Here is a 44,179-nt window from a genome sequence, read left to right as displayed (position 1 = left end):
CGCAACGACAACTACATCCGCAAGGAATGGCTGGAGGTTTGAGGACCTTGGCCCTCCCGTGACAAAACCCGCTTGAAGCGGGAACTTTAGTTCTTACAATTCGAAAACCGAACGACCGTACTATTTTCATTTGCTAGGAATGCCCCAATGACTGCTGAATACAAAGTGGATGGCGCCATCGCCGTCATTACCCTGAACAATCCTCCCGTCAATGGCCTCGGATTGGCAACCCGGCAAGGCATCACGGACGCCCTGGCCAAAGCCAATGCCGACGCGGCCGTCAAGGCGATCGTGATCACCGGCGCCGGCAAGGCATTCTCGGGTGGCGCCGACATCAAGGAGTTTGGCAGCCCCAAAGCGATGCAGGAGCCCAACCTGCTGAGCGTGATCCTGGCGATCGAGAACTCGGCCAAACCGGTGCTGGCGGCAATTCACACCGTTTGCATGGGCGGCGGCCTGGAGCTGGCGCTGGGTTGCCACTACCGCATTGCGGCGCCCGGCACCAGCGTGGCGCTGCCCGAAGTCAAACTGGGCTTGTTGCCAGGTGCCGGCGGCACGCAGCGCCTGCCGCGCGCCCTGGGCGTCGAGCCGGCGCTCAACATGATTGTGTCGGGCGAGCCGGTCAAGAGTGAAATGCTGGCCCTGCTGCCGGGGCAAAAATTGTTCGACAAAATGGCTGCCTCCGCCGAGTCCCTGGCCGCCGAAGCGCTGGCCTTTGCCGCAGAAGTGGCGGCCCAGCGGCCGCTGCCCTTGGTGCGCAACCTGCCGTGCAAGCACCCCCAGGGCGATGCCTACTTCCAGTTTGCGCGCAACATGGTCAAGGGCATGTCGAAAAACTTCCCGGCGCCGGGCAAATGCGTGGACGCCGTCCAGGCCGCCACCAAGGGTAAATTTGAAGCCGGCATGAGCACCGAACGCGAGATCTTCATCAACCTGATGTGGACGCCCGAAAGCAAGGCGCTGCGCCATATCTTCCTGGCGGAACGTGCCGCCTCCAAGATACCCGATGTGCCAGCGGATACGCCGCAGCGTGCCATCGACGCGGTGGCGGTGATTGGTGCCGGCACCATGGGCGGCGGCATTGCGATGAACTTCCTGAACGCCGGCATTCCCGTGAAGATCCTGGAAATGAAGCAGGAAGCGCTGGACCGCGGTGTTGCCACCATTCGCAAGAACTACGAAGCGCAGGTCAAAAAAGGCAAGCTCAAGCAGGACAAGTACGAACAGCGCATGAGCCTCTTGAGCACCACGCTGAGCTACGCCGACCTGAAGGACGCCGACATGGTGATCGAGGCCGTGTTTGAAGAAATCGGCGTCAAGGAGGCGGTCTTCAAGGAACTCGACCGGGTTATGAAACCGGGAGCCATTCTGGCCTCCAACACCTCCACCCTGGACCTCAACAAAATCGCTTCCTTTACCCAGCGTCCGCAAGACGTGGTGGGTTTGCACTTTTTCAGCCCGGCCAATGTGATGAAGCTGCTGGAAGTGGTGCGCGGCGCCAAAACCGCCAAGGACGTCATGGCCACGGTCATGAGCCTGGCCAAGAAGATCAAGAAGACCGCCGTCGTGTCGGGCGTCTGCGACGGTTTCATCGGCAACCGCATGATCGAGCAGTACGGCCGCCAGGGTGGCTTCCTGCTGGACGAAGGCTGCACGCCGGCGCAGGTTGACAAGGCGATCGAGAAGTTCGGTTTTGCCATGGGCCCGTTCCGCATGAGCGACCTGGCCGGCAACGACATCGGTTGGGCCATCCGCAAACGCCGTTACCTTGAGAAGCCGGACATGAAATACAGCAAGACGGCCGATTTGCTGTGCGAAAAAGGGCGCTTCGGCCAGAAGACCGGTGCCGGCTGGTACGACTACGTGCCGGGCAAACGCGATGCGATTCCGAACGCCGAAGTCGTCAAGATGATCGAAGAGCACCGCAAGGCGCTGGGCATCACGCCACGCAAGATTTCCGATGAAGAGATCGTGCAGCGTCTGGTCTACTCGCTGGTCAATGAAGCGGCGCATATTCTCGAAGACGGCATTGCCTCCAAGGCCAGCGACATCGACATGGTCTATCTGATGGGTTACGGCTTTCCGATTTACCGCGGCGGCCCGATGAACTATGCGGATCAGGTCGGCTTGTTCAATGTGGTGCAGGCGATGAGCCGCTTTGCCCAGAATCCGCTGGACGATGCCAAGTTCTGGCAGCCCGCGCCGCTGCTGGCGCGCCTGGCGGCCGAAGGGAAGACCTTCAACTGATCCGAAACCTGGCTTGGCTGAGCGCAACGGCGCAGTGGCCGAGCCTATTTATTGAAGAGGAGTCCCATGCTCAAGAAGCTTTCGTTGGGTTTGTTGGCAGTCGTTCTCCTGCTGGCGGCCGTACTGGCCTTCAACACCTGGCGCAAGGGTTCGCGCCAGATCGACGTCGCTCCCGTGGCGAAGCTGCAGGTTGACGAAGCGGGCGTGGCGGCACGGCTGTCGGAAGCGGTACGCCTGCGCACCATTTCGTCGCGTGACGACGCAGCGCTCAATGCCGATCAGTTCGCACAATTGCACAAGCTGCTGCAGGAACGTTTCCCGAAAGCCCACGCCCAGCTCAAGCGCGAAGTGGTGGGTGACCTGAGCCTGCTCTACACCTGGCAGGGCAGCAATCCGAAAGCGCAGCCGATCTTGCTGATGGCGCACCAGGATGTGGTTCCGGTGGCGGCCGGCACGGAAAAGGATTGGGCGGAAGAAGCGTTTTCCGGCAAAGTGAAAGATGGTTTTGTCTGGGGCCGCGGCGCCTGGGATGACAAGGGCAACCTGATGGCCCAGATGGAGGCCGTCGAGCTGTTGGTGGCGAGCGGCTACCAGCCGGAGCGCACGGTCTATCTGGCCTACGGTGCCGATGAGGAGATTGGCGGCATGCGCGGCGCGGCCCGTATTGCGGCCTTGCTCAAGGAGCGTAACGTCAGGCTTGATTTTGTGATCGACGAAGGGCTGTTGATTACCGAGGGCGTGCTGCCCGGCCTGAGCAAACCGGCCGCGCTGATAGGGGTCGCGGAGAAAGGCTATCTGTCGGTGGTGCTGAAGATGGCGGCGGTGCCCGGCCACTCCAGCATGCCGCCGCCCAAGGGGACCAGCGCCATTGCCATGATGAGCGCGGCGCTGAAACGCATCGACGACGAGCAGTTGCCGGGTGGTATTCGGGGCGTTGCCGGTGAGATGTTTGCCACCATAGCGCCCGAGATGAACGGTTTTTCCAGGGTCGCTCTGTCGAATCTGTGGCTGTTTGGCCCGATGGTGCAGAAGCAGCTCGAAGCCGGCGCCAGTACCAACGCCATGTTGCGCACCACCACGGCCTTGACGATCGTGAACGCCGGTAACAAGGAGAATGTGCTGCCGGGACGGGCCGAGGCCACGGTCAACTTCCGCTTGCTGCCGGGGGACACCAAGGAACAAATCATGGAGCGCATGAAAGGCCAGGTCAAAGCCGCCACCGGTAGCGAAAAATTTGAACTTTTCGCCTTGCCCGGCGCAGTCGATGCGTCCAAGGTGACGCCTACCGATTCGGCCCAATATGCCTTGCTCAACCGCACCATTCGCGAGGTGTTTCCGGGCACCCTGGTGACGCCCGGTTTGATGATAGGCGCTACCGATTCGATTCACTTCGGCGACATCAGTGATCATATTTTCAAGTTCTCGCCGGTGCGTGCCAAGCCCGAAGATCTGCCGCGTTTTCATGGCACCAACGAACGCATAGCGGCGGCCAATCTGGCCGAGTTGATCCGTTTTTATCACCGTCTTCTGACGGTAGGCGCGAAAGCACCTCAATCTTGAAATACTTGAAACCTTGCGGGACAGACCGCAGCGGCAAGGCCGCCAGCTCTGTCCTCAACACTTTAAAAGGAAGTTTGCCATGACCTCAGCCGTAATTGTTTCCACCGCCCGCACGCCGCTCGCCAAGAGCTGGAAGGGTTCTTTCAACATGACGCATGGCGCCACGCTGGGCGGGCATGCGGTCCAGCATGCGATTGCCCGGGCCGGCATTGAAGCCGCGGAAGTCGATGACGTGATCATCGGCTGCGCCACCCCTGAAGGCGCCACCGGCGCCAATATCGCGCGCCAGATCGCACTGCGCGCCGGTTGCCCGGTGACCACCTCGGGCATGACAGTGAACCGTTTTTGTTCCTCCGGTCTGCAGACCATTGCACTGGCTTCGCAACGCGTCATGGCGGGCGAAGGCGACATCTACGTGGCCGGCGGCGTCGAAGCCATCTCCTGCGTGCAGCAGGAAATGAACCAGCACATGCTGCAAGACACCTGGCTGGTGAAAAACAAGCCCGAGATCTACTACAACATGCTGCAAACCGCCGAGATCGTGGCCAAGCGCTACAACATCAGCCGCGAAGCGATGGACGAATACGGCGCCGCCAGCCAGCAGCGTGCCAGCGCGGCGCTGGAAGCGGGCTTGTTTACCGCGGAGATCGCTCCGATTACGGTGACCATGGGCGTCGCCGACAAGGTGATGGGCCTGAGCACGAAACAGGTCACGGTCTGCCAGGACGAGGGCATTCGCGCCGGCACCACCGTGGAAGGCATACGCGGTCTGCGCTCGGCGGTGCCGGGCGGCTTGATCACGGCCGGTAACGCCAGCCAGTTCTCGGACGGCGGCGGCGCGGTGGTGGTGATGCACGAATCGGTGGCGCAGAAAAAAGGCTTGCAGCCGCTGGGTCGTTTTCTGGGCTTTGCGGTGGCCGGTTGCGAGCCTGACGAGATGGGCATAGGCCCGGTCTTTGCCATCCCCAAGGTGCTGGCGCGCCTGGGGCTCAAGATCAGCGATATCGACTTGTGGGAACTCAATGAGGCGTTTGCCGTGCAAGTGATTTATTGCCGCGACCGCCTGGGCATTCCGAATGATCGTCTGAATGTCAATGGCGGCGCCATCGCGGTCGGTCATCCCTATGGCGTGAGCGGCCAGCGCTTGACCGGCCACGCCTTGATCGAAGGCAAGCGCCGTGGCGCTAAGCGCGTTTGCGTCACCATGTGCATCGGTGGCGGCATGGGGGCGGCGGGTATTTTTGAGGTGCTGTAGCTGGTGCTCGGCGGCGGCTTGCAATAGCTGTCATTGCGGGCTTGACCCGCAATCCATGGATGCCGGATGTTGAAACCCGGACCTGATCCGGGGCCGGCATGACGGTTTGATTGGCTCTTTTTTTCGAATGGATACGAGCATGTCACTGCGTCCTACCCTTGATTTTCTTTTGTACCAGTGGCTTGACGCGCAAAGCCTGAACCAGCGGACCCGTTTCGCCGACCATTCGCGCGAAACCTTCGATGCTGTGCTGGACACCTGCGAGCGCATTGCGCGTGAAAAATATGCGCCCTTCAACCGCACCGTCGATGTCGAGGAACCTCGCTTTGACGGCGAAAAAGTGATCCTGCCGCAGGCCACGCACGATGCGCACAAGGCTTACGCTGCATCAGGCATGCCGAGCGCCGCACAGGACTACGAGATGGGCGGCATGCAACTGCCTTACACCATAGAGGCGGCGGCCAATTCATTCTTTGCCTGTGCCTCGGTCAGCATCGGCTCCGGCCTGTTGACCACCGGTAACGCCAATTTGCTGATGGTGCACGGCACACCGCTGCAAAAGGAAGTGTTTGCCAAAAACGAGTTCTGCGGCCGCTTCTCGGGCACCATGTGTCTGAGCGAACCTCAGGCCGGCTCCAGCCTGGGCGATATCGCCACCCGCGCTGTCCCTGACGATGGCCCTTCGGTAGCTGCGGATGGCGGCGTGCCGTGGCAAGCCGACCCGCTGGGGCCACGCTACCGGCTGACCGGCAACAAGATGTGGATCTCGGCCGGCGAGCATGAGCTTTCGGAAAACATCATCCACCTGGTGCTGGCCAAGATCCCGGGGCCGGACGGCAAGCTGATGGCCGGCACGCGCGGCATCTCGCTGTTTATCGTGCCGAAGAAACTGGTCGACAGCGCCGGCCAACTCACCGGCGTGCGCAACGACGTGGCGCTGGCCGGTCTGAATCACAAGCTGGGCTGGCGCGGCACCGTCAACACCTTGCTGAACTTTGGTGAAGGCAAGTACCCGGTCGGCGGTCAGGCCGGGGCGCTGGGATACCTGGTGGGCCAACCGGGTGAGGGCTTGCGCTGCATGTTCCACATGATGAACGAGGCCCGCATCGGCGTCGGTATCGCCGCCACCATGCTGGGTTTGGCGGGTTATTACGCAAGCCTGGACTATGCCAAGAACCGGCCGCAGGGACGGCCTCTGGCGGCGGCCGGCAAGGATGCATCGCAGCCGCAGGTTCGCATCATCGAACACGCCGACATCAAACGCATGCTGCTGGCGCAAAAATCCTATGGCGAGGGCGCGCTGGCGCTGGAACTGTACTGTGCCCGGCTGGTCGACGAACAACACACCGGCACGCCCGAGGCCGCCGATGAGGCGCGTTTGCTGCTGGAGGTGCTCACCCCCATCGCCAAGAGCTGGCCCAGCGAATGGTGTCTGGAAGCCAACTCCCTGGCGATCCAGATTCACGGCGGCTACGGTTATACCCGCGACTTCCCGGTAGAGCAGTACTGGCGCGACAACCGCCTGAACATGATTCACGAAGGCACGCACGGCATCCAGGCGCTGGACTTGCTGGGCCGCAAGGTGTTGATGGAAGACGGGCGCGGGCTGGCGCTGCTGGGTGGTCGCATCAACGCCAGCATCCAGCGTGCCGCCAAGATGCCCTCGTTGGCGGCCCACGCCGAGGCGTTGGCGCAGGCCTTGCGTCAGGTCGGCAGTGCCACCCAGGCGGCCTGGGCCACCGGCAAGCCGTCAGATGCGCTGGCCAACGCCGTGCCCTATCTGCAAGCCTTCGGCCACACCGTGCTGGCCTGGATCTGGCTCGATGTGGCGGCAGCGGCGCTGGCCGGCGACGCTGCGCAGTCCATGGCTGCCAGCGTCGGCAGGCTGGCGGCGGCACGTTATTTTTATCACTACGAGCTGCCCAAGATCGGGGCCTGGCTGGGGGTGGTGGAAAACCGCGATCTGACTTGCGCCGGGGTGCCCGAAGACGCTTTCTGATATCACGCGCGGGACACGGAAATGGGCGCTGCTGGCGGCACAATGTGCCACTCAATTCGCTATCCATCAGGAGACCCCATGACCCGTACCATTCAACAACTTTTTGACCTCGGCGGCAAGACCGCCCTGGTCACTGGCGGCTCGCGCGGCCTGGGTTTGCAACTGGCCCATGCACTGGGCGAAGCCGGTGCCCGGATCATGCTCAGTTCACGCAAGGCGGAAGACCTGGAGCAGGCCTGCGCCGAGTTGCAGGCGGCCGGCATCGACGCACGTTGGATTGCCGCCGACTGCGCCAAGGACGCCGAGCTGCATCGCCTGGCCGATGAGACGCTGGCGCGCATGGGCGATGTCGACATCCTGGTCAACAACGCCGGTGCCGCCTGGGGCGCGCCGGCGGAAGACTATCCGATCGAGGCCTGGGACAAGGTGATGAACCTCAACGTGCGCGGCTACTTCATCCTGAGCCAGCGCATTGCCAAGAAGAGCATGATTGCGCGCCGCCAGGGGCGCATCATCAACGTCGCCTCGATCGCCGGTCTGGGTGGCAATCCGATCGGCATGAACACCATCGCCTACAACACGTCCAAAGGCGCGGTGATCAATTTCACCCGCACGCTGGGTGCCGAATGGGGCAAGTACAACATCACGGTCAACGCCATCTGTCCGGGCTTTTTCCCCAGCAAGATGACCATGGGCACGCTCAAGGCCTTGGGCGAGGAAAAGCTGGCGGCGCATGCGCCGCTGCAACGTCTGGGCGACGACGAAGACCTGAAGGGTTTGTGTGTGCTGTACGCGTCCGACGCCGGCAAGCACATCACCGGCCAGTGGCTGGCCGTCGACGGCGGCGTCAGTGTCGTGACGGGTGGCTAGAACCGTGACCGAGGAGAATTTCGGCATGGGATTTGGCGTTGCCATTCCCTTCGTCAACCATCTGGGCTTTGAGCTGGTGTTGTTCGACGGAGGGTTCTCCGAACTGGCTTACGCACCCAAGCCGGAGCACCTCAATTCGTTTGCCGTCACCCATGGCGGGGCTCTGATGACCTTGCTGGACGTCACCATGGCGGTGGCCTCGCGCAGCGTGCAAAAAGACATGGGGGTGGTCACCATCGAGATGAAGACCACTTTCATGCAACCGGCCCGCGGCAAACTCACCGGCAAAGGCCGTTTGATGCACCGTACTGCCAGCATGGCTTTTACCGAAGGCACCGTTTTCGACGAAGATGGCAAAGCCTGCGCTCACGCCACTGGCACCTTCAAGTACGTCAGGCGCTTGCCGACCGGACCCAGAAGCGCCAACCCGCTGAACGTGATTGCTACCGATTGATATTTTTTCAGGATCTACCGATGCCGCAAAACAAGCAAATTCATCTGGACAACCGACCGGTTGGCGAAGCGACCGCCAGCAACTTCAAACTGGTCGTCAGCGAAACGCCGCAACTCAAGGAGGGCGAGGTGCTGGTGCGCCACCACTTTCTGAGCCTGGACCCCTATATGCGGGGCCGCATGAACGATGCCAAGAGCTACGCGCAGCCGCAGGCCCTGGGTCAGACCATGGGCGGCGGCACGGTAGGCGAAGTGGTGGCATCGAAAAATGCCAAATTCGCCGTCGGCGACAAGGTGGTGGGCATGGGGGGCTGGCAGCAGTACAGCGTGGTCGATGCCGCGCAACCGGGAGCCCTGCGCAAAGTCGACACCGCGCACATTCCCTTGAGCGCTTACCTGGGCGCGGTGGGCATGCCGGGCGTCACCGCCTGGTACGGGCTGGTCAAGATCATCGAACCCAAAGCGGGTCAAACCATGGTGGTGAGCGCGGCCACAGGTGCCGTCGGCAGCGCTTTTGCGGCGCTGAGCAAAGCGCGTGGCTGCCGTACCGTGGGTATTGCCGGTGGCCCCGATAAATGCAGGTACGCCGTCGACGAGCTGGGTTTTGACGCTTGCATCGACTACAAGCTGCATATGGATGCGCCGTCGCTGTCCAGGGCGCTGAAGGAAGCCTGCCCGAAGGGTATCGACGGCTATTTTGAAAACGTGGGCGGCATGGTGCTCGACGCCGTGCTGACACGCATGAACGCTTTTGGCCGGATCGCGGTCTGCGGCATGATTGCCGGCTACGACGGGGCACCGCTGCCGCTGAGCTATCCGGCACTGATTCTGGTGAACCGGCTCAAGGTACAGGGCTTTATCGTCAGCGAACACATGGAGGTCTGGCCCGAAGCGCTGAAAGAGCTGGGTACCCTGGTGGCGACCGGCAAGCTGAAGGCGCGGGAGTCGATTGCGGACGGTCTTGAAGCGGCCCCGGAAGCTTTTCTGGGACTGCTCAAAGGCAGGAATTTCGGCAAGCAACTGGTCAGGCTGCATGACTGACCTCATTTTTCACCATTACCCGAGCTCGCCGTTTTCGGAAAAAATCCGGCTGGTACTGGGTTATAAAAAACTGGCCTGGAAGTCGGTCATCATCCCGGCCATCATGCCTAAACCGGATGTGCTGGCACTCACCGGCGGTTACCGCAAAACGCCCATCCTGCAAATCGGCTCTGACGTGTATTGCGACAGTGCGCTGATCTGCGACGTGCTGGAGCACCTGCAACCGGAGCCGACTCTGTACCCGGCGCAGCACAAAGGCCTGGCGCGGGTGCTGGCGCAGTGGGCCGACAGCACCCTGTTCTGGGCCGCCATGGCCTACAACCTGCAGCCCAGGGGCGTGGCGGCCATGTTCCAGGGGGTTGCGCCCGAGGCGGCCAAGGCTTTTGGCGCCGACCGAGCCGCCATGAGCGCAGGCATGACACGTCTGCGGCCGGCTGATGCCACTGCTGCCTACAAGTCCTATCTGCGGCGCCTTGCCAATATGCTGGAGAGCCAGGACTTCCTGCTGGGTGCGGCACCTTGCGTGGCCGACTTTGCTGCTTATCACCCTCTGTGGTTCACCCGTTCACGCGTGCCGCTGCTGGCCGACATTCTGGACGCCACGCCGGCGCTGCTGGCCTGGATGGATCGCATGGCGGCCATTGGTCATGGTGCCATGGAAAAATATTCTGCTACCGAAGCAATCGCTGTCAGTGCCGCATCGGCAGCGGCTGTGAGCGTGGATGAGACTTTTTTCCAGGATGAACATGGCATTGCGTTTGGCAGTCGGGTAAGCGTGGCGGCCGAGAACTTCGGCCAGGAAACGACCGAAGGTGAACTGCTGGCTGCCACCCGTACCCGCTATACCTTGCGTCGGCTGGACCCGCGCGCCGGCACCGTGCGGGTGCATTTTCCGCGCATCGGTTACGTGCTCAAGGCAGTGTTACCGGCATGAATTCTGGTGCGCCGATGGAGTGGAGGCTGGCCGCCTTTGATGCCTTGAGTGTGGCGGAGCTGTATGAGCTGCTGCAACTGCGAAGCGAGGTGTTCGTGCTGGAGCAAGACTGCGTCTTTCAGGACGTGGATGGCGCGGATGCCCAGGCCATGCATCTGATGGGCCGGCGCGACGGCCAACTGCTGGCTTATGCACGCTGTTTCCCGGCCGGTATCAAGTTCGCCGAAGCCAGCATCGGCCGCATCGTGACAAGCCAGCGGGTGCGCGGCAGCGGGCTCGGGCACTTGCTGGTCGAGCAGGCGTTGGCCGCAGTCGCGACCCTGTGGGGCCGGCAAGCGGTTCGCATCGGTGCCCAGACGCGACTAAAGGATTTTTACGCTGGCCACGGCTTTGCCGATGCCGGCATTGCGTATATCGAAGATGGCATAGAGCATCTCGAAATGATCTGGCAACCCTGAACCTGGAGTATTTCAAATGATCACTGATTTCAAAAACAAGACTGCGGTTCTGACCGGTGCCGGCTCCGGCTTTGGTCTGGAATGTGCGCGTATCGGTGCCAGACTGGGCATGAATCTGGTGCTGGCCGACGTCCAGCAAGATGCCCTGGACAAAGCCGCGGCCGAGTTGCAAGCCATGGGTGCGCAGGTGCTGGCCGTCAGGGTGGACGTCTCCAAGGCGGCACAAGTCGAAACGCTGGGCCGGGCCGTGCAACAGCGTTTTGGCGCGCCGCATTTTGTCTTCAACAACGCCGGTGTCGGCGCCGGTGGTCTGATCTGGGAGAACACGGTGCAGGACTGGGAATGGGTGATTGGCGTGAACCTGATGGGTGTGGCGCACGGTATCCGTGTCTTCACGCCCATGATGCTGGAAGCGGCAAAAAAAGACCCCACCTACCAGGGCCACATTGTCAATACCGCCAGCATGGCGGGCTTGCTCAACGCGCCCAACATGGGAATTTACGGCGCCAGCAAACATGCGGTGGTGAGCATGAGCGAGACGCTCTACCAGGACCTTTCCCTGGTCACCCAGCAGATCGGTGCCAGCGTCTTGTGTCCGTTCTTCGTGCCGACCGGCATCACGCAGAGCCAGCGCAATCGCCCGGTCGATGCGGTTCCGGTCAAACCGACCCGCAGCCAACTGATAGGGCAAGCCATGAGCGACAAGGCGGTCGGCTCCGGCAAGGTAAGCGCGGCGGAAGTGGCGCAGAAAGTGTTCGATGCCATTGCCGCCAACCAGTTCTACATCTACAGCCACCCGAAAGCCCTGGCCAGCGTGCAGACCCGGCTGGAAGACATCATGCTGGCACGCAACCCAACCGATCCGTTTGCCAGCAAACCGGAGCTGGGTGTCGAGTTGAGGCGGGCGCTCAGCGCGGACTGAAGCTTAATGCACGTTGACGGCATCCCCATCGGAAAACAGATCGACGTCCGGCAACTGGTTTGATTTGGTCAGCAGACTTACGTAGTGGGCCAGTTTCTCGTCCTGAATAAAGCTGGCTGACGACGCGGCCGAGAGCAATTTGTCCGGGTGCTGGGGCCGCGCCACGACAAATCCTTGCACGTAATCGACCCCGATCTCGGTCAGGGTCTGCACCGTTGCGATGTCCTCGGCCCACTCCGCAATCACCTTCATGCCCAGATTTTTGGCCAGGTTGACGATGGCTTCGACAATGGCCACATTGGCCGGGTGATTGTTCATGTTGACGATGAAGCTGCCGTCGATCTTCAGCATGTCGGCCGTGAACTCCTTCAAGTACGAGAACGAGGTGTAACCGGCACCAAAATCGTCTAGCGCCACCTTGGCGCCGTAGCCGCGTACCGTGTCGACGAAACGGCGGGTATTTTCCACGTCGTGCAAGGCCACGCTCTCGGTGATCTCGAGGCACAGGTGGCTGACGATATGCAGGTTTTTCTGAAACATGGCATAGACCTCCTGCAGGAACTTTTCATCGTTCAGCGAGGCGCCGCTCAAATTGATGCAGACGAACTTGGTGTGTTGCATCTGCGCGAAATGGGTATTGAGCCAGTCCAGCGTGGTCGACAGCACCCAGCGGTCAATCATGCCCATGCGACCGCTGGCTTCACCGGCTGCAATCAGATGGTCGGTGCGTACCACTTGACCCTCGGCGTCGCGCATGCGCAGCAGCACCTCAAAATTGAGCGACTCCTGCGGCGCCGTCAGGGACATGATGGGCTGCATTTCCAGGTACAAACCGTCGGTGGCGGAGCTGGTGGCCAGCAGCGCAATCAGTTTGAGCTCGGCTTCATGTTGCTGGAAGGCGATGGCGTGCCGTTCATAGACCATCAAGCCGCCACTGTTGCGGGCCTTGGCCTGGCGACAGGCGCGGTCGGCGGTGGACATGGCGTCGTTGAACTGCATGCCGGTGCTGACCTCGATCAGTCCGATCGAGCTGCGCACATAGAACGCTTTGCCGTCAACCTGGTAAGGCAGTGTGCCAATGCTGTCGACGATGCCCTGGCACATCAGCGAGGCCATCGCGATCGGCGTTGCGGGGAACACGATGACGAACTCATCGCCGCCGACGCGGCCGAACTGAAGGTCGTGCGAGAGCAGATCCGACACCCGCTTGCAGACTTGTTGCAGCACTTCGTCGCCGGCGCCGTGGCCAAACAAGTCGTTGATCAGCTTGAAGCGGTCGAGGTCCAGATAGGCCAGGGCGACCAGTGTGTTGCCGTCCACCGGTTTTGCGATGGCATCGTTGAATGCCTTCTTGATGCCGCGCCGGTTCAGCACCTTGGTCAGCGAATCATGGTTGGCCAGAAAAGACAGATCCTCGGTGGCCCTGGATTTTTCGGTGACATCCTGCAAGGAGCCCTCGATCCTGTCGTGCGCCAGCGTGGCCTTCACCAAAAAACGTTTCCTGCCGGTGAAACCGGCCACCGGTCGGCCCTTGATCTCGATTTCATCCTCGCTTTTGTCGTTCACCATTTGATGCAGCCGGGTCCAGGCACCGTTGGAGAAATACTGCTGCCAGGCATTGTGTCCGGCCGTCAGCACGGACGGCCCCAACATGCCAAGCAGGGCCGGATTGGCGCGTACGAAGCGGCCACGCAGGTCCAGCGTGAACAAGCCGATCGGCATCGCCTCGTAGGTGTGGGCCAGTTCGGCTTGCACTTCCAGACGCTGCTCATGCTCCTGGCGCATCTGCTCGGCGATGGCCAGAGAGGCCAACAGACTCGATGCGAGCGCTGCAGTTACGCTGTTGAATGTTCCAATGAGTCCCTTGACGCCGTAGGCCGCAGCCAGTATCTCGGACAGGCTGGACAGGAATGTGACTGCCAGCGACGCGCCATACCAGATTGCCACACGTGACCGTGTCTTGACGACAATCGTTGCAAGACTGATGGTCATCAATACCAGTCCTGGGCCTGCGAACAGCCACATTGTGGGTATGAAAACGCTTCGTGGCATCAGCACAGCGGACGCAAGAAGAGGAATGCATAACCAGTGAGTTACCCGAATCGCGGTGGCGTAACCTGTTTTGACCAGTTCATCCCAGAACATGGTCTTGTACAGGGTGAGCGTTAAAAGTGCATAACTTGCGAGTGTGATTGATCGACCAAGGGTCAGCCATTCTGTGGGAATCGAATGGTTGAGCCATTGCGTATCCCACCCGCCAGATGTTGCTCCAACCCTGAGCCCCAGCAGCAACCAGACTCCGAAAATCAGGTAAAGCTTCTGCCGGTTGATCAGGGCCGCCACCAGTACAAAAACACTCAGCACCAGAAGACCACCCTCAAGGAGTCCAGATTTCCTATGAAAGTTCTGTGCGGAAATATCCAACTGATCGGGAGACCATAAATCCACGGTCAGGCGCGCGGGACCCAAAAAGGAAGCCTGACAGATTATTTCTGGCCCTGCGTGATCCAGCTTCAGGGCATATCCCGCCTTGACGGGACCGAGTTGGCCGTTCGGGATGTCGCCAATTGAATGGCCAAGAAAACGCTGTGAGTCAACATCCCAACAGGCAATTTCCAGGGCGTGTCGAGAAGGAAACTCCACCACTTTGTTCGAATCGAGAGAGGCGTTTGTCAGAAAACCAAACCAGATCGGAGCCTCTGAAAGCTTGGTATCAAAATATTTTTGAACTGGCTGACGCGCCAATTGTTCGCTCACTTCCCTGAGGGAAAGCTTGTCGCCAGACTGTACCAGTACGCGGAACTCGAGCTCCTGGTCCGGGTCCGCCAAATACTGGGCGTCCCAAAGAAAAAGCGCAGCCAGCGAGGCAAGGCCTATGGCAATCGGAATCACATAAAACGAAAGGCCGCGCAGCATCCATTCCAATACCGCTTGGGTGCGTCGTGACCGTGATTCGTTTAACAAAAAAAAGCGCAGCAAAGCCGGAATCCAATACAAAGTCAAAAGCAATCTAGTTATTTTGGGCAAACATGATGTAAGCCTTGAATGACTCCCTTGACCGAAACATTGCCAAGGATAACTGATCGTATCGGTTTACGCGGCTTGCTGGCGCAGGTGGCGGCTGTAACTCTATGACTAGCGTGCGCTGGCATACCCCCAACTGCCGAAAGGCTTGGCCATATCCATGCTGCCGGTGATGTCGCTATCGTCAATATCAATGTCGGGATGGTAGGTGTCGCAGAAAAATTTCAACAAAGGATGACGTGCTTCAGTCCAGCGCGACTTGCCTGTTTCAATTTCAAATTGCATGACCCGGTGAGGAACATTGTTCATGTGCGGCAGAGGAATGTATTTGGAGCCAGGAAAAACGTCTTCAAACATGAGCTGGGCATACTGGCGATCCAAGGGTGCTCTTGCGGCGACCATGGCCCATCTGATTTCCTCGTGTTCGCAGTATTGAAAACTTGCTTTGATAAGAATAATTTTCACCATGCGACCGATGATTCCCTGGGTGATCCCCAGACGACTGACCTGGGCCAATGGTTGATCCTTCAGCCACGCAGGAAGCTCAACTGATTTCTCCAAACCCAGAGGCTGATAGCGATTGGTTTGAATGCGGACCGTACCCAGCGGCGATCCATCCAGTTTCGACTCCGCAAGCAGCACGACCACCCCGTCTTCAGTGTCGGCTTTTTCCGGGAATATCAGCGTTTCGGCGACTGCCGGCATGTGCCGCGCGTAAGCCGAGTGGCGGATCTGCACGGCTTTGTTCAGGTCCTCTTCATTGCGCACCAGGCGGACGGTGAATGGAAGGCGCTCCTCGGTCATGGTCGGCGCGCTCACTGAGTCCATATGCGACGCCATGGTCTCGATGCGGCGGGGTTGAAAAACTGAAGACGTAGCGTGGTGAATCATGGTGATAGTCCTTGTTGAAGGGTTGGTTGATTACGCCGGATGGTCCTGGCGGACCTACTCGACGCGGTCGAGTTTACTTTTGCAGTCGGTTTGTGTCACGGTGGAGGGTCGTCAAGACAGGTGATGCAGCCAATGAATCGGGGCGTGACGCGGCATTGCCATGCACAAATACCACACCGGCGACCGACCCGGTCTGTGGCACACTCCCGGCCTTTGTTTCATGTTTTGGCCGGCGTCAGGCTGGCTCCTCTTACACCCATGCAGAAAATCATCGCGCAGATTGCGCAGGAAATACAGGTTCGGAACAATCAGGTGCAGGCAGCGGTCGAGCTGCTTGACGGCGGCGCCACGGTGCCTTTCATTGCCCGCTATCGCAAGGAAGCAACGGACGGGCTGGATGACATTCAGTTGCGCGAGATCGAGGCCCGCTTGAGTTATCTGCGCGAACTGCGCGAGCGCCGGCAAACGGTCATCAAGGCAATTGAAGAACAGGGCAAGATGACGCCCGCGCTGCTGCAGGAACTGCTGGCCGCCGGCACCAAGCAGGAACTCGAAGACCTGTACCTGCCGTTCAAGCTGAAGCGTCGCAGCAAGGGGCAACTGGCGCGCGAAGCCGGGCTGGAACCGTTGGCGGACGCCTTGTTTTCCGATCCTACCCTGGTGCCCGCCGAAGCTGCGCAGGCCTACGTGATTGCGTTACGGCCAGTCGTTGAGGGTGAAGACAAACAGAGTGATTTCTCCACCGTGGCGGCGGTGCTGGACGGCGTGCGCGATCTGCTCAGCGAACGCTGGGCCGAAACGCCGGCGCTGGTGCAGGACCTGCGCCAATGGCTGTGGCAGGAGGGACGCTTCAAAAGCAAGTTGCTGGAGGGCAAGGACCCGAACAACGCCGAGGTGGCCAAGTTTCGCGACTACTTTGATTTTGAAGAGCCGATCGACCGCGTGCCCTCGCACCGCGCCTTGGCGGTATTCCGTGGCCGTGCGCTGGAGATTCTCGAAGCCAAGTTGCTGGCACCCGAGCCAACCGAGGTTTTGGGCGCGCTGGCCGGCGCCCAAGCGACTGTCAAAACCAGGACCTCAGCGGTGGTTTCGCTGGCCGAGGCGCGCATTGCGCTGTGCCTGGGCTGGAGCCACCAGGCGCGCGCGGCCGACGACTTGATTCGAAAATGTGTGGCCTGGACCTGGCGCGTCAAACTCAGCCTGTCGATCGAGCGCGATCTTTTTGCCAGGTTGCGCGAGCAGGCCGAGAAGGTTGCCATCAAGGTCTTTGCCGACAACCTGCGCGATCTGTTGCTGGCGGCGCCGGCCGGACCCCGCGTCGTGCTGGGGCTGGATCCCGGCATCCGCACCGGCGTCAAGGTGGCGGTAGTCGACAGCACCGGCAAACTGGTGGCGACCGCCACGGTTTTCCCGCACGAGCCGCGGCGCGACTGGGAAGGCTCGCTGCACACCCTGCACAGGCTGTGCGAGCAGCATGGCGTCAATCTGATCGCCATCGGCAACGGCACGGCCAGCCGCGAGACCGACAAACTGGCGGCGGATTTGATCAAACTCAGCGCCCAGACCTCGCAGCGCCAGATCGACAAGGTGGTGGTCAGCGAGGCCGGCGCCTCGGTCTATTCGGCCAGTGAGTTTGCATCGCAGGAAATGCCGGATGTGGATGTCAGCCTGCGCGGTGCCGCCAGCATCGCGCGGCGGCTGCAGGACCCGCTGGCGGAACTGGTCAAGATCGACCCCAAGTCGATTGGCGTCGGCCAATACCAGCACGATGTGAACCAGAGCGAGTTGGCCAAAATGCTTGGCAGCGTGGTGGAAGACTGCGTCAACTCGGTCGGCGTCGATCTCAACACCGCCAGCGTGCCACTGCTCTCAAGGGTGTCGGGCCTGAGCGCCGGCGTGGCCAAGGCGGTGGTGCGCTGGCGTGAGGAGCACGGTGCTTTCGGCAACCGTCAGCAACTGCTCAAGGTGAGCGGCCTCGGAGCCAAGACCTTTGAGCAAAGTGCCGGGTTCTTGCGTATCCGCGGCGGTGACAACCCGCTCGACATGACCGGCGTCCACCCGGAAACCTACCCGCTGGTGGAGCAAATCATGGTGCATGTCGGGCAACCGGCGAGCGCCTTGATGGGCCGGGTCGACTTGCTCAAGTCCCTCAAGCCCGAGCTGTTCGCCAACGGCCAATGGGGTCTGATCACGGTCAAGGACATTTTGGGTGAACTGGAAAAACCGGGCCGTGACCCGCGGCCGGACTTCAAGGTGGCGCGTTTCACCGAAGGCGTCGAAGACATCAAGGATCTGAAGGAGGGCATGGTGCTGGAAGGCACGGTCAGCAATGTGGCGGCCTTTGGCGCTTTTGTCGACCTCGGGGTACACCAGGACGGCCTGGTGCATGTCAGTCAATTGAGTCATACATTCGTCACCGATGCGCGCCAGATCGTCAAGACCGGTGACATCGTCAGGGTTCAGGTGCTGGAGGTCGACGTGGCGCGCAAGCGCATTGGTCTGAGCATGAAACTGGGGGCGGCGCCAGCCCGGCGCGGCGGCACCAACCCGGCCAAGGCGGCGCCATCGACCGCCATGTCTTCCGCTTTTGCCAAGCTCAAGGTCGCCGGGTTGTGAAGCGCCGCCGCTGGTACATAATCACAAAGTCAGGTTAAATCAGTGATCTACTGTTAACGGAGTTGTGTTGCCATGGAACTGAATGCCCTGCTGGCGTCGCAGTTCGTCCTGCCCAGCATTCCCAAGGTACTGGCGCTGTTGCTCAGCGAGCTGGAGCGCGATGAACCCGATCTGAAGAAGATCAGCCAGCTGGTCAGTACCGATCCGGCGCTGACAACCCGCTTGCTGCAGCTCTCCAATTCCGGCTTTTTCAAGCTCTCGGGCAAGATCAACAGCGTCTCGGAGTCGCTCGCGATTCTGGGCCTGGACCATGTGCGGACCATGGCCGCGGCGGCGGCCTCGGGCATTTCAATCAAGGCCGTGCCGGGCCTGAATTTGCAGAAATTCTGGAACTACAGCCTGAACGTGGCCAAGCTGTCGCGATCGCTCGCCGGCATGGTGCGGCAGAACCAGCAGGCGGCTTTTACCTGCGGCCTGATTCATGCGGTGGGTGAGTTGGCGATCCACATGGGCATGCCCGAGGAGGTGGCCGTGCTGAACCGTGAAGTTCCGCCACTTGATCTGAGGCGTGCCAACGCCGAGCGGATGAGTTTTGGTTTTTGCTATGCCCAGGTCGGGGCCGGTTTGGCCGCCAAATGGAAATTTCCGCAGGCCATGGTGGATGCCCTTGATCACCAGCATGCGCCGTTCGAGCACGATGTCTACGAGCCGCTGGCCGGCCTGATTCATCTCGCCACCTGGCGCGCCCGGGCTCAGGAGGCCGGTTTGTCCGATCACGCGCTGGCGGTGACTTTTCCGGGGCCGGTCGGTGAGGTGCTTGGAATCGACATCGACATGGTGCTGCAGCAAGACCCGTTCGACTGGTACCAGACTACCAGCAATGCGCCCTTGCAGTAGTTGCCGATGCGCGCTCTGTGCATTTATGCCGGTCCGGCAGCCCGGCGGCAGATCGAAAAAAATGGTCTTCAGGCGGCCGATATTGGCACTATTCCAGCCGCCGCGGGCGGTCCCAAGGGCTTGCTGCTGGGATCGCTGGACCGCTTTATTTTTGGCCACTGGCTACCGCAGTCAAAACAGCCCGTGCATCTGGTGGGGGCGTCCATCGGCGCGTGGCGCATGGCGACCGCTTGCCTGGATGATCCGGTGGCGGCGTTCCTGCGGCTGGAGCATGACTACATCCACCAGCACTATGAATTGCAGGACGGCGAAACACGACCCAGCGCAGAGCGCGTCAGCGCGCTGTTTGGGGAAAATCTGCGGGCTTTCTACAGCGGTCGCGTGGCCCAGGTGTTGCAGCATTCGCGCTACCACCTGCATATCTTCACCTCTCGTGGACGGCATATTCTGGGGCGCGAGCAGCGCTGGCGCACGCCGCTGGGCTATCTGGGGGTTCTGCTGAGCAACACCGTGCGGCGCAGGGCCATGGGGGCCTGGCTGGAACGCGTGGTGTTTTCCAGCGGCGACGCTGAGCTGCCTTTTGCCAGCAGCGATTACCGCACCCGGCAATTGCGTCTGAGCGAGGCCAATTTCAAACTCGCCCTGCAGGCGAGCTGTTCGATTCCGTTTGTACTGCAGGCGGTACACGATATTCCGGGGGCACCGCCCGGCGCCTACTGGGACGGTGGCTTGACGGACTACCACCTGCATCTGAACTATGCGGCGGCGCCGCAGGTCAACGGGTTGGTGCTGTATCCGCATTTTCAAAAATCGGTGGTCCCGGGATGGCTCGACAAACACCTGAAATGGCGCCATAAAGCCACGCCCTTTCTGGACAATATGGTGCTGCTGGCACCGAATCCGGACTGGGTCAAGACACTGCCCAATGGCAAGCTGCCGGACCGCGGCGATTTCCAGCATTACGGGCAGGACCTGGCCGGCCGTGTCAGAGCCTGGTCGGCCGCCATGGCGGCCAGCGTTCAACTGGCCGATGAGTTTGAAGCCTGGCTGCGCCGGCCCGATGGGGGACAGGTGCAGGCGCTGTAAATCTTGCCACCAGGCTATGCACACCAACCCTGGCTATCACCCTGTATTGGCGCGACTGCTATGGCCCCTGCTGGCGGGGTGGCTGCTGGGCAGCGGCCTGCAACTTCAGCAGCGGGCGCTGTTCGCGGACTGGAGCTATGCCTGCCTGCTGCTGCTGGCGGCCGTGTTGTGCGCGCTGGCAACGCTCAGGACTCTGGCGCCGACGGCCCGCACCCTGATCGCGGTGGCGGCCTTCAGCCTGCTGGCCTTCGGCGTCACCGGGCTGCGGGCCTCCATTTTTCTAAGGGACGCGCTGGACAGCGGACTGGAGGGACACGACATTGCCGTGACCGGTGTGGTTGCCGCCATGCCCCAACGCAACGACGCCGGTTTGCGTTTTCGCCTGGAGGTCGAAGCGGCGCAACTCAAGGGCCGGGAGGTACGCTTGCCGCCCAGCATTTACCTGGGCTGGTATGCGGCCATGAATGGCAACCATGGCGCCGCCCTGGTCGGTCCGCCGGCGGAGCAACCAGGGCCTGTCGTGGCGGGCGAGCGCTGGCAGATGACGGTGCGTTTGAAGGCGCCGCATGGCGCCAGCAACCCGTTTGGTTTCGACTATGAGTTGTGGCTTTGGGAGCAGGGCTTGCAGGCCACCGGCTACGTGCGTGCGGGAGCCAAGGACCCGCCACCGCTGCGCCTGGCCCAGACCCTCTGGCATCCGGTCGAACGCGCTCGCCAACGGGTGCGCGATCGCATTTTCGAGCGCGTATCGGAGCGCCAAAACGCCGGCCTGATTGCGGCGCTGGTGGTGGGTGACCAGAACGCCATTGATCGCGCCGACTGGGATGTCTTCCGCGCCACCGGCGTCGCGCATCTGATGTCGATCTCCGGTTTGCATATCACCATGTTCGCCTGGGTTGCGGCGCTGGCCCTGGGCTGGTTGTGGCGGCGGTCCGGGCCACTGTGCCTGTGGCTGCCGGCGCCCAGCGCGGCCGTGATCGGCGGCGTGATGCTGGCCAGCGCTTACGCTTTTTTCAGCGGCTGGGGCGTGCCGTCGCAGCGTACCGTGCTAATGCTGGCCACGGTCGCCTTGCTGCGACTGTCGGGCAAGCGCTGGCCGTGGCCGCAAGTCTGGCTGCTGACCTGCGCCGTCGTGGTGATGACGGACCCGTGGGCCTTGCTACAGGCCGGCTTCTGGCTCAGCTTTGTCGCCGTCGGGGTTTTGTTTGCTACCGATTCAGGAGCGTCGCTGAAAGAGAAGACGCCTGGCAAAGGAGTCGCCGCGCAGGGTCGTGTCGCACACGTAGCGGCAAGCGTGGGGGCCGGTTTCGCTGCCGGGCCGCCCCAAAGCGAAACAGCCCCCTTGGGGGGCAGCGCAGCACGCGTAGCGGCAAGCGTGGGGGCCATGTTCCATGAGCAATGGGTGATCACACTGGCTTTGACGCCGCTCACGCTATTGCTGTTTGGCCAGGTTTCCGTGGTCGGCCTGGCGGCCAATGCGCTGGCGATTCCGTGGGTGACGCTGGTCATCACGCCGCTGGCCATGCTGGGCGTCTTGCTGGAACCGTTGTGGGACTTGGCGGCGCTGGCGATTGCCGCCCTGGTCTGGTACCTGAAGTTGCTGGCGGCGCTGCCATTCGCCACGCTGACCGTGGCGCAAGCGCCTTGGTGGGCCGGCTTTGCAGGTGTCGTGGGCGGACTGCTGCTGGCCATGAAATTGCCGTGGAGCTTGCGCTTGGCCGGCTTGCCGCTGCTGCTGCCGGTACTGTTGTGGCAGGCGCCCCGCCCGCATGAGGGCCAGTTTGAGCTGCTGGCGCCCGACATCGGGCAGGGCAGTGCCGTGATTGTGCGCACCGCCAGCCATGCCCTGGTGTACGACGCCGGACCCCGTTTCAGCCGCGAGAGCGATGCCGGCCATCGGGTGCTGGTGCCACTGTTGCGCGCGTTGGATCTGCCGGTCGATCTGCTGGTGCTCAGCCACCGCGACAGCGATCACACCGGCGGCGCGCTGGCGCTGCTGACGATGCAGAGCAAGGCCCAGTTGCTGAGTTCGATTGAAATGGACGATGAATTGCAGGCTTTGCGTCCGGTCCAGCGCTGCCTGGCGGGACAGCGCTGGCGCTGGGATGGCGTCGATTTTGAAGTGCTGCAGCCGCGCGCCGGGGACTATGACAACGACGGTAAGACCAATGCCATGAGTTGCACACTGCGCATTTCCAATGGCCAGCGCTCGGCGCTACTGACGGGCGATATCGAGCAAGCCCAGGAAGCGCGGCTGGTCGCCGAGCGCGTAAATGATCTGAAAACGGACTTGCTGCTGGTGCCGCATCACGGCAGCAAATCCTCCAGCAGCGCGGGCTTTCTGGATGTGGTGCAGCCACGGATTGCGCTGGTGCAGGCGGGTTACAGAAACCGTTTCAATCACCCGGCGCAGTCCGTTTTGGTGCGCTACGAAAAGCGACGGATTCAGGTCATCGACTCACCCCATTGCGGTGCGGCAACCTGGCAGTCGGAGCAGCCGCAGGAAATCAAGTGTCAGCGAACCCAGGGTTTGCGCTACTGGCATCACCGACTTCCGTAGGGAGAAGGTAATTGCAAAAATACCGTTGTCATGCCGGACTCGATCCGGCATCCAGTGTTCGCCAGCACTGGATTGCGGATCAAGTCCGCAATGACAAGAACTAATAATTGGTACGTTTGTAATTTCCACATCCCTTAGCGGTCTGTCTCGCAAAGTATTCGATTTGGCCCAAACCTTGCTAAGCTAGAGGCAGGAGAAATCGTTATGCTGAAATTCGACGAGATGTACACCCGACTGCCGTACGAGTTTTTTACGCACGGAGCGAAGATTCGGGAGCATTACAAAATCTATGACGCATGGCTGGCGCGTCAACCTGGCGACATGATGGCCAAGCGGCGGGAAGAGGCCGAGATGATCTTCCGTCGCGTCGGCATCACCTTTGCGGTCTACGGCGAGAAGGACGAAGAGGGCGCCGGCACCGAACGACTGATTCCCTTCGATCTGATTCCCCGCATCATTCCGGCCGGCGAGTGGGCTTTTCTGGAGCGTGGCCTGGTGCAGCGCGTGACGGCGCTGAACCGTTTTGTGCACGATGTGTACCACGCCCAGGAGATCATCAAGGCCGGACTGGTGCCGCCCGAGCAGGTGCAAAACAACGCCCAGTTCCGGCCCGAGATGATGGGCGTGGACGTGCCCAACGACATCTATTCGCACATCTCCGGCATCGACATCGTGCGGGTGCCCAATGCCAAGGGCGAGGGCGAGTACTACGTGCTGGAGGACAACCTGCGCGTGCCCAGCGGCGTCAGCTACATGCTGGAAAACCGCAAGATGATGATGCGCCTGTTCCCCGACCTGTTCAATGCCAACCGCGTCGCGCCGGTGGCGCATTACCCCGATCTGCTGCTGGAAACCCTGCGTGCCAGCAGCCCCGCCACCACGGCCGAGCCGACCGTGGTGGTGTTGACGCCCGGCATGCACAACAGCGCCTATTTCGAGCATGCGTTTTTGGCGCAGCAAATGGGGGTCGAACTGGTGGAGGGGCAGGACTTGTTTGTGAAAGACAACTTCTGCTACATGCGCACCACCCGCGGCCCGAAACGGGTGGACGTGCTGTACCGCCGGGTGGACGACGATTTTCTGGACCCGAAGGCGTTTCGCCCCAGTTCCACACTGGGTTGCGTCGGCCTGCTCGACGTCTACCGGGCCGGCCATGTGAGCATCTGCAACGCGATCGGCGCCGGTGTCGCCGATGACAAGTCGATCTACGCCTATGTGCCCCGGATGATCGAGTTTTACCTGGGTGAAAAGCCGATACTGAGCAATGTGCCGACTTACCTGTGTCGCAAGCCGGACGACCTGGCCTACACACTGGCCAACCTGAAAGACCTGGTGGTGAAGGAAGTGCATGGGGCCGGCGGCTACGGCATGCTGGTCGGACCGGCCGCCAGCCAGGCCGAGATCGAAGACTTTCGCCAGGCCTTGCTGGCCAATCCGGGCGGCTACATTGCGCAGCCCACGCTGAGTCTGTCGAGCTGCCCGACTTTTGTCGAGAGCGGTATTGCGCCGCGCCACATCGACCTGCGTCCCTACGTGCTGGCCGGCAAGACGGTGCAGATGGTGCCGGGCGGCTTGACCCGGGTGGCGCTGAAAAACGGCTCGCTGGTGGTCAATTCGTCGCAGGGCGGCGGGACCAAGGATACCTGGGTGCTGGAAATCTGAGATGAGGGGGAATTTATGCTAAGCCGTACCGCCGATCACCTGTTCTGGATGTCCCGTTACACCGAGCGCGCCGAGAACACGGCCCGCATGCTGGACGTCAATTACCAGACCTCGCTGCTGCCGCAATCCGAGGCGGCGGCGCTGCTGGGCTGGCAAGGCCTGCTGAGCATCAGCGAACTGCTGCCGGCCTACCAGGCCCGGCACGGCGAAGTCAACGTGCGCGACGTGCTGGACTTCATGGTCAAGGACGAGAGCAATCCTTCCTCCATCGTGTCCTGCCTGAACGCCGCGCGCGAGAATGCGCGGGCCGTGCGCGGCACCCTCACCACGGAGGTCTGGGAGACGCAAAATCAGACTTGGCTGGAGGTCAAACGGATGATCCGGGGCGGCGAGTTCGAGCGCGATCCGGGGCAGTTTTTTGAATGGGTCAAGTTCCGCTCGCACCTGTCACGCGGCGTCACCCTGGGCACCATGCTGATGGACGAAGCGCTGTACTTCATGCGCCTGGGCACCTTCCTGGAACGGGCCGACAACACGGCGCGCCTGGTGGATGTCAAGTTTCATGCGCTGCCCAGCGATTTTCGGGGTGGCGCTGGCGAGAAGGAGCAGGAGTACGACTTCTACCACTGGAGCGCCATTCTGCGCAGCGTCTCCGGCTTCGAGGTCTACCGCAAGGTGTACCGCGACGTGATTCGTCCTGAGCGGGTGGCCGAGCTGCTGATTTTGCGACCCGACATGCCGCGCTCACTGCATGCCAGCCTGACCGAAGTGGTCGCCAATCTGGCACTGGTGGCCAACCAACAGTCGGGCGAAACCCTGAGGCGCGCCGGCAAGCTGTGCACCGAGCTGAAGTACGGCCGCATCGATGAGATCCTGGCCACCGGCTTGCACGCTTACCTGACGCAATTCCTGGACCGGGTCAACGACCTGGGCGCTCACATCAGCCACGATTTCCTGATTCCGTCGGCGGCCTGAGTCGGACCCAACTCAAAGACCAGCGCCACCGCCCATGCCACCGGGGCCGGCGCCGCGGTGCGAGCGCATGCCGCCTTCGGGTTTGCCGCCTTTGCGCCGACCCTCCTCGGCCGGCTGGTTCGGGCCGCCAGCGACAGCGGCAAAGGTCGGGATCGCCAGCAGCAACATCTGATTGGCGGTCTTTTGCTGTCCGGGCGCCAGACTCGCGTACAAGGTCTTCGCCGCAGCTTCCACTTCCTCCAGCGCGGCCAGGCGGTTTTGCAGGTTGTCGACCATCCTGCCGATCTGGTGCGGAGCCGCATCCTCGGGTGACGGCAAGACCGGTTTTTGACGGTAGTGCGTTTCCGTATAGGCTTCCACCTTGCTTTCAAAAACCTGCCACAGTGTTTGCTGCGCAGTCGTCAACGCGAGACGATCATGCAGCAGCGGCAAGGTCACTTCGCGCGTTGCCGCAGGATTGGGACGAGGCGGTGCCGCCCTGCCTGGCGGCGCAGCCGCGCCAGGCGCAGGAACCACCCCGGCTTCAGATTGCGCCCAGCAGGCGACGGGTGCCAAAACAAGCATAGTCCAAGCCAACTTTTTCACTGCCACTCCTTGTCGAGAAGGGGCTGACATTAGCGCAGTCTTGTTACCTTGATGTGCCTCGCCCGGCAAAGAAATGTGAAGTGCCAAACAGCAGGCAGGGCTGATTCGCACGATTCGCGTCAGGGGGCTGTTGCGACGTACTCTAAAGCCCAGAAATACGGCCAGTTGGTCACAGTTCCCGGCTCGCCAATGCCGTCCAGCATGGATTGCAGTTCCAACTCTGAAGGGAAGTTCTTCAGCACCCGGTGGCGCGAGCCATCGGCCAGCGCTCGCGTCTGGTAGCTGTTGCCGTCGGCATCCTGTTCGGTGATGGGTGAACTGCTGCCGGCGACAAAACGGTTGTCCAGCAACACCACTTTGGCGCCGGGCTCCAGCCTGCCGCCCAGCCCCCGCAGGAACTCGCGCCGCCGCGCTTTCGGGATGTGTGAAAACCAGAAGCCGGCAAAGGCCGCGTCGAACGTTCCGAGGTGACGCGGCAAATGGTAAGCGTCAGCGACAGAGAAGTCGACCTTGCCAACGGGCACCCGCTGTCGGGCGATGCGCAGCGTCTCACTGGCAAGGTCCAGCGCCAGCATGTGCGATGCCACTGGTGCGATGAACTGTGTCCAGTAACCGGTGCCGCAAGCCACTTCCAGCACCCTGGCCTTCGCGAAGTGGGGCGGCAGCCAGGCTTCAATGGCGCGCAGGTCGGATTGGCGCTCGGGTTTGCGGTACACCTGGTCGTACTCGGGGGCCCGAGCGGCATAGTACGAGTGCAAGGCAGACTCCCCCGTGACCCCTAGCCCGGGCGGGGTATTGAGGATTGGGTTATTGTGCAATTTGGATGGCTGCATTTCACAACCCTTGGTGGCGGAGCGAGCAAATGAAACTGAACAAGCATTGTGTGTCAATTGGCGCTTCGCTGGCAATGGCGTTTACTGGCAGCGCGGCGCAGGCGGCTCTGGCGGTGGGCGCGGCGACACCCGACTTCACGACCGAGGCGGCACGTGCCGGCGTTGCCTTCAAGTTTTCGTTGATGGAAAGCTTGAAGAAGGGGCCCGTGGTGCTGTATTTCTATCCCAAAGCTTTTACCAGCGGCTGCACCGTCGAGGCGCACAATTTTGCCGAGGCCACGCCCAAGTTCGAGGCACTGGGCGCCACCGTGGTGGGTATCTCCAATGACGACATCGAAACCCTGAAAAAATTCTCGGTCGAGGCCTGCCGCGACAAGTTTGCCGTGGCCGCCGACAAGGGTGCGCGCATCATGAAGCAATATGACGCCGCCTTATGGATGAAGCCCGACATGGCCGATCGCATTTCGTATGTCATCAGCCCCGAAGGCAAAGTGCTTTACGTCTATGCCAGCCTGAGCCCGGACCAGCACGTGGAAAATACCTTGAAGGCGGTCCAAATCTGGCGCGCCTCGGTGGCAAAGTAAGGCTTCAGCGCCAGCTCAAGTCACTGCGACTGAGCGGCATTTGACGCACGCGTTTGCCGGTGGCGGCAAAGATGGCATTGCAAACTGCCGGCGCCAGTGGCGGCAAGGCCGGTTCGCCCAGGCCCGTGACCGGTTCATTGCTCTTCAGAAAATGCACCTCGATGCGCGGCGGCGCGTCGGCCATGCCGATCAGGGAATAGTCGTTGAAGTTGCGCTGCACGATGCGTCCGCGCTGGATATCAAGTTCAGCAAACATCAAAGTGCCCAGACCATCGATGACCGAGCCCTGCACCTGGTTTTCGGCGCCGCTCAGATTGACGATCTGGGAGCCAATGTCTGACACCACCACCACGCGGTCCACCTTCAACTGGCCGGCCCTGGAGACCGTGACTTCGGCGACCTCGGCGATGTAGCCGCGGTGGCTGAAGTGAAACGCAATGCCCTGGCCCTGGCCGCGCGGAAACTTCTTGCGGCCCCACTGGGCTTTTTGCGCCACCTCCAGCAGCACGCGCCGCATCCGTGCCACGTTGTAGGGCAGGCCGCGTTCTCCGCTGGGGGCCACCAGGTCCTTGGTGCCCAATAGCTCCAGCCGGAATTCGAGTGGATCGCGCCCGCTGGCGTGGGCCAACTCGTCAATGAAGCTGTGAAAAACCCAGGCAAATACATTGCTGCCGGGGGCGCGCCACGGCCCCATCGGAATGCCGCACTCCATGGGCGTTTGTTCCAGCAGGCAATGGGCCACCCAGCGGCCCGGAAACTCGTCGCCCGAGAGGCTGGCGCCGCTGCCGGGCTGCAACACCGAAGCGCCATCGCGAGTGACGCGATTGGCAAAGGTGACAAAGTGGTTGTGCCAGGCCGTCAGCTTGCCTTGGCTATCCAGGCCGCCACGCAGGAAATGAAAACCGCCGGAGCGATAGTGGTCGTGGCGCAAGTCGTCTTCACGGCTCCAGGTCAGTTTCACCGGCGCACCGATGCGCTGCGCGATGGCGGCTGCCTCGACGATGTAGTCGGCGCTCAGGCGCCGTCCGAAACCGCCGCCGCTGCGCGTGATGTGCAAGGTGATTCTGTCCTTGGGCAGGCCCAGGGTGTTGGATACCAGGTTTTGTCCGGCGGCCGGATTCTGCGTTGGCGCCCAGATCTCCAGCGCGCCGTCGTGAAACCAGGCGGTGCAGTTCTGCGGCTCGATGCTGGCGTGCGAAACAAACGGGTAGCTGTAGGCCGCCTCTACCGTTTTGGCCGCCGCCGCGAAGGCGCTTGCGGGATCGCCATCCTTGCGCAATTGGACGCTGCCGGCTTGTTTGGAGAGCTTTTGCGCCTGCGCCGCAAATGCGTCCCAGCTTTCATTGACCACCGGACCTTCGTCCCAGTTCACCTTGAGTTGGCGGCGGGCACTGAAAGCGGCCCAGGTCGATTCGGCAACGATGGCGACACCCGGCATCAGCCCATTAAGGTTGCCAGTTCCCTGGATCACGAAGGCATCGCGTACGCCCGGCAAAGCCTTGATGGCGCTGAGGTTGGCGCTGACCACTTTGCCGCCGAAGGCCGGGCATTTCTCGAACTGGGCGTAAAGCATGCCGGGCAGTCGCACATCGATGCCGAACAAGGGTTGGCCGCTGACGATGGCCAGGTTGTCGACGCCGCCCAGACGCTGGCCCAACAGTTTGTAGTCGCGCGGATCCTTGAGCTTGACGTCCTCGGCGGCCGGCACCGGCAACGCCGCCGCTCTGCTCACCAGTTCACCGTAGCGCAAACTCCTGCCGCTTGCCGCATGGTGCACCGCCGAGTGCGCTGCATGGCATTCGGCCAGCGGCACCTTCCAGGTCAACGCGGCGGCCTGTACCAGCATGCTGCGGGCGGTGGCGCCCAGGCGCAGGAAGTTGTTGTAATTGTTGGGTGTCGAGGTCGAACCGCCAGCGCTCTGACTGCCATAGACCGGGTCCAGGTCGCTCTGGACGATGCGCACGTCTTTCCAGTCGACCTCCAGTTCCTCGGCGATGACCATGGGCAGCGAAGTCTTGATGCCCTGGCCGATCTCGGGTTGCTTGGAAATCAGCGTGACGATGCCCTGGGTTGAAATGCTGATGAACGCATTGGGTTGGAAGGCAGTTGCGTCGCCCGCACTGGACGGTTTTCCAATCACCTCGGCGGCCGTCAGTGGTTGCAGATAGAAACCCAGCAACAGGCCACCCGCGCCAACGGTCGATTGGCGCAGGAAGCCGCGGCGGTCCACACCCGCCAGCGCCTGGGCCGGGCGGGGCTTCATGGGGCACCCTTGCCGGCGGCAATTTCGGCGGCACGGTGAATGCCGGCGCGGATGCGCAAGTAGGCGGCGCAGCGGCACAGGTTACCGGCCATGGCATCGTCGATTTCGCCGTCCGTCGGGTTCGGATTTTCCTTGAGCAGCGCGGCGGCGCTCATGATCTGCCCAGGCTGGCAATAGCCGCATTGCGGCACGTCGAGTTCCTGCCAGGCGGTCTGCAAGGGGTGCTGATGCCGGGGATCGAGTCCCTCTATGGTGACAACCTGTTTGCGACCGACGCTGGAGACCGGTGTCATGCAGGCGCGGGTCGGCAAGCCATTGAGGTGCACCATGCAGGCACCACAACTGCCGATGCCGCAACCGAATTTGGTTCCGGTCAGGCCCAACGTGTCGCGCAAGACCCACAGCAGAGGGGTGTCCGCAGCAGCCTCAACCGGATGTGCCGCACCATTGATGTTCAGCAAATACTGGCTCATGAGTTGATGCTACTCCAATCCAAATATGATTGCCGCCAGCACCATCTTACGCAACTGGACGAACATGCAATCCTTGAAATCACGATTTCTGTACCGCCTCGTCAAGTACCAACTGGCCAAGCTGATAGAGCGCAATCTGCCCTTGCCGGAGTACCGCCTGGCACGCGAAGAAGCCGCCAGCCGGCTGTTCAGGATGCCCGTCGGCGTCAAAGTGGAGGCGGCGGAGGTCGGTGGCTGCCCTGGGGAATGGCTGCTGCCGCAGCGGCAGGACGGCCAGGGCATGGTGTTGTACCTTCATGGTGGCGCCTACACCGGTGGTTCCTGCATCACGCATCGGGCGTTGGCGGCGCGGCTGGCAGCCAGCTGCCGGCACCGGGTCTTCAACCCTGATTACCGGCTGGCGCCGGAACACCCGTTTCCGGCCGCGCTGGACGATGCCATTGCCGCTTACCGGGGGCTGCGGCTGGCCCATCCCGGCGCCGCGATCGGGCTGTCCGGCGATTCGGCCGGCGGCGGACTGGCGCTGGCGCTGGCCGTCAGCTTGCGCGACCAGGGTGTTGCGGCACCGGCGGCGCTGGCCTTGATGTCGCCCTGGACCGATCTGGCCCTGAGCCACCCAAGCCATGTCACGAAGGCGGCGGTAGACCCCTACTTCCCGAGCAAGCAGCGGCTCAGCGTCGCGGCGCGTCACTACGCCGGCGACACATCCTTGCAGCATCCTCTGGTGTCGCCGCACTATGCGCAACTGCACCAGTTGCCGCCGGCGCTGATTCACGTCGGCACGCTGGAAGCGCTGCTGGACGACTCGCGCATGCTGGCCCAGCGCATGAACGCGCAAGGGTCAAGGGCCAGCCTGAAGGTTTTCCCCGGTATGTGGCATGTCTGGCAGACGCTGGGCGGAAGGATGCGCGAGGCCGACCAGTCGGTTGAGGAGTTGGGTGTATTTCTTCGTGCTCACCTGCAGACCTAGGATTTTTGCAGGAGCCGGCTTGCTGCGTGGTATCGTTCGGCTCCTGATGGAACGTCTCTAGGGGCTTGGGTGTGATTGAAGACAACGTAAACTTTAAAGTCATCAACGTAGTTTTTCCGCATATTGGCGAAAAGCTGAAATTGTTCTGGGGTTGTCCCGAATTTCGCCCCTATATCGACAGCTTGCAGACCGATACGCGAGGCGGCAACCGGGCCGGATTCCCAGGCGTGGTGTTGAATGCGCTGTTCATGCTGACCCTGGACCATGACCAGGAGTTTCCCAATCTGCTGCAAAAGCAGGCGGACAAATGGGTGTCCACCCGCAAGCGCTAGCTGTACGCCAATTCCAAAATTGCTTTAAATTCCGGTTTCGCAAGGAATGGCTGGCCTTAGCCGTTGAGCGTAAGGCGGGTATCGCTTCAGCCGACTGTACCCAGCACAAGGTTTCAGGAGGAACAATTTATGCAAGTAGGCGCAACCGACCCGCGCGAACGTCCTCTGTGCGTCCCGCGGCGGCCTGAGTTGAGGCGCAGCGCATGAAACATTTGCCGGCCTTTCTGAATACCCCCGCGCGCTTGGTGATCACTATCGCCTTGATCGTGCTGCTGGTCGAGTTCTTCATCATGCTGATGATCTCCGGCCTGAGCGGCGGCCCGCCGGTGGGTATCTGGGACTTTCTCGATCCGGTCCTGCTCACCACGCTGGTAGCGCCGGTCCTCTACATACTGATCTTCAGGCCGATGCGCAACCAACAGGCTGAGTTGGAGCGGCAACTGCTTGAGTCGCGCCGCAATGAGCAACTGGCAGCGCTGATCGAAGCCATTCCGGATGCCGTATTCCTGAAGGATGGCGAGGGCCGCTGGCTGCTCATCAATGAATCGGCCAAGCAACTGTTCCAGTTGCACAACCTTCCCTGGGAGGGAAAAACCGAGATGGAATTGGCGGTTTTGCAGCCGGCCTTCCGGGCCGCTCACGAGCGCTGTCTGGCGAGCGACGAAAAGGCCTGGCAGGCTGGAAAATTGAGGGTCGAAGAAGAAAGCCTGGCCGGGGCCGGGGATCAAGCCACGGTCATAGAAGCGCGCAAGATGCCCATGTTCGGCAAGGATGGTCGACGCAAGGGCCTGGCGATCATCGGGCGCGACATCACCGAGCGCAAACTGACCGAACAAAAGATCCACCGGCTGGCCTTCTATGATGCGCTGACCCTGCTGCCCAATCGCCACCTGTTGCTCGATCGCTTGCAGCAGGCGATGGGGGTCAGTCAGCGCAGTGGTCAACATGGCGCCTTGCTGTTATTGGATCTGGATCACTTCAAGACCATCAACGACACGCAAGGTCATGCCCTCGGTGACCTGCTGCTGATCGAGGTGGCGCAGCGGCTGCAAGCCTGCGTTCGCGAAGCCGACAGCGTGGCACGGCTGGGGGGCGATGAATTCGTGGTGATGCTGGAAGAACTGGGCAGCCAGCCGGACCAGGCGTCGACCGCGGCGCAACGGGTGGCGGAAAAGATCTGCCAGGAGCTGAGCCAGCCCTATGCGCTGAAAGAACACCCGTGCCACACCACCCCCAGTATCGGCATCAGCCTGTTTCGCGGTCATCTGGAAAGTGCGCAGGACGTGCTGCAGCACGCCGATGTCGCCATGTACCAGGCCAAGGCGGCAGGGCGCAATGCGATCCGCTTTTTTGATCCGCGGATGCAAACCGTGCTGGATACCCGAGTCGCCCTGGAAACCGATCTGCGGCAGGCGCTGGTCAAACAGCAGTTCCAGCTGTATTACCAGATTCAGGTCGACCGGCAGCGCCGCCCGGTGGGCGCGGAGGGTTTGTTGCGTTGGCAACATCCCAATCAGGGCCTGGTATTTCCGGCCCAGTTCATTGCGCAGGCCGAAGATACCGGGCTCATCGTGCCGATCGGGCTGTGGGTGCTGCAGACCGCCTGTGCGCAACTCAAGGCCTGGCAAAAGGACGCGCTGACCCGGGACCTGACGCTGGCCGTGAACGTCAGCGCCAAACAATTCCACCAGGATGACTTCGTTGCGCAGGTGCAGCGCGCCTTGCTCGACAGCGGCGCCGAGGCGTCCCTGCTGAAGCTGGAGTTGACCGAAAGCATGGTGCTGGAAAACGTCGAGGACACCATCCGCAAGATGCATGAACTGAAACGGCTGGGCGTCAGTTTCTCGATGGACGATTTCGGTACCGGCTATTCCTCGCTGCAATATCTGAAACGCCTGCCCCTGGACCAGATCAAGATCGACCAGTCGTTTGTGCGCGACATTACCAACGACCCGAACGATGCCGCCATTGTGCAAACCATTATTGCGATGACGCAGGCGCTGGGGTTGAAGGTGATTGCCGAAGGGGTGGAAACGGAGGCCCAGCGCGACTTTCTGCTGCGCCACGGCTGCCAGGCCTTCCAGGGTTATCTGTTCGCCAGGCCGGTGCCGATCGGGGAGTTTGAAAGCCTGCTGGGCAAACCGCTGTGAAGTCCCATGGTTGGCCTGAAGTGCGGCGTGAGGAAGTCGCTTACGGGTTCATCGCCCGCGCAACTTCCTGCCCCAATTCAATCACCGCCATCGCGTAGTAGCTGCTCCAGTTGTAGCGCGTGATGGCGTAAAAGTTCTCGGTCCCGAGCAGGTAGCTGGGCGGCGCGTCGCCCATTTGCAGTTCCACCAGCGCCAGCGGCCCGCTGTGCTGCAGGGCGGCGTCCTCCAGCACGGCGCCATGGGCCTGCAGCTTGGCAACGCTCAAGGTCGGCAGAATGTCGTTGATCAGCAGCGGCTCCAGGTCAGGTTTGTCGCTGTCGAAACGGACCGGGTAATGGGTTGGCATGCCGGGTTGCCATTTGAACGCTTTCAAGTAGCTGGCCACCGAGCCGATCGCATCGGCCGCGCTGTTGGACAAGTCTATTCTGCTGTCGCCGTCGAAATCGATCGCGTATCGGGCCCAGGCGGAGGGCATGAACTGGGGCATGCCCATGGCGCCGGCGTAACTCCCGCGCGGTGTCAGCGGATCGACGCCGGTGCGCTGCGTCAGACTCAAAAATTGCTCCAGTTCGGCTTTGAAAAACGCGCTGCGCTCCAGTGCGCGCGGGTGGCTGGCCGGAAAATCGAAGGCCAGTGTGGCGAGCGCGTCGATCACCCGGAAGCTCCCCATTTGCTGTCCGTAAATGGTTTCCACGCCGATGATGCCGACCATGATCTGGGCCGGCACGCCGGTTTCCTTTTCAGCCCGGATCAGGCTCTCCTGGTTGTCCTGCCAGAACTTGACGCCGGCCTTGATGCGGATCGGTTCGATGAAGCGGCTGCGATAGAGTTGCCAGTTTTTCGGGGTACCGGGGGCCGGCGGCAAAATCAGTTTGGCGATCTGCGGCACATAGCGCGCCTGGGCGATGGTTTGACGCACCCAGTCGCGCTCCAGGTCGCGTCGCGCTGCCATGTCGTCGGCCGCCAGCATCGCGTCGGCGCGCTGCGCATAGGCCGGGCCCAGCGGGGCGGCTTGACCCGACCGCTTGGCGGCAACAATCTTTCGCTTGTGCCGGGTTGACGCTTCCGCGGCGCTGGAGAAGTTGCAGGATGCGACGCAAAGCGCGGCAATAAGGAGCAGTCTGGAGGTCACTTGCGGCGTATCAATTGTTTAAGTTCTCGTTGCAGTGTAGCCAGGCTGCCGCGGGAGCCACCCAGCGGCGCGTAGCGCTGCATTTCCAGGCGCAGCAGCCAGTCCCGCCAGGCGATTGCCGCAGGGTCTTGCGGGTCACGCTGGCGCTGCAACTGCTGGGCCATCCGGCGCGGCGGACTGTTGGGCGGCAGGCTCAGGCCCGACTTTTGCAGATGCGCCCTGGCGCGGCCCAGCAAGCGCAACCACGGATCCTGGTGGTGGCGTTCCCACAGCGTCCAGCCGGCGGCCGTGAGGCTGGCCAGTACCACGATGCCGATCAGCAGGTAGCTCAGGTCTTCCCAACTGGGCGATTCAAAGCCGATATGGCGCAGCAGATTGAGTTGTTTGCCTTGCGTGTAGTTGAGTACCCACTGGTTCCAGCCGTTGTTGACGGCGTCCCACAACGCGCGCAGGTTCAGCGCCAGCGCCGGGTTGATGCTGCCCAGCAGGGCGCTGGCGATGACGCCGCGCGGGGCCGGCAAGCGTTGCAGGCTGCCGATGCGTCCAGGCGCCACGGCGCCGGTGGGGTCGACGCGGACCCAGCCGCGCCCGTTGAACCAGACCTCGGCCCAGGCATGGGCATCGCTTTGGCGGACGACAAAAAAGCCGTCCACCGCGTTGTTCTCGCCGCCCTGGTAGCCGGTGACAATGCGGGCCGGTATGCCAAGCGAGCGCATCAGGATGACGAAACTCGAAGCGATGTGCTCGCAAAAACCGGCCTTACGGTCGAACCAGAACTCGTCCGCGCTATCGCGGCCAAAGACGCCGGGCTCCAGCGTGTAGCTGTAGCCGCCGCTGCGCAGCCGCTCCAGCACCGCCGCCACCAGTTGCGCTTCATCTGCACTGGCGTAGCGCGGGTCCTGCCGCATTTGGGCCGCCAGTTGCCAGGTTCGCGGGTTGAAGCCCGGTGGCAGGTCCAGATAGTCTTGCAGCCCCGGCACCGGCCGCAGCGGGCCGTGACTGAACTCGGGGTAGCTCTGTGCGCTGTAGCGCAGCAGGTCGGTCACCGGGCGGTCGGCCAGCCACTGCAGTTCGGCTGTCATGCTGGCATCGAAGCCGCTCAGCAGGGGTTTGGCGGGCGTGGCGTCCAGCACCAGTATCCAGGGACGGCTGTTGGGTTCCAGCGTCACCTGGTACTTGACGGCCGGCCCTTGCACTTGCAGGGCGCTGGGGAGCTGCCAGCGCGCCGGCAAGCCCGGGCGTTGGGCGCGCCACTCGCGGCCGTCAAAGGCGGACAGCACCGGTCCGCGAAAGTAGAGCGCCGATGAGGCCGGTGGCGCGCCCTCGAAGCGCACGCGCAAGGCAATGCTGTCATCGAGCGCCAGGCTGGCGAGATGGCCCACCTGCATGCTGGCCGACAGGCCGCTGCGTCCGCTCATGGCGTCGCTGGGGATGCCCCACAGCGGTGCCAGCCGGGGGAACAAGACGAACAGAATGGCCATCATGGGCGCCCCCAGCAGCGCCATCCAGCCGGCGCTGCGGGCGGCTTGCGCCAGGGGCGGTTTGCCGACCGGCATATGGGCATTCACCAGCGCCGTCAGCAAACCCAGCAAACTGATCAGCATGGCGGCCGCGATGAGCAGCGACTGCGAGTAGAAGAAGTTGGTCAAGAGGGTAAAGAAGCCCAGGAAAAAGACCACGAAAGCATCGCGTTTGGCGCGCAGTTCCAGTGTTTTCAGGGCCAGCAGCACCACGATCAGGGTGACGCCGGCATCGCGCCCGAGCAGGGTCTTGTGACTGAACAAGGTGGCGCCTACGGTCAGCAGCAGCAGCGCCAGCAACCACCAACGCGAGGGCAGGGGCCGCGCCGCCAGCGCCAGGGCGCCACGCCACAGCATCAGAGCGGCCGCCAGCAGGCTGCACCAGAGCGGCAAGTGGCCCACGTGCGGCAACACCACCCAGGCCATCACCAGCAGCAGGAACAGCGTGTCGCGGCTGTCACGGGGCAGGTGCTTTAGTTTCGTCAACATGACATGGGGTTCGTTCTTGCCGGCAGGCGTTGTATATCGGGGTGTGCGCCCGACAGCGCGCGGCAGGCCGGGTCTCGCCCCGGCGGGCGACTCACTTTCTCTTGCTTCGCCAAGAGAAAGTAAGCAAAGAGAAGGCGAGCCGGATTCGTCGCCCGGCTGCGCCGGTAAGCTGTGTTGCTCGACCTGAGCGGGGTCTGGCTAAACTCGCTTCGCTCAAACAACGCCAGCCCTGATCCGCTCAGGTCTGCGCTACTCGCCTCCTCATAATGGCGAGGAAGCCAAAACAGCCAACAACCGAACAAGTACGCGCCATGGCGCGTACTTGTGGTGTTCTGTATTTGGTTTCCATTGCCGTTATGAGGAGGCGAGTAGCGCAAGCTTCGGCGGATCAGGGGCACGCATGTTTGAGGCGCAGCCGAGTTTGCGCGCACCCCGCTGAAGCTGAGCAACGCAGCGTGCCCGCAGGGCCGACGAATCCGGCTCGCCTTCTTTTGCTTACTTTTCTTGGCGAAGCAAGAAAAGTAAGTGCGCAGTCGGGCGCACCTCCCGACACCAACCGCGCCTGTCGGCGCAAGACTCGGGAGTATCAAATTCAACATAAAGCCAGCGCCTCCAGACAACGCTTTTTGTGCACCTCGCCGCTGCCGGGTTTGATTTCCAGCGCGCCCAGACGCAGGCCGTAATCGAGCCCCTGCTGCTCGACCAGCAGCACCCAGGCGCACAGGCGGGACAGTTGTTGCTCGGGGTCGGAGGTGCCGCAGTGGTGCCGCTCCAGCCACAGCTCCAGGTGCTGCAGTTGTTGTGCGTCACGGCTCACCAGTTCGTCTGCCTTGGCGGCTTTCTTCCAGACAATCAGTTTCAGCGGATCGCCGCGGCGATAAGCGCGTACGCCGTCGTATTCGCCACTGGCGGACAGGTGTGCTCTGGCGGCACCTTCAGCGCGTGGCTGACCCGGCGGCAGTGCCGGAGGAAAGGGCTCGGGTGCCGGATAGACCAGCACCTGGGCCGCCGGACGCCACACCGTCCAGACCCGGAACGTGCCCAGCGGAAAGCGCGTCTCCGCCGTCAGCGTGGGCACGCGGTGCAGGCCGCGGCGCGTCGGTTGGAAAGCGATGTGCACGGTGCAACTGCCCAGTGCCGGCAGATCGGTCCAGAGCCAGTGGCCGGAGCCCAGCACGGCCAGGCCGATGCCGTGGCGGATGCCACGTCGCGGGTTCTGGATATAGATGCTGATGGTGGCGCTGGCGCCGGCAAATTGGGGCTCCGGTGCCAGCAGATTCATCGTCAGGCCGCGCAGCGTGGCGTGTCCCACGTGCATGCCGACGAGGGCGCAGCCGGCCAGCAGGAAGGTCAGCAGATAGCCCAGGTTGAGCTGGTAGTTGATCGACGTCAGCAGCAGCAGCAGCAGGGTGGCCGCCAGCATGAAGCCGGGGCCGGTCGGCAGGATATAGACGTTGCGCTGCGTCAGGGTGATGCTGTCGCGCAGCGACAGCCGGGCTTCCAACCAATTTTGGAACCATTTCACGGCAGCGGCACCGCGTCCAGCATGGCGCGCACCTGCTCCACCGCGCCACGGCCGGCATCGCCGACCGGAATCAGGCGGTGCGCCACCGTTTGTGCCAGGATCGCCTGCACGTCGTCGGGGGCCACGTAGTCGCGGCCGCACAGCAGCGCCTGTGCCTTGGCGGCGCGCAGCACGGCCATGCCGGCGCGTGGACTCAGGCCCATCAGGAACCACTGGCCGGAGCGGGTCGCGGCGATCAGGTCCTGCACATAGTCCAGCAGCGGTGGGGCGGCGTGCACCGCGAGAACTTGCTGCTGTAGCGCTTTCAGCTCGGCAGTCGTCAGCAGGCTGGGCAGGGCGTTCACCATGTCGCGCCGATCCAGCCCAGCCAGCAGGTCGCGCTCGGCAGCGCGGTCCGGGTAGCCCAGCGAGATGCGCATCAAAAAGCGGTCCAGCTGCGACTCCGGCAAGGCATAGGTGCCGACCTGATCGAACGGGTTTTGCGTCGCAATGACAAAGAAGGGCGACGGCAGGGCGCGCGTTTCGCCGTCCACCGTGACCTGTTTTTCCTCCATCGCTTCCAGCAGCGCACTCTGGGTTTTGGGGCTGGCGCGGTTGATCTCGTCGGCCAGCAGAACCTGGGTGAACAAAGGCCCCGGGTGGAACACAAAAGCTTCCTTGGCGCGCTCGTAGATGCTGACGCCCGACAGGTCGCTGGGCATCAGGTCGGCGGTGAACTGGACGCGCGAGAATTGCAGGCCAAAGGTTCTGGCCAGCGCGTGCGCCAGGGTGGTCTTGCCGACGCCCGGCACGTCCTCGATCAGCAGGTGGCCGCCGGCCAGCAGGCAGGCCACACAATCCTGCGTCTGTGCCGGTTTTCCGACAATCACCGTGTTAAGCTGATCCACCAGTGATTTAAGTTTTTGTTGTGCATTCATGGCGCAACCTTACCAAATAATGAGGGCGACGCAAGCGTACTGTGACTATGACCGGATACTTTACCCATCGCGATTGCTGGAAACATGAAATGGGACCGGGACACCCCGAGTGCCCGGAGCGGCTGGATGCCATCGAGGACCGTCTTTTGATATCCGGTCTGGACGTCGCGCTGGACCGGCGCGAGGCGCCGGTGGCCGCCCTGGCCGATATCGAACTGGCGCACAGCCGTCTGCACGTGGCGGCACTGCGCGGCCTGAGCGACGGCCTGAAAGAGGATATCGAGGCCGGCGGCCCCAGTTATGCCCAGGTCGACCCGGACACCTCCATCAACGTCAGCACCTGGGACGCCGCCCTGCGCGCCGCCGGTGCCGCCCTGGCGGCGACCGATGCCGTGCTGGCGGGCGAGATGGAGAATGCCTTCTGTGCCATTCGACCGCCGGGGCACCACGCCTGCCGCGAAAAAGCCATGGGCTTCTGTTTTTTCAACAACGTGGCGATTGCCGCCAAGTACGCGCTGGAGCGCCATGGCCTGAAGCGGGTGGCGATTGTCGACTTCGACGTGCACCACGGCAACGGCTCGGAAGACATCATGGCCGGCGACCCGCGCGTCCTCATGGTGAGCTTTTTCCAGCACCCGTTTTATCCCATGGACTGGGTCCATACCGGCGCCAGCAACCTGGTCAATGTGCCAGTGCCGGCTTACACCAAGGGCATGGAGATCAGGGAGTTGATCGAGAACGCCTGGATACCGCGACTGGAGGAATTTGCGCCCGAGATGATCTTCATCAGTGCCGGCTTCGATGCGCACCGCGAGGACGATATGGGTCAGCTGGGTCTGGTCGAGCAGGACTACGCCTGGATCACCGATCGCATCAAGGACGTGGCCCGGCGCCACGCCAAGGGACGCATCGTGTCCTGTCTGGAAGGTGGTTATTCCTTCAGCGCGCTGGGCCGCAGTGTGGAGGCGCATATCCGGGTGCTGGCCGATGTTTGATCCGCGCATCACCGACCTCGACGGCTGGATTGCTGCCCTGACCCGACCGAGCGCCCTGTTGGAGTTGGGGGCGCTGGTCTTGTGTGGTGCCGTGGCCTGGGCGATGGCCGCGTTGATTGGCCGCGCCGCTGGTTTGCGCGACAAAAACTCCATTTTGTTTGGCAAGCGGATAGTCGACGGCGTGGCGTTTCCGCTGCTGCTGCTGTGCCTGGCCTATCTGGCGCGGGCCTTGTTGCTGCGCTGGTTGCCGCTGGCGGTTTTCAAAATAGCGATCCCGGTGCTGATTTCCCTGGTGGTGATCCGGCTGGGGGTGAAGGTGTTGCAGGTGGCGTTCAAGGAAACGCCCCTGGTGCTGCTGTTGGAGCGCAGCATTTCCTGGGTCGCGTGGCTGGCCATGGTGTTATGGGTCAGCGGCTTGCTGCCGGCGATACTGGAGGAACTGGATCAGATTGCCTGGAAGGTGGGCGGCAGCACACTGTCGGTGCGCACCCTGCTGGAGGGCGCGCTGACGGCCGCCGCGGTGCTGATCTTCACGCTGTGGATTTCGTCGGGCATCGAGGCGCGGCTGCTGCGCTCGGCCACCGGCGGCGAGTTGTCGCTGCGCAAGGCGCTGAGCAATGCCACCCGCGCGCTGTTGCTGTTTGTCGGCCTGATGGTGGCGCTGTCGGCCGTCGGCATCAATTTGTCGGCGCTGTCGGTGCTGGGTGGCGCGGTGGGCGTCGGCGTCGGTTTCGGCCTGCAAAAGCTGGCGGCCAACTACGTCAGCGGTTTTGTCATTCTGGCCGAGCGCAGCATGCGCATCGGCGACAACGTGCGGGTCGATGGTTTCGAGGGATGCATCACCCAGATCAACGCCCGCTACACCGTGATCCGTTCGCTTACCGGGCGCGAGTCCATCGTGCCCAACGAGATGCTGATCACCAGCCGGGTCGAAAACCTGTCGCTGGCCGATGCCCGGGTTTGGCAATTCACCGTGGTCTCGGTCGCTTACGACGCCGACGTGGAACTGGTGATGCGTTTGTTGAGGGAGGCGACCCTGAATCACGATCGCGTGCTGCGTGACCCCGGGCCGTCGGTGGCCCTGTCCTCGTTCGGGGCCGATGGGCTGGAGTTCACGGTGGGTTACTGGATCGCCGATCCGGAGAACGGCAGCCTGAATCTGAAGTCCCTGGTCAACCTGGATATCCTGCGCCTGTTGCGGCAGCACCAGATCGAGATTCCCTACCCGCAGCGGGTGCTGCACACCCGAGCGGTGTAAAAAGGATCGGCTTCGCGAAAGCGCATCGGGCGCGGCTATAATTTGAAAAAAGCACGGTCGTGCTATTTTGTTTGTGCTTTGGCTGTCGTCTGCAAGACTGGTTCGGGGGACGACACCGCATAGAATCGCAAGTTGACGTGCACGTCAATCAAGACGACGCAAGCAGCAAGCAAATCACCGAATTCTTTTAACCATCTGGAGTTGTAGCAATGAAAGTCCTGGTCGCAGTCAAGCGCGTGGTGGACTACAACGTGAAGGTCCGCGTCAAGTCGGACAACACGGGTGTAGATATCGCCAACGTCAAAATGAGCATGAACCCTTTTGACGAGATCGCCATTGAAGAAGCGGTGCGCCTGCGCGAAAAAGGCGTGGCCACCGAAGTCATCGCGGTATCCTGCGGCGTTACCCAATGCACGGAGACCTTGCGCACCGCCATGGCGATAGGCGCCGACCGCGCCATCCTGGTTGAAACTGCGGTCGAACTGCAACCGCTGGCGGTTGCCAAACTGCTCAAAGCCCTGGTCGACAAGGAACAGCCCGGCATCATCATCCTGGGCAAGCAGGCCATCGATGACGACTGCAACCAGACCGGCCAGATGCTGGCCGCGCTGGCCGATCTGCCCCAAGCCACCTTCGCCAGCAAAGTCGAAGCCGCGGACGGCAAACTCAAGGTCACGCGCGAAGTCGATGGCGGCCTGGAGACGCTGCTGATCAGCCTGCCGGCCGTCATCACCGCCGATCTGCGCCTGAACGAGCCGCGCTATGTGACGCTGCCCAACATCATGAAGGCAAAGAAGAAGCAACTTGACGTCTTCAAGCCGGAAGACCTGGGTGTCGACGTGACACCCCGCATCAAGACCCTCAAGGTCAGCGAGCCACCCAAGCGCAGCGCCGGCATCAAGGTGCCCGACGTCGCCACCCTGGTGGCCAAACTGAAGAACGAAGCCAAAGTAATTTAATCAATGTTGTCATTGCATGCCGGTGTCGCTGTCATTGCGGGCTTGACCCGCAATCCATGGATCCCGGGTCAAGCCCGGGATGACAACGCAAGAAGCCCGCAATGACATACTTCCCAGGAGCAGATTCATGACAGTCCTCGTAATAGCCGAACACGACAACGCGTCCCTCAAGGGCGCAACTTTCAACACCGTGACCGCCGCCCTGCAGTGCGGCGGCGACGTCCATGTGCTGGTGGCCGGTGCCAATGCCGCACCGGCAGCCGCGGCGGCGGCCCAGATTGCCGGTGTCGCCAAGGTGCTGCACGCCGACAGCGACGGCCTGGCCCACGGTCTGGCCGAAAACATGGCGGCCCAGATCCTGGCGCTTGCCAGCGGCTACAGCCACATCCTGTTCCCGGCCACCGCTTCCGGCAAGAACATGGCTCCGCGCGTTGCCGCCAAGCTCGATGTCGGCCAGATCTCCGACATCACCAAGGTCGACAGCCCCGACACCTTCGAGCGCCCGATCTATGCCGGCAACGCCATTGCCATGGTGCAGAGCGCGGACGCGATCAAGATCATCACGGTACGTACCACCGGTTTTGACGCCGCGCCGGCCACCGGCGGCAGCGCCGCGGTGGAGAGCGTGGCGGCGCTGGCGGCCAGTGACAAGGCCACCTTCCTGGGCAGTGAAATCGCCAAGAACGACCGCCCCGAACTGACCGCCGCCAAGATCATCGTGGCCGGTGGCCGGGCCTTGGGTTCAGCCGAGAAGTTCACCGAAATCCTGACCCCGCTGGCCGACAAACTGGGTGCCGCCATCGGCGCCAGCCGGGCCGCGGTGGACGCCGGCTACGCACCCAACGACTGGCAGGTCGGGCAGACCGGCAAGATCGTGGCGCCCCAGCTCTACATTGCCGCCGGCATCAGCGGCGCCATCCAGCACCTGGCCGGCATGAAGGACTCCAAGGTCATCGTTGCCATCAACAAGGACCCGGAAGCGCCGATCTTCAGTGTGGCCGACTATGGCCTGGAGGCTGACCTGTTTGTCGCGGTGCCGGAACTGGTGGCTGCGTTGTAGATCATTCACTCCCGACATGTGAAGGAGCAACCCCATAGCTTTACTACGCCAGTGCCTGCAGGAGGTCCGAGTCCGGTAAGACGGCCATGACAGCCTCCTTCGGGATCAACTTGTCCGGAGCCCAATGTGGAGCGCATTGACTCCTATTGCGGGCCCGCATCTGGACTCTCAGTCCAGTACATCAACCAGTCCATCGGATGCATCATGTTCCGTGCGCTTCCCAAATCCAATATCCACCGCCCAGCCGTGACGCACTGCAAACTGCACTATGAGGTTTTGTGTTTGTCGATAACAGGAACAGGCTGAACGAGTTGCGCCAAAAATACCGATGCAGTGCCTTTGAACATGCAGCCAGACACCGGTCAGGACCCACCAGACGAATCCGCCGCTGTGGCATGAGTTTTTGATGAAGAAATAATTTTTATTGCTAGAGGAGCATACCAATGAATATCAAAAGTCAAAAAGACTTTTTCTCGGGTGTCGTGTTCATGGCCGTGGGCGGTGCCTTCGCCTGGGGCGCCACCACCTACACGGTGGGCAGCGGCGCGCGCATGGGGCCGGGCTACTTCCCGCTCATGCTGGGCGTCCTGCTGGCCTTGCTGGGGGCGGTCATCACCTTCAAGGCGATGGTGGTGGAAACCGAGGATGGCGAGAAGATCGGCAAGTGGATCTGGCGCCCGGTCG

General features: G+C 62.2%; 35 protein-coding genes. 25 read left to right on the top strand and 10 right to left on the bottom strand.

Translation table 11 applies throughout. The annotated features are described in order from the left end of the window. The first annotated feature begins 147 nt into the window (after positions 1 to 147). The 10 genes from PHS32_RS17625 (at position 148) to PHS32_RS17580 (ending at position 11,739) form a co-directional block, all read left to right on the top strand. On the top strand, positions 148 to 2,247 hold the full coding sequence (locus PHS32_RS17625) for a 3-hydroxyacyl-CoA dehydrogenase NAD-binding domain-containing protein (RefSeq protein ID WP_301080392.1): 2,100 nt from the start codon (positions 148 to 150) through the stop codon (positions 2,245 to 2,247). A 66-nt stretch (positions 2,248 to 2,313) separates the two neighbouring features. Further along, on the top strand, positions 2,314 to 3,807 hold the full coding sequence (locus PHS32_RS17620) for a M20 family peptidase (protein WP_301080390.1): 1,494 nt from the start codon (positions 2,314 to 2,316) through the stop codon (positions 3,805 to 3,807). 79 nt (positions 3,808 to 3,886) lie between these two features. After that, positions 3,887 to 5,062, top strand: coding sequence for an acetyl-CoA C-acyltransferase (locus PHS32_RS17615; protein WP_301080389.1), 1,176 nt, complete (start codon positions 3,887 to 3,889; stop codon positions 5,060 to 5,062). Positions 5,063 to 5,201: 139 nt separating this feature from the next. Further along, positions 5,202 to 7,061, top strand: a complete 1,860-nt coding sequence (locus PHS32_RS17610; RefSeq protein ID WP_301080388.1) for an acyl-CoA dehydrogenase — start codon at positions 5,202 to 5,204, stop codon at positions 7,059 to 7,061. 78 nt (positions 7,062 to 7,139) lie between these two features. Further along, a complete protein-coding gene (locus PHS32_RS17605; RefSeq protein ID WP_301080387.1) occupies positions 7,140 to 7,931 on the top strand; it encodes an SDR family oxidoreductase in 792 nt (263 codons plus the stop codon). Positions 7,932 to 7,956: 25 nt separating this feature from the next. Beyond that, the gene (locus tag PHS32_RS17600; RefSeq protein WP_301080386.1) at positions 7,957 to 8,385 is read left to right on the top strand and encodes a PaaI family thioesterase; all 429 of its coding nucleotides are present in this window, start codon (positions 7,957 to 7,959) and stop codon (positions 8,383 to 8,385) included. A gap of 20 nt (positions 8,386 to 8,405) precedes the next feature. After that, a complete protein-coding gene (locus tag PHS32_RS17595; protein ID WP_301080385.1) occupies positions 8,406 to 9,425 on the top strand; it encodes an NADP-dependent oxidoreductase in 1,020 nt (339 codons plus the stop codon). Continuing rightward, positions 9,418 to 10,359 carry a glutathione S-transferase family protein gene (locus tag PHS32_RS17590; protein ID WP_301080384.1) on the top strand — a complete coding sequence of 314 codons (942 nt, stop codon included), beginning with the start codon at positions 9,418 to 9,420 and terminating at the stop codon, positions 10,357 to 10,359. The genes PHS32_RS17595 and PHS32_RS17590 overlap by 8 nt, the downstream gene beginning before the upstream one ends. Beyond that, entirely contained in the window at positions 10,356 to 10,817 is a 462-nt protein-coding gene (locus PHS32_RS17585) for a GNAT family N-acetyltransferase (protein ID WP_301080383.1), read from the top strand. The genes PHS32_RS17590 and PHS32_RS17585 overlap by 4 nt, the downstream gene beginning before the upstream one ends. Positions 10,818 to 10,833: 16 nt before the next feature. Continuing rightward, positions 10,834 to 11,739: an SDR family oxidoreductase gene (locus PHS32_RS17580; RefSeq protein WP_301080381.1), complete on the top strand. Its 906-nt coding sequence runs from the start codon at positions 10,834 to 10,836 to the stop codon at positions 11,737 to 11,739. Positions 11,740 to 11,742: 3 nt separating this feature from the next. Here the strand turns inward: PHS32_RS17580 and PHS32_RS17575 are convergent, their stop codons facing one another. Both PHS32_RS17575 and PHS32_RS17570 read right to left on the bottom strand, forming a co-directional pair. Continuing rightward, on the bottom strand, positions 11,743 to 13,731 hold the full coding sequence (locus tag PHS32_RS17575; RefSeq protein WP_301080380.1) for a bifunctional diguanylate cyclase/phosphodiesterase: 1,989 nt from the start codon (positions 13,729 to 13,731) through the stop codon (positions 11,743 to 11,745). A 1,143-nt stretch (positions 13,732 to 14,874) separates the two neighbouring features. Then, a complete protein-coding gene (locus PHS32_RS17570; RefSeq protein ID WP_301080379.1) occupies positions 14,875 to 15,654 on the bottom strand; it encodes a hypothetical protein in 780 nt (259 codons plus the stop codon). 258 nt (positions 15,655 to 15,912) lie between these two features. On the opposite strand from PHS32_RS17570, the gene PHS32_RS17565 reads away from it, so the two are divergent. The 6 genes from PHS32_RS17565 to PHS32_RS17540 all read left to right on the top strand — a co-directional run bounded on the left by PHS32_RS17565 (position 15,913) and on the right by PHS32_RS17540 (position 25,450). After that, positions 15,913 to 18,270 carry a Tex family protein gene (locus PHS32_RS17565; RefSeq protein ID WP_301080378.1) on the top strand — a complete coding sequence of 786 codons (2,358 nt, stop codon included), beginning with the start codon at positions 15,913 to 15,915 and terminating at the stop codon, positions 18,268 to 18,270. Positions 18,271 to 18,342: 72 nt separating this feature from the next. Beyond that, entirely contained in the window at positions 18,343 to 19,167 is an 825-nt protein-coding gene (locus tag PHS32_RS17560; protein WP_301080376.1) for an HDOD domain-containing protein, read from the top strand. A gap of 6 nt (positions 19,168 to 19,173) precedes the next feature. After that, positions 19,174 to 20,253 (top strand): phospholipase, encoded by a 1,080-nt coding sequence (locus PHS32_RS17555; protein WP_301080375.1) that lies wholly within the window; start codon positions 19,174 to 19,176, stop codon positions 20,251 to 20,253. Between the two features lie 16 nt (positions 20,254 to 20,269). Beyond that, positions 20,270 to 22,813 carry a DNA internalization-related competence protein ComEC/Rec2 gene (locus PHS32_RS17550; protein ID WP_301080374.1) on the top strand — a complete coding sequence of 848 codons (2,544 nt, stop codon included), beginning with the start codon at positions 20,270 to 20,272 and terminating at the stop codon, positions 22,811 to 22,813. 204 nt (positions 22,814 to 23,017) lie between these two features. Further along, complete coding sequence (locus tag PHS32_RS17545) at positions 23,018 to 24,475, top strand: circularly permuted type 2 ATP-grasp protein (protein ID WP_301080372.1); 1,458 nt, start codon at positions 23,018 to 23,020, stop codon at positions 24,473 to 24,475. Positions 24,476 to 24,490: 15 nt separating this feature from the next. Continuing rightward, positions 24,491 to 25,450, top strand: coding sequence for an alpha-E domain-containing protein (locus tag PHS32_RS17540; protein ID WP_301080371.1), 960 nt, complete (start codon positions 24,491 to 24,493; stop codon positions 25,448 to 25,450). Positions 25,451 to 25,462: 12 nt separating this feature from the next. Here the strand turns inward: PHS32_RS17540 and PHS32_RS17535 are convergent, their stop codons facing one another. Both PHS32_RS17535 and PHS32_RS17530 read right to left on the bottom strand, forming a co-directional pair. Beyond that, positions 25,463 to 25,888, bottom strand: coding sequence for a Spy/CpxP family protein refolding chaperone (locus tag PHS32_RS17535; protein ID WP_301080370.1), 426 nt, complete (start codon positions 25,886 to 25,888; stop codon positions 25,463 to 25,465). 266 nt (positions 25,889 to 26,154) lie between these two features. After that, a complete protein-coding gene (locus PHS32_RS17530; RefSeq protein ID WP_301080368.1) occupies positions 26,155 to 26,793 on the bottom strand; it encodes a class I SAM-dependent methyltransferase in 639 nt (212 codons plus the stop codon). A 149-nt stretch (positions 26,794 to 26,942) separates the two neighbouring features. Between PHS32_RS17530 and PHS32_RS17525 the strand changes: the two genes are divergently transcribed. Continuing rightward, positions 26,943 to 27,452: a peroxiredoxin gene (locus PHS32_RS17525; RefSeq protein WP_301080394.1), complete on the top strand. Its 510-nt coding sequence runs from the start codon at positions 26,943 to 26,945 to the stop codon at positions 27,450 to 27,452. Positions 27,453 to 27,456: 4 nt separating this feature from the next. On the opposite strand, the gene PHS32_RS17520 is transcribed toward PHS32_RS17525, so the two are convergent. After that, entirely contained in the window at positions 27,457 to 29,715 is a 2,259-nt protein-coding gene (locus PHS32_RS17520; RefSeq protein ID WP_301080367.1) for a molybdopterin cofactor-binding domain-containing protein, read from the bottom strand. After that, positions 29,712 to 30,188, bottom strand: a complete 477-nt coding sequence (locus PHS32_RS17515; protein WP_301080365.1) for a (2Fe-2S)-binding protein — start codon at positions 30,186 to 30,188, stop codon at positions 29,712 to 29,714. The genes PHS32_RS17520 and PHS32_RS17515 overlap by 4 nt, the downstream gene beginning before the upstream one ends. Positions 30,189 to 30,261: 73 nt before the next feature. Between PHS32_RS17515 and PHS32_RS17510 the strand changes: the two genes are divergently transcribed. The 3 genes from PHS32_RS17510 to PHS32_RS17500 all read left to right on the top strand — a co-directional run bounded on the left by PHS32_RS17510 (position 30,262) and on the right by PHS32_RS17500 (position 33,640). After that, positions 30,262 to 31,158: an alpha/beta hydrolase gene (locus PHS32_RS17510; protein ID WP_301080364.1), complete on the top strand. Its 897-nt coding sequence runs from the start codon at positions 30,262 to 30,264 to the stop codon at positions 31,156 to 31,158. 71 nt (positions 31,159 to 31,229) lie between these two features. After that, a complete protein-coding gene (locus PHS32_RS17505) occupies positions 31,230 to 31,490 on the top strand; it encodes a hypothetical protein (protein ID WP_301080363.1) in 261 nt (86 codons plus the stop codon). 203 nt (positions 31,491 to 31,693) lie between these two features. Next, complete coding sequence (locus tag PHS32_RS17500; protein ID WP_301080362.1) at positions 31,694 to 33,640, top strand: EAL domain-containing protein; 1,947 nt, start codon at positions 31,694 to 31,696, stop codon at positions 33,638 to 33,640. Between the two features lie 40 nt (positions 33,641 to 33,680). Here PHS32_RS17500 and mltB read toward each other — a convergent pair whose 3' ends face one another. The 4 genes from mltB to PHS32_RS17480 all read right to left on the bottom strand — a co-directional run bounded on the left by mltB (position 33,681) and on the right by PHS32_RS17480 (position 39,223). Beyond that, positions 33,681 to 34,610: a lytic murein transglycosylase B gene (gene mltB, locus PHS32_RS17495; protein WP_301080393.1), complete on the bottom strand. Its 930-nt coding sequence runs from the start codon at positions 34,608 to 34,610 to the stop codon at positions 33,681 to 33,683. A gap of 158 nt (positions 34,611 to 34,768) precedes the next feature. Continuing rightward, positions 34,769 to 36,781: a DUF3488 and transglutaminase-like domain-containing protein gene (locus tag PHS32_RS17490; RefSeq protein WP_301080361.1), complete on the bottom strand. Its 2,013-nt coding sequence runs from the start codon at positions 36,779 to 36,781 to the stop codon at positions 34,769 to 34,771. Positions 36,782 to 37,373: 592 nt separating this feature from the next. Beyond that, positions 37,374 to 38,306 carry a DUF58 domain-containing protein gene (locus PHS32_RS17485; protein WP_301080358.1) on the bottom strand — a complete coding sequence of 311 codons (933 nt, stop codon included), beginning with the start codon at positions 38,304 to 38,306 and terminating at the stop codon, positions 37,374 to 37,376. Next, positions 38,303 to 39,223, bottom strand: coding sequence for a MoxR family ATPase (locus PHS32_RS17480; RefSeq protein WP_301080357.1), 921 nt, complete (start codon positions 39,221 to 39,223; stop codon positions 38,303 to 38,305). The genes PHS32_RS17485 and PHS32_RS17480 overlap by 4 nt, the downstream gene beginning before the upstream one ends. 41 nt (positions 39,224 to 39,264) lie before the next feature. On the opposite strand from PHS32_RS17480, the gene PHS32_RS17475 reads away from it, so the two are divergent. From PHS32_RS17475 to PHS32_RS17455, 5 genes are all read left to right on the top strand, one after another. After that, positions 39,265 to 40,218 carry a histone deacetylase family protein gene (locus PHS32_RS17475; protein WP_301080356.1) on the top strand — a complete coding sequence of 318 codons (954 nt, stop codon included), beginning with the start codon at positions 39,265 to 39,267 and terminating at the stop codon, positions 40,216 to 40,218. Further along, positions 40,211 to 41,476, top strand: coding sequence for a mechanosensitive ion channel domain-containing protein (locus tag PHS32_RS17470; RefSeq protein ID WP_301080355.1), 1,266 nt, complete (start codon positions 40,211 to 40,213; stop codon positions 41,474 to 41,476). Before PHS32_RS17475 ends, PHS32_RS17470 begins: the two co-directional genes overlap by 8 nt. A 209-nt stretch (positions 41,477 to 41,685) precedes the next feature. Further along, complete coding sequence (locus PHS32_RS17465) at positions 41,686 to 42,435, top strand: electron transfer flavoprotein subunit beta/FixA family protein (protein ID WP_301080354.1); 750 nt, start codon at positions 41,686 to 41,688, stop codon at positions 42,433 to 42,435. A 127-nt stretch (positions 42,436 to 42,562) separates the two neighbouring features. Next, positions 42,563 to 43,495, top strand: a complete 933-nt coding sequence (locus PHS32_RS17460; RefSeq protein ID WP_301080353.1) for an electron transfer flavoprotein subunit alpha/FixB family protein — start codon at positions 42,563 to 42,565, stop codon at positions 43,493 to 43,495. Positions 43,496 to 43,938: 443 nt separating this feature from the next. Further along, positions 43,939 to 44,179 (top strand): tripartite tricarboxylate transporter TctB family protein (locus PHS32_RS17455; RefSeq protein WP_301077852.1); only part of this gene is annotated, 241 nt, incomplete at its 3' end.

The organism is Rhodoferax sp. (assembly GCF_028714215.1).
In the GTDB taxonomy this organism is placed as follows: Bacteria; Pseudomonadota; Gammaproteobacteria; order Burkholderiales; family Burkholderiaceae_C; genus Rhodoferax.
This window is presented reverse-complemented; position numbering and strand designations above follow the sequence as displayed.

Bases quoted from the DNA above. Each gene is read 5' to 3' on its own strand.
- PHS32_RS17545 (WP_301080372.1), top strand. From the start codon at position 23,018: ATGCTGAAATTCGACGAGATGTACACCCGACTGCCGTACGAGTTTTTT.
- PHS32_RS17625 (WP_301080392.1), top strand. From the start codon at position 148: ATGACTGCTGAATACAAAGTGGATGGCGCCATCGCCGTCATTACCCTG.
- PHS32_RS17620 (WP_301080390.1), top strand. From the start codon at position 2,314: ATGCTCAAGAAGCTTTCGTTGGGTTTGTTGGCAGTCGTTCTCCTGCTG.
- PHS32_RS17470 (WP_301080355.1), top strand. From the start codon at position 40,211: ATGTTTGATCCGCGCATCACCGACCTCGACGGCTGGATTGCTGCCCTG.
- PHS32_RS17595 (WP_301080385.1), top strand. From the start codon at position 8,406: ATGCCGCAAAACAAGCAAATTCATCTGGACAACCGACCGGTTGGCGAA.
- PHS32_RS17555 (WP_301080375.1), top strand. From the start codon at position 19,174: ATGCGCGCTCTGTGCATTTATGCCGGTCCGGCAGCCCGGCGGCAGATC.
- PHS32_RS17525 (WP_301080394.1), top strand. From the start codon at position 26,943: ATGGCGTTTACTGGCAGCGCGGCGCAGGCGGCTCTGGCGGTGGGCGCG.
- PHS32_RS17480 (WP_301080357.1), bottom strand. From the start codon at position 39,223: ATGAATGCACAACAAAAACTTAAATCACTGGTGGATCAGCTTAACACG.
- PHS32_RS17560 (WP_301080376.1), top strand. From the start codon at position 18,343: ATGGAACTGAATGCCCTGCTGGCGTCGCAGTTCGTCCTGCCCAGCATT.
- PHS32_RS17590 (WP_301080384.1), top strand. From the start codon at position 9,418: ATGACTGACCTCATTTTTCACCATTACCCGAGCTCGCCGTTTTCGGAA.
- PHS32_RS17520 (WP_301080367.1), bottom strand. From the start codon at position 29,715: ATGAAGCCCCGCCCGGCCCAGGCGCTGGCGGGTGTGGACCGCCGCGGC.
- PHS32_RS17500 (WP_301080362.1), top strand. From the start codon at position 31,694: ATGAAACATTTGCCGGCCTTTCTGAATACCCCCGCGCGCTTGGTGATC.
- PHS32_RS17515 (WP_301080365.1), bottom strand. From the start codon at position 30,188: ATGAGCCAGTATTTGCTGAACATCAATGGTGCGGCACATCCGGTTGAG.
- PHS32_RS17540 (WP_301080371.1), top strand. From the start codon at position 24,491: ATGCTAAGCCGTACCGCCGATCACCTGTTCTGGATGTCCCGTTACACC.
- PHS32_RS17465 (WP_301080354.1), top strand. From the start codon at position 41,686: ATGAAAGTCCTGGTCGCAGTCAAGCGCGTGGTGGACTACAACGTGAAG.
- PHS32_RS17600 (WP_301080386.1), top strand. From the start codon at position 7,957: ATGGGATTTGGCGTTGCCATTCCCTTCGTCAACCATCTGGGCTTTGAG.
- mltB (WP_301080393.1), bottom strand. From the start codon at position 34,610: ATGCTGGCGGCCGACGACATGGCAGCGCGACGCGACCTGGAGCGCGAC.
- PHS32_RS17585 (WP_301080383.1), top strand. From the start codon at position 10,356: ATGAATTCTGGTGCGCCGATGGAGTGGAGGCTGGCCGCCTTTGATGCC.
- PHS32_RS17605 (WP_301080387.1), top strand. From the start codon at position 7,140: ATGACCCGTACCATTCAACAACTTTTTGACCTCGGCGGCAAGACCGCC.
- PHS32_RS17615 (WP_301080389.1), top strand. From the start codon at position 3,887: ATGACCTCAGCCGTAATTGTTTCCACCGCCCGCACGCCGCTCGCCAAG.
- PHS32_RS17460 (WP_301080353.1), top strand. From the start codon at position 42,563: ATGACAGTCCTCGTAATAGCCGAACACGACAACGCGTCCCTCAAGGGC.
- PHS32_RS17575 (WP_301080380.1), bottom strand. From the start codon at position 13,731: ATGACCATCAGTCTTGCAACGATTGTCGTCAAGACACGGTCACGTGTG.
- PHS32_RS17565 (WP_301080378.1), top strand. From the start codon at position 15,913: ATGCAGAAAATCATCGCGCAGATTGCGCAGGAAATACAGGTTCGGAAC.
- PHS32_RS17610 (WP_301080388.1), top strand. From the start codon at position 5,202: ATGTCACTGCGTCCTACCCTTGATTTTCTTTTGTACCAGTGGCTTGAC.
- PHS32_RS17580 (WP_301080381.1), top strand. From the start codon at position 10,834: ATGATCACTGATTTCAAAAACAAGACTGCGGTTCTGACCGGTGCCGGC.
- PHS32_RS17550 (WP_301080374.1), top strand. From the start codon at position 20,270: ATGCACACCAACCCTGGCTATCACCCTGTATTGGCGCGACTGCTATGG.
- PHS32_RS17570 (WP_301080379.1), bottom strand. From the start codon at position 15,654: ATGATTCACCACGCTACGTCTTCAGTTTTTCAACCCCGCCGCATCGAG.
- PHS32_RS17490 (WP_301080361.1), bottom strand. From the start codon at position 36,781: ATGTTGACGAAACTAAAGCACCTGCCCCGTGACAGCCGCGACACGCTG.